The sequence below is a fragment of the Paraburkholderia caffeinitolerans genome (assembly GCF_902859945.1).
GTDB classification, from domain to species: Bacteria; Pseudomonadota; Gammaproteobacteria; order Burkholderiales; family Burkholderiaceae; genus Paraburkholderia; species Paraburkholderia caffeinitolerans.
The window spans coordinates 170383-222777 of the sequence record NZ_CADIKL010000003.1 but is presented as its reverse complement, the minus strand read 5'-3'; the positions used below and the strand labels follow the sequence as shown (position 1 = coordinate 222777).

79 protein-coding genes, 1 tRNA gene and 1 pseudogene (2 of these 81 cut by a window edge) are annotated in these 52395 nt (G+C 60.7%); 26 read left to right on the top strand and 55 right to left on the bottom strand.

Annotation, left to right across the window (positions count from 1 at the left end; translation table 11 throughout):
• Positions 1-126: the 5' end (the start) of a universal stress protein gene (locus HV773_RS04230; protein WP_129562167.1), read on the bottom strand. The gene continues 348 nt to the left of window position 1, outside the view; only the first 126 of its 474 coding nucleotides appear in the window; it begins with the start codon at positions 124-126; its stop codon lies off the left edge, out of view.
• Between the two features lie 183 nt (positions 127-309).
• Between HV773_RS04230 and nodI the strand changes: the two genes are divergently transcribed.
• On the top strand, positions 310-1218 hold the full coding sequence (nodI, locus tag HV773_RS04225) for a nodulation factor ABC transporter ATP-binding protein NodI (protein ID WP_129562168.1): 909 nt from the start codon (positions 310-312) through the stop codon (positions 1216-1218).
• A gap of 10 nt (positions 1219-1228) precedes the next feature.
• The gene (locus HV773_RS04220) at positions 1229-2065 is read left to right on the top strand and encodes an ABC transporter permease (RefSeq protein WP_377728876.1); all 837 of its coding nucleotides are present in this window, start codon (positions 1229-1231) and stop codon (positions 2063-2065) included.
• 27 nt (positions 2066-2092) lie between these two features.
• Here HV773_RS04220 and HV773_RS04215 read toward each other — a convergent pair whose 3' ends face one another.
• From HV773_RS04215 to HV773_RS04170, 10 genes are all read right to left on the bottom strand, one after another.
• A complete protein-coding gene (locus HV773_RS04215) occupies positions 2093-2515 on the bottom strand; it encodes a hypothetical protein (protein ID WP_129562169.1) in 423 nt (140 codons plus the stop codon).
• 163 nt (positions 2516-2678) lie between these two features.
• Positions 2679-3749 carry a permease gene (locus tag HV773_RS04210; protein ID WP_129562170.1) on the bottom strand — a complete coding sequence of 357 codons (1071 nt, stop codon included), beginning with the start codon at positions 3747-3749 and terminating at the stop codon, positions 2679-2681.
• A 155-nt stretch (positions 3750-3904) separates the two neighbouring features.
• The gene (locus HV773_RS04205; protein ID WP_129562171.1) at positions 3905-4957 is read right to left on the bottom strand and encodes an NADP(H)-dependent aldo-keto reductase; all 1053 of its coding nucleotides are present in this window, start codon (positions 4955-4957) and stop codon (positions 3905-3907) included.
• Positions 4958-5137: 180 nt separating this feature from the next.
• Positions 5138-5413, bottom strand: coding sequence for a hypothetical protein (locus HV773_RS04200; RefSeq protein WP_129562172.1), 276 nt, complete (start codon positions 5411-5413; stop codon positions 5138-5140).
• A gap of 1008 nt (positions 5414-6421) precedes the next feature.
• The gene (locus HV773_RS04195; protein ID WP_175194342.1) at positions 6422-6697 is read right to left on the bottom strand and encodes a hypothetical protein; all 276 of its coding nucleotides are present in this window, start codon (positions 6695-6697) and stop codon (positions 6422-6424) included.
• Positions 6694-7095 (bottom strand): hypothetical protein, encoded by a 402-nt coding sequence (locus tag HV773_RS04190; RefSeq protein WP_175194340.1) that lies wholly within the window; start codon positions 7093-7095, stop codon positions 6694-6696. The genes HV773_RS04195 and HV773_RS04190 overlap by 4 nt, the downstream gene beginning before the upstream one ends.
• 9 nt (positions 7096-7104) lie before the next feature.
• Positions 7105-7323, bottom strand: a complete 219-nt coding sequence (locus tag HV773_RS04185; protein ID WP_175194338.1) for a hypothetical protein — start codon at positions 7321-7323, stop codon at positions 7105-7107.
• A gap of 10 nt (positions 7324-7333) precedes the next feature.
• Complete coding sequence (locus HV773_RS04180; protein WP_175194336.1) at positions 7334-7768, bottom strand: hypothetical protein; 435 nt, start codon at positions 7766-7768, stop codon at positions 7334-7336.
• 31 nt (positions 7769-7799) lie between these two features.
• Positions 7800-8447, bottom strand: coding sequence for a glycoside hydrolase family 19 protein (locus HV773_RS04175; protein ID WP_246282206.1), 648 nt, complete (start codon positions 8445-8447; stop codon positions 7800-7802).
• Entirely contained in the window at positions 8444-8728 is a 285-nt protein-coding gene (locus HV773_RS04170) for a hypothetical protein (protein WP_175194334.1), read from the bottom strand. The genes HV773_RS04175 and HV773_RS04170 overlap by 4 nt, the downstream gene beginning before the upstream one ends.
• Positions 8729-8915: 187 nt before the next feature.
• On the opposite strand from HV773_RS04170, the gene HV773_RS04165 reads away from it, so the two are divergent.
• Together HV773_RS04165 and HV773_RS04160 are read left to right on the top strand one after the other, a co-directional pair.
• Positions 8916-9194: an XRE family transcriptional regulator gene (locus tag HV773_RS04165; RefSeq protein ID WP_175194332.1), complete on the top strand. Its 279-nt coding sequence runs from the start codon at positions 8916-8918 to the stop codon at positions 9192-9194.
• A gap of 47 nt (positions 9195-9241) precedes the next feature.
• Positions 9242-10012, top strand: coding sequence for an SGNH/GDSL hydrolase family protein (locus tag HV773_RS04160; RefSeq protein ID WP_175194330.1), 771 nt, complete (start codon positions 9242-9244; stop codon positions 10010-10012).
• Positions 10013-10025: 13 nt separating this feature from the next.
• Here HV773_RS04160 and HV773_RS04155 read toward each other — a convergent pair whose 3' ends face one another.
• The 41 genes and pseudogenes from HV773_RS04155 to HV773_RS37230 form a co-directional block, all read right to left on the bottom strand.
• The gene (locus tag HV773_RS04155) at positions 10026-10220 is read right to left on the bottom strand and encodes a hypothetical protein (protein ID WP_175194328.1); all 195 of its coding nucleotides are present in this window, start codon (positions 10218-10220) and stop codon (positions 10026-10028) included.
• Between the two features lie 9 nt (positions 10221-10229).
• Positions 10230-11573 (bottom strand): hypothetical protein, encoded by a 1344-nt coding sequence (locus tag HV773_RS04150; RefSeq protein WP_175194326.1) that lies wholly within the window; start codon positions 11571-11573, stop codon positions 10230-10232.
• Positions 11574-11582: 9 nt separating this feature from the next.
• Entirely contained in the window at positions 11583-12179 is a 597-nt protein-coding gene (locus HV773_RS04145; protein ID WP_175194324.1) for a YmfQ family protein, read from the bottom strand.
• Positions 12180-12188: 9 nt separating this feature from the next.
• Positions 12189-13205: a baseplate J/gp47 family protein gene (locus HV773_RS04140; protein ID WP_246282204.1), complete on the bottom strand. Its 1017-nt coding sequence runs from the start codon at positions 13203-13205 to the stop codon at positions 12189-12191.
• A gap of 142 nt (positions 13206-13347) precedes the next feature.
• The gene (locus tag HV773_RS04135; RefSeq protein WP_175194322.1) at positions 13348-13794 is read right to left on the bottom strand and encodes a phage GP46 family protein; all 447 of its coding nucleotides are present in this window, start codon (positions 13792-13794) and stop codon (positions 13348-13350) included.
• A 59-nt stretch (positions 13795-13853) separates the two neighbouring features.
• Positions 13854-14498, bottom strand: a complete 645-nt coding sequence (locus tag HV773_RS04130) for a phage baseplate assembly protein V (RefSeq protein ID WP_175194320.1) — start codon at positions 14496-14498, stop codon at positions 13854-13856.
• On the bottom strand, positions 14498-15562 hold the full coding sequence (locus HV773_RS04125; RefSeq protein ID WP_175194318.1) for a phage baseplate assembly protein: 1065 nt from the start codon (positions 15560-15562) through the stop codon (positions 14498-14500). Before HV773_RS04125 ends, HV773_RS04130 begins: the two co-directional genes overlap by 1 nt.
• A 14-nt stretch (positions 15563-15576) precedes the next feature.
• Positions 15577-16554, bottom strand: a complete 978-nt coding sequence (locus HV773_RS04120) for a hypothetical protein (protein ID WP_246282202.1) — start codon at positions 16552-16554, stop codon at positions 15577-15579.
• Positions 16555-16635: 81 nt separating this feature from the next.
• Positions 16636-16998, bottom strand: a pseudogene (locus HV773_RS37460) (DNA circularization N-terminal domain-containing protein); the annotation flags it as partial.
• Positions 16995-19058: a transglycosylase SLT domain-containing protein gene (locus tag HV773_RS04115; RefSeq protein ID WP_175194315.1), complete on the bottom strand. Its 2064-nt coding sequence runs from the start codon at positions 19056-19058 to the stop codon at positions 16995-16997. The pseudogene HV773_RS37460 and the gene HV773_RS04115, both read right to left, overlap by 4 nt.
• 115 nt (positions 19059-19173) lie before the next feature.
• Positions 19174-19467 (bottom strand): phage tail assembly protein, encoded by a 294-nt coding sequence (locus HV773_RS04110; protein ID WP_175194313.1) that lies wholly within the window; start codon positions 19465-19467, stop codon positions 19174-19176.
• A gap of 6 nt (positions 19468-19473) precedes the next feature.
• Positions 19474-19839, bottom strand: a complete 366-nt coding sequence (locus HV773_RS04105; RefSeq protein WP_246282200.1) for a phage tail tube protein — start codon at positions 19837-19839, stop codon at positions 19474-19476.
• 58 nt (positions 19840-19897) lie between these two features.
• Positions 19898-21391: a phage tail sheath subtilisin-like domain-containing protein gene (locus HV773_RS04100; protein WP_175194308.1), complete on the bottom strand. Its 1494-nt coding sequence runs from the start codon at positions 21389-21391 to the stop codon at positions 19898-19900.
• Entirely contained in the window at positions 21391-21570 is a 180-nt protein-coding gene (locus tag HV773_RS04095) for a DUF2635 domain-containing protein (protein WP_175194306.1), read from the bottom strand. The genes HV773_RS04100 and HV773_RS04095 overlap by 1 nt, the downstream gene beginning before the upstream one ends.
• A gap of 8 nt (positions 21571-21578) precedes the next feature.
• Entirely contained in the window at positions 21579-22133 is a 555-nt protein-coding gene (locus tag HV773_RS04090) for an ATP-binding protein (protein WP_175194305.1), read from the bottom strand.
• A complete protein-coding gene (locus tag HV773_RS04085) occupies positions 22130-22453 on the bottom strand; it encodes a head-tail joining protein (RefSeq protein WP_175194302.1) in 324 nt (107 codons plus the stop codon). The genes HV773_RS04090 and HV773_RS04085 overlap by 4 nt, the downstream gene beginning before the upstream one ends.
• Complete coding sequence (locus HV773_RS04080) at positions 22450-22683, bottom strand: hypothetical protein (RefSeq protein WP_175194300.1); 234 nt, start codon at positions 22681-22683, stop codon at positions 22450-22452. Before HV773_RS04080 ends, HV773_RS04085 begins: the two co-directional genes overlap by 4 nt.
• Positions 22683-23759: a major capsid protein gene (locus HV773_RS04075; protein WP_175194298.1), complete on the bottom strand. Its 1077-nt coding sequence runs from the start codon at positions 23757-23759 to the stop codon at positions 22683-22685. Before HV773_RS04075 ends, HV773_RS04080 begins: the two co-directional genes overlap by 1 nt.
• Positions 23760-23842: 83 nt before the next feature.
• Complete coding sequence (locus HV773_RS04070) at positions 23843-24523, bottom strand: head decoration protein (protein WP_175194296.1); 681 nt, start codon at positions 24521-24523, stop codon at positions 23843-23845.
• A gap of 27 nt (positions 24524-24550) precedes the next feature.
• The gene (locus HV773_RS04065) at positions 24551-25180 is read right to left on the bottom strand and encodes a hypothetical protein (protein WP_175194294.1); all 630 of its coding nucleotides are present in this window, start codon (positions 25178-25180) and stop codon (positions 24551-24553) included.
• Positions 25181-25200: 20 nt separating this feature from the next.
• A complete protein-coding gene (locus HV773_RS04060; protein ID WP_175194292.1) occupies positions 25201-26073 on the bottom strand; it encodes a S49 family peptidase in 873 nt (290 codons plus the stop codon).
• Complete coding sequence (locus HV773_RS04055; RefSeq protein ID WP_246282197.1) at positions 26073-27578, bottom strand: phage portal protein; 1506 nt, start codon at positions 27576-27578, stop codon at positions 26073-26075. Before HV773_RS04055 ends, HV773_RS04060 begins: the two co-directional genes overlap by 1 nt.
• Before the next feature lie 125 nt (positions 27579-27703).
• The gene (gene gpW, locus HV773_RS04050) at positions 27704-27949 is read right to left on the bottom strand and encodes a gpW family head-tail joining protein (protein ID WP_175194290.1); all 246 of its coding nucleotides are present in this window, start codon (positions 27947-27949) and stop codon (positions 27704-27706) included.
• A 17-nt stretch (positions 27950-27966) separates the two neighbouring features.
• Positions 27967-30102, bottom strand: coding sequence for a phage terminase large subunit family protein (locus HV773_RS04045; RefSeq protein WP_175194288.1), 2136 nt, complete (start codon positions 30100-30102; stop codon positions 27967-27969).
• Positions 30044-30820: a hypothetical protein gene (locus tag HV773_RS04040; protein WP_246282190.1), complete on the bottom strand. Its 777-nt coding sequence runs from the start codon at positions 30818-30820 to the stop codon at positions 30044-30046. Before HV773_RS04040 ends, HV773_RS04045 begins: the two co-directional genes overlap by 59 nt.
• A gap of 47 nt (positions 30821-30867) precedes the next feature.
• Positions 30868-31185: a hypothetical protein gene (locus HV773_RS04035; RefSeq protein WP_175194286.1), complete on the bottom strand. Its 318-nt coding sequence runs from the start codon at positions 31183-31185 to the stop codon at positions 30868-30870.
• Positions 31186-31438: 253 nt separating this feature from the next.
• Complete coding sequence (locus HV773_RS04030) at positions 31439-31702, bottom strand: Y16D family protein (protein WP_175194284.1); 264 nt, start codon at positions 31700-31702, stop codon at positions 31439-31441.
• Positions 31699-31887: a hypothetical protein gene (locus HV773_RS04025; RefSeq protein ID WP_175194282.1), complete on the bottom strand. Its 189-nt coding sequence runs from the start codon at positions 31885-31887 to the stop codon at positions 31699-31701. Before HV773_RS04025 ends, HV773_RS04030 begins: the two co-directional genes overlap by 4 nt.
• Complete coding sequence (locus tag HV773_RS04020; protein WP_175194280.1) at positions 31884-32150, bottom strand: hypothetical protein; 267 nt, start codon at positions 32148-32150, stop codon at positions 31884-31886. The genes HV773_RS04025 and HV773_RS04020 overlap by 4 nt, the downstream gene beginning before the upstream one ends.
• Entirely contained in the window at positions 32147-32638 is a 492-nt protein-coding gene (locus tag HV773_RS04015; RefSeq protein ID WP_175194278.1) for a hypothetical protein, read from the bottom strand. The genes HV773_RS04020 and HV773_RS04015 overlap by 4 nt, the downstream gene beginning before the upstream one ends.
• Positions 32639-33084: 446 nt before the next feature.
• Positions 33085-33597 carry an HD domain-containing protein gene (locus tag HV773_RS04010; RefSeq protein ID WP_175194276.1) on the bottom strand — a complete coding sequence of 171 codons (513 nt, stop codon included), beginning with the start codon at positions 33595-33597 and terminating at the stop codon, positions 33085-33087.
• Positions 33576-33971, bottom strand: coding sequence for a hypothetical protein (locus HV773_RS04005; protein ID WP_175194274.1), 396 nt, complete (start codon positions 33969-33971; stop codon positions 33576-33578). Before HV773_RS04005 ends, HV773_RS04010 begins: the two co-directional genes overlap by 22 nt.
• 55 nt (positions 33972-34026) lie before the next feature.
• On the bottom strand, positions 34027-34590 hold the full coding sequence (locus HV773_RS04000) for a hypothetical protein (protein ID WP_175194272.1): 564 nt from the start codon (positions 34588-34590) through the stop codon (positions 34027-34029).
• Between the two features lie 98 nt (positions 34591-34688).
• Entirely contained in the window at positions 34689-34952 is a 264-nt protein-coding gene (locus HV773_RS03995) for a hypothetical protein (protein WP_175194270.1), read from the bottom strand.
• Entirely contained in the window at positions 34949-35251 is a 303-nt protein-coding gene (locus HV773_RS03990) for a hypothetical protein (protein ID WP_175194268.1), read from the bottom strand. Before HV773_RS03990 ends, HV773_RS03995 begins: the two co-directional genes overlap by 4 nt.
• A 256-nt stretch (positions 35252-35507) precedes the next feature.
• A complete protein-coding gene (locus HV773_RS03985; protein WP_175194266.1) occupies positions 35508-35822 on the bottom strand; it encodes a hypothetical protein in 315 nt (104 codons plus the stop codon).
• A complete protein-coding gene (locus HV773_RS03980; RefSeq protein WP_175194264.1) occupies positions 35819-36181 on the bottom strand; it encodes a hypothetical protein in 363 nt (120 codons plus the stop codon). The genes HV773_RS03985 and HV773_RS03980 overlap by 4 nt, the downstream gene beginning before the upstream one ends.
• Positions 36168-36548: a hypothetical protein gene (locus HV773_RS03975; protein WP_175194262.1), complete on the bottom strand. Its 381-nt coding sequence runs from the start codon at positions 36546-36548 to the stop codon at positions 36168-36170. Before HV773_RS03975 ends, HV773_RS03980 begins: the two co-directional genes overlap by 14 nt.
• 118 nt (positions 36549-36666) lie before the next feature.
• Positions 36667-37260 (bottom strand): hypothetical protein, encoded by a 594-nt coding sequence (locus HV773_RS03970; RefSeq protein ID WP_246282188.1) that lies wholly within the window; start codon positions 37258-37260, stop codon positions 36667-36669.
• 83 nt (positions 37261-37343) lie between these two features.
• A tRNA-Gly gene (locus HV773_RS03965) sits at positions 37344-37418 on the bottom strand.
• A 310-nt stretch (positions 37419-37728) separates the two neighbouring features.
• Complete coding sequence (locus HV773_RS37230; RefSeq protein WP_281365245.1) at positions 37729-37860, bottom strand: hypothetical protein; 132 nt, start codon at positions 37858-37860, stop codon at positions 37729-37731.
• Between the two features lie 828 nt (positions 37861-38688).
• Here HV773_RS37230 and HV773_RS03960 point away from each other — a divergent pair.
• Positions 38689-38901 carry a hypothetical protein gene (locus tag HV773_RS03960; RefSeq protein ID WP_175194258.1) on the top strand — a complete coding sequence of 71 codons (213 nt, stop codon included), beginning with the start codon at positions 38689-38691 and terminating at the stop codon, positions 38899-38901.
• A gap of 14 nt (positions 38902-38915) precedes the next feature.
• Entirely contained in the window at positions 38916-39845 is a 930-nt protein-coding gene (locus HV773_RS03955) for a hypothetical protein (protein ID WP_175194255.1), read from the top strand.
• A gap of 368 nt (positions 39846-40213) precedes the next feature.
• Here the strand turns inward: HV773_RS03955 and HV773_RS03950 are convergent, their stop codons facing one another.
• Complete coding sequence (locus HV773_RS03950) at positions 40214-40591, bottom strand: RyR domain-containing protein (RefSeq protein WP_175194253.1); 378 nt, start codon at positions 40589-40591, stop codon at positions 40214-40216.
• Between the two features lie 618 nt (positions 40592-41209).
• A complete protein-coding gene (locus HV773_RS03945; protein ID WP_175194251.1) occupies positions 41210-41617 on the bottom strand; it encodes a hypothetical protein in 408 nt (135 codons plus the stop codon).
• A gap of 161 nt (positions 41618-41778) precedes the next feature.
• On the opposite strand from HV773_RS03945, the gene HV773_RS03940 reads away from it, so the two are divergent.
• From HV773_RS03940 to HV773_RS03890, 11 genes are all read left to right on the top strand, one after another.
• A complete protein-coding gene (locus HV773_RS03940) occupies positions 41779-42072 on the top strand; it encodes a hypothetical protein (protein ID WP_175194249.1) in 294 nt (97 codons plus the stop codon).
• Entirely contained in the window at positions 42069-43103 is a 1035-nt protein-coding gene (locus HV773_RS03935; RefSeq protein ID WP_175194247.1) for a helix-turn-helix domain-containing protein, read from the top strand. The genes HV773_RS03940 and HV773_RS03935 overlap by 4 nt, the downstream gene beginning before the upstream one ends.
• A 10-nt stretch (positions 43104-43113) precedes the next feature.
• Positions 43114-43404 carry a winged helix-turn-helix domain-containing protein gene (locus tag HV773_RS03930; RefSeq protein ID WP_175194245.1) on the top strand — a complete coding sequence of 97 codons (291 nt, stop codon included), beginning with the start codon at positions 43114-43116 and terminating at the stop codon, positions 43402-43404.
• Positions 43401-43640 carry a hypothetical protein gene (locus HV773_RS03925; protein ID WP_175194243.1) on the top strand — a complete coding sequence of 80 codons (240 nt, stop codon included), beginning with the start codon at positions 43401-43403 and terminating at the stop codon, positions 43638-43640. The genes HV773_RS03930 and HV773_RS03925 overlap by 4 nt, the downstream gene beginning before the upstream one ends.
• Positions 43621-44166 carry a hypothetical protein gene (locus HV773_RS03920; RefSeq protein WP_175194241.1) on the top strand — a complete coding sequence of 182 codons (546 nt, stop codon included), beginning with the start codon at positions 43621-43623 and terminating at the stop codon, positions 44164-44166. The genes HV773_RS03925 and HV773_RS03920 overlap by 20 nt, the downstream gene beginning before the upstream one ends.
• Before the next feature lie 98 nt (positions 44167-44264).
• A complete protein-coding gene (locus HV773_RS03915) occupies positions 44265-44708 on the top strand; it encodes a hypothetical protein (RefSeq protein WP_175194239.1) in 444 nt (147 codons plus the stop codon).
• Positions 44709-44861: 153 nt separating this feature from the next.
• Positions 44862-45530 (top strand): ERF family protein, encoded by a 669-nt coding sequence (locus HV773_RS03910; RefSeq protein ID WP_175194237.1) that lies wholly within the window; start codon positions 44862-44864, stop codon positions 45528-45530.
• A complete protein-coding gene (gene ssb / locus HV773_RS03905; RefSeq protein WP_175194350.1) occupies positions 45527-45967 on the top strand; it encodes a single-stranded DNA-binding protein in 441 nt (146 codons plus the stop codon). The genes HV773_RS03910 and ssb overlap by 4 nt, the downstream gene beginning before the upstream one ends.
• Positions 45968-46039: 72 nt before the next feature.
• Complete coding sequence (locus HV773_RS03900; protein WP_175194234.1) at positions 46040-46966, top strand: ParB/RepB/Spo0J family partition protein; 927 nt, start codon at positions 46040-46042, stop codon at positions 46964-46966.
• 3 nt (positions 46967-46969) lie between these two features.
• A complete protein-coding gene (locus tag HV773_RS03895) occupies positions 46970-47287 on the top strand; it encodes a hypothetical protein (RefSeq protein WP_175194232.1) in 318 nt (105 codons plus the stop codon).
• Between the two features lie 199 nt (positions 47288-47486).
• Positions 47487-47723 (top strand): hypothetical protein, encoded by a 237-nt coding sequence (locus HV773_RS03890; RefSeq protein ID WP_175194230.1) that lies wholly within the window; start codon positions 47487-47489, stop codon positions 47721-47723.
• Between the two features lie 30 nt (positions 47724-47753).
• Here the strand turns inward: HV773_RS03890 and HV773_RS03885 are convergent, their stop codons facing one another.
• Entirely contained in the window at positions 47754-47999 is a 246-nt protein-coding gene (locus tag HV773_RS03885) for a hypothetical protein (protein ID WP_175194228.1), read from the bottom strand.
• A 551-nt stretch (positions 48000-48550) separates the two neighbouring features.
• Here HV773_RS03885 and HV773_RS03880 point away from each other — a divergent pair.
• The 9 genes from HV773_RS03880 to HV773_RS03840 form a co-directional block, all read left to right on the top strand.
• Positions 48551-49051, top strand: a complete 501-nt coding sequence (locus tag HV773_RS03880; RefSeq protein WP_175194226.1) for a siphovirus Gp157 family protein — start codon at positions 48551-48553, stop codon at positions 49049-49051.
• A gap of 15 nt (positions 49052-49066) precedes the next feature.
• Complete coding sequence (locus tag HV773_RS03875; RefSeq protein ID WP_175194224.1) at positions 49067-49468, top strand: recombination protein NinB; 402 nt, start codon at positions 49067-49069, stop codon at positions 49466-49468.
• Between the two features lie 82 nt (positions 49469-49550).
• A complete protein-coding gene (locus HV773_RS03870; protein WP_281365244.1) occupies positions 49551-49871 on the top strand; it encodes a Ref family recombination enhancement nuclease in 321 nt (106 codons plus the stop codon).
• Positions 49872-49885: 14 nt separating this feature from the next.
• Positions 49886-50227, top strand: coding sequence for a hypothetical protein (locus HV773_RS03865; RefSeq protein WP_175194221.1), 342 nt, complete (start codon positions 49886-49888; stop codon positions 50225-50227).
• Positions 50228-50249: 22 nt separating this feature from the next.
• Positions 50250-50408: a hypothetical protein gene (locus tag HV773_RS03860; RefSeq protein WP_175194219.1), complete on the top strand. Its 159-nt coding sequence runs from the start codon at positions 50250-50252 to the stop codon at positions 50406-50408.
• Between the two features lie 31 nt (positions 50409-50439).
• Positions 50440-50793: an Lcl C-terminal domain-containing protein gene (locus HV773_RS03855; protein WP_175194217.1), complete on the top strand. Its 354-nt coding sequence runs from the start codon at positions 50440-50442 to the stop codon at positions 50791-50793.
• Positions 50794-50823: 30 nt separating this feature from the next.
• Positions 50824-51288: an Lcl C-terminal domain-containing protein gene (locus tag HV773_RS03850; RefSeq protein WP_175194215.1), complete on the top strand. Its 465-nt coding sequence runs from the start codon at positions 50824-50826 to the stop codon at positions 51286-51288.
• Positions 51289-51302: 14 nt separating this feature from the next.
• Positions 51303-51680: a four helix bundle protein gene (locus HV773_RS03845; protein WP_175194213.1), complete on the top strand. Its 378-nt coding sequence runs from the start codon at positions 51303-51305 to the stop codon at positions 51678-51680.
• Positions 51673-52395 carry the 5' portion of an RNA-directed DNA polymerase gene (locus HV773_RS03840; protein WP_465263015.1) on the top strand. Its footprint extends 612 nt past the window's final position, so only the first 723 of its 1335 coding nucleotides appear in the window; its start codon is at positions 51673-51675; its stop codon lies beyond the right edge, outside the window. The genes HV773_RS03845 and HV773_RS03840 overlap by 8 nt, the downstream gene beginning before the upstream one ends.

Below are 52395 nucleotides of genomic sequence, written 5' to 3'. Positions count from 1 at the left end.
GTCGACCACCGAAAGCAGATGAGTCTCCGCTTGCAGGTCCAACGCCAGATCCGCGCCGCAACGCAGCGCCTTGCGGCCTTCGCGCGAGCCGTCGTAACAAAGCAGAATTTTCTTGTAGCTCGCCATGATCGATTCTCCCCACCCGCGTGGAAACGCAGGTCACTCTCACATGATGGTGCGCCGCAATTCGACACGCAAGGGCTGGAAAACGCCAGGTTTGCGTGCACATGGATGGTGCAACGGCATGGGGAGGGAAACGCCCTACGCCCTATAATAGGCCGCCTTGCAACGTGCAACAGCCGCCTAACCATGCCCGCCATCGAATTCGAGCAGGTCATCAAGCACTACGGAGACAAGACAGTCGTGAACGGCCTGTCGTTCGATGTCGTCCCTGGCGAATGCTTTGGGCTCCTCGGCCCCAACGGCGCGGGCAAGACCACCACGCTGCGCATGCTGCTCGGCATCGTTTCGCCCGATGCCGGTCGCATCAGCCTGTGCGGCGAACCCGTGCCCGCACGGGCACGCCATGCGCGAGCGCGCGTGGGCGTCGTGCCGCAATTCGACAATCTCGATCCCGATTTCACGGTGCGAGAGAACCTGCTCGTGTTCGGCCGCTACTTCGGGCTCTCGGCTAGCGAAACGCGCGCGCTCGTAGCGCCGCTGCTCGAATTCGCGCGTCTGGAAAGCAAGGCCGATGCGCGCGTCGGCGAGCTTTCCGGCGGCATGCGCCGGCGTCTCACGCTTGCGCGCGCGCTCGTCAACGACCCCGACGTGCTGGTGATGGACGAACCCACTACCGGCCTCGACCCTCAGGCACGCCATTTGATCTGGGAGCGGCTGCGCTCGCTGCTCGCGCGCGGCAAGACGATTCTCCTCACGACGCATTTCATGGAGGAGGCCGAACGGCTTTGCAATCGCGTCTGCGTAATCGAGGAAGGCCGCAAGATCGCCGAGGGCGCACCGAAGGCGCTGATCGAATCGGAAATCGGCTGCGACGTGATCGAGGTCTACGGACCGGACCCGGTGGCGCTGCGCGACGAACTCGCGCCACTCGCCAAGCGCACGGAGATCAGTGGCGAAACGCTCTTCTGCTATGTCGACGAAGCCGCGCCCGTGCATGCGCTTCTGCGCCATCGCTCGGATTTGCGCTATCTGCATCGGCCTGCGAATCTTGAAGACGTGTTCCTGCGGCTCACGGGCCGCGAGATGCAGGATTAACATCGCCACTATGCAGACCCGCACGCAAACCCCGCCGCCCACGCGCCCTGCCCAGTCGCCCATGCGCGAGCCACGCGCGGCGCTGCCGTCGAACGCAACCCACTGGATCGCCGTGTGGCGGCGCAATTATCTCGTCTGGCGCAAGCTGGCGATCGCCTCGATGTTCGGCAATCTCGCCGATCCAATGATCTATCTGTTCGGTCTGGGTTTCGGACTCGGGCTGATGGTCGGCCACGTCGACGGCGTCTCGTACATTGCCTTTCTCGCGGCGGGTACGGTGTCGTCTTCGGTGATGATGTCGGCGAGCTTCGAGTCGATGTACTCGGGCTTCTCGCGCATGCACGTGCAGCGCACGTGGGAAGCGATCATGCACACGCCGCTCTCGCTCGGCGACGTGGTGCTCGGCGAGGTGGTCTGGGCCGCCAGCAAGTCGGTGCTCTCGGGCGCGGCCATCATGATCGTGGCGGGCCTGCTCGGCTACGCGAACTTTCCGTCGATGCTGCTCGCGCTGCCCGTGATCGCGCTCGCGGGCCTCGCGTTCGCGAGCTGCGCGATGATCGTCACCGCGCTCGCGCCGTCCTACGACTTCTTCATGTTCTATCAGACGCTCGTGCTCACGCCGATGCTGCTGCTTTCCGGCGTGTTCTTTCCGATCGCGCAATTGCCCGCCGCCGCACGGCACGTCACGCTGATGCTGCCGCTCGCGCACGCCGTCGAGCTGATCCGCCCTGCCATGCTCGGGCGCCCGATCGAGCACGCGGGATTGCATCTCGCCGTACTCATGTTCTACGTGGTGGTGCCCTTCGGCATCGCCTCGATCCTGTTCAGGCGGCGCATGATGCGCTAACGCGCAGGCAGTTCGTTCGAAGGAAGCTCAGTCTTCGTCGTCGCCCCAAGGGATGTCGACATCCGAAATGAACGCGACGGTCGCGAACGGGCCGCCCTCCTGGCGGCCGATCTTGCCGTCAGCGCGATGCCATTCGACGCGGAACTGCGTGGACTGCGACTGCGCAAGCAGGCGAATCGTGCGGATCTCTTCCGGGTCCGAGTCCTCGACCGGGCCATCGAGCGAAATCAGCAACTGCTGCGGCCAGAGGCCGTCGGCGGGATCGTAGATGCGATCGCCATCGGGAATCGACGTGTGCGCCTCGACACCGATGGTCGCCGACGCCTCGATGATCATCTTGCCGAGCGCGCGCAAAACCGCCGTTGCGCGAGCGGAATTAGCCTGCCGGATGGCGAGGTCGCCCCGCGTCAGGGCCTGTTCGAGTTTCGGATTCGTCTTTTGCTTTGCCATGGCGGTTCCTGGGCCGCAGCCCTGTTCTGTGCGGATTTTGCGCGGAATTGTGTGCGGATAGCCAGCCGGCTGGCCGGCCGGCCGGCAATCCACCGTTGATGCGTGTCTCTTATCTTAGGGCCTGTTCACGCCGATGCGCGCTAATAAGTGCTAACGGCAAACCCTAAAACCCCAGCGCGACTGTCGCCAGTCCCGCCACCACGCCGAACAGCACGACCACCGAGCCCACCAGCGCCAGCGTACGCACCCGGAACGAGCCGGCCAGCATCGCGAACGACGGCAGGCTCACGGGCGCCAGCGTCATCAGCAACGCGCCCGCCGGCCCCACGCCCATACCGAGCGCGAGCATCGCCTGAATGATAGGCACCTCGCCGGCGGTGGGGATCACGAACAGCATGCCGGCCGCCGCGAACACGACGATCCAGCCGAGGCTGCTCGCAACGTCCGGCCCGATATGCGGAAACAGCCAAGCACGCGCCGCGCCCAGCAACAGCACGAGCACGATGTATTCCGGCACGAGCCGCACCGCCATGCGCACGAAGAGGCGCAGCCAGCGCGCGAACACATTGCCGCTTTCGGCCTGCTCCTGCGCGAACATCGCGAGCCGAACATCGGCGGCAAGCGCCTCCTCGCGCGTCACCAGCCGATTCGCGAGCCAGCCGAGGCCGAACACCATCAGCACCCCCAGCACGAGGCGCAGCGCGCTCCACTGCCATCCCAGCACGAAGCCCATGAACACGAGCGTTGCAGGGTTGAGCACCGAATTGCCGAGCCAGAACGCGATCGCCCCGCCCGGCGACGCATTGCGCGCGCGCAACCCCGCCACGACAGGCGCCGCACAGCACGTGCACATCATGCCGGGCACCGCGAGCAAACCGCCCGCCGCGACGCTGCCGAACCCGTGGCGCCCCAGCGCTCGCGCAATCCACTGCGCCGGCAACAGCGCCTGCACGCCCGAGCCGAGCAGCAGGCCCAGCACCATCGCCTGCCAGATCGCCTTGCCGTAGGCCAGGGCATAGTCGAGCGCGGCCGTGAACGACGGCTCAGGCGCACTCGCCGCGCCGCCCATCAGGATGGACTTGCCGATCGAATGCGTGGCCTCGGCCGTGAATGCGCGGTGGTAATACGGGAACCACTTCACATAGAACAGGCCGGCAACAGCCAGCAGAATAAAAAGGGGCCAGCCCCACGAGGGCGGCGATTGGGGTGGTTGTGCGTCGCGTGCGCTGGTCATTGTAGTGATACTCCGCTAAGGGGCTCGGGGTCGGATGATCCGGGTCGAGCGGGTCAAGCAAGGCGCGCCCATCGGTAACATCGGACAAAACCCGATGGAACCGGGCAGCGCGCGCCGCATGATGCCAGCACACACAATGCTTGATCAAGCCAAATTCAAGGTGCGGGGTTGGGCTGCGCTTCGTGCAGCGCGTCGATCTGCGCGAGCGCCTCGGGCGAGAGTGTGACATCGACGCTGTCGATATTCTCCTTCAACTGCGCCATCGAAGTCGCGCCAATCAGGTTGCTCGTCACGAACGGCCGGCTGTTGACGAACGCGAGCGCGAGTTGCGCGGGCGACAGCCCAAGCTCTTTCGCGAGCGCCACATAGCGCGACGTCGCCGCCACCGCCTGCGGCTTGCTGTAGCGCTGGAAGCGTTCGAACAGCGTAATGCGCGCCCCCTCGGGCCGCGCGCCGCCCTCGTACTTGCCCGAGAGCCAGCCGAACGCGAGCGGCGAGTAAGCGAGCAGGCCGATGCCATCGTGATGCGAAAACTCGGACAGCCCGCTTTCGAACGTGCGATTGAGGAGGCTATACGGATTCTGGATGCTGACGATGCGTGGCAGCCCCAGCTTTTCGGCGGCGCGCAGGAATCGCGCGACGCCCCAGGGCGTTTCGTTCGACACGCCGATATGGCGCACCTTTCCCGCCTTCACGAAATCCGCGAGCACGGCGAGCGTCTCCTCGATCGGCACCGTGTAAGCATCGTCGACCCATGGATAGGCGTTGCGGCCGAACGTCATCGTGCTGCGGTCGGGCCAGTGCAATTGATAGAGATCGACGTAATCGGTCTGCAGGCGCGCGAGGCTGCCATCGAGCGCTTCGGTCAGGTTCTTGCGGTCGAACTGATTGCCCTCGCCACGGATATGGCGTGGATTGTGCGGCTGACGCGCCGGGCCCGTCATCTTGGTCGCGAGCACAATGCGATCGCGCGCCGCGCGATGACGGGCGAGCCACGTGCCGATGAAACGCTCGGTCTGTCCTTGCGTTTCGGGGCGCGGCGGCACCGGGTACATCTCCGCGGCATCGATGAGCGTGACGCCGCGATCGAGCGCGAAATCGATCTGTTCGTGCGCTTCGCGCTCGGTGTTCTGCTCGCCCCACGTCATCGTGCCGAGACCGATCAGGCTCACCTTGACGTCCGTGTCGCCGAGAGTGCGGTATTCCATCGAAGCGTTTTCCATCGTCTGATTGAGAAGAACCGCGAAACTATCACGCCGGCCGATTTTTTTCAGGCGCCGGGTAATCCGCGCGCAAAGCAAAGCGCCGGGGTCCTGAGGACACCCGGCGCCCAAGCCACCCAACTGGTGGGCGGCGCTTCGGACAGCGAGAAACTCGCTGGCCGAAAATTAGTGGCCGAAGAACACTTGCTGCGAACGCGGCGTTTGATCGTTGCGGCTGCCCGACTGCGTCGCCGCGCTCGCGACACCGCCGTACGACGAATCGACGCCTTGCTGCTGGGCACGCTCGACGGCTACCGTCTGGGCGCTCTGGCCACGTTGCGAAGCCGGCGCGCCGACGTCCGGACGATAGTACGGCGCCGGGCCATAACCGCTGGCGAAAGCCGGTGCGGCAATGGAAGCGGAAGCTGCGACCAGCAGCGCTGCGATCAGTTTGGTCTTCATGGTGGACTCCAGTATCAGGTTCGATTGCGGTTCGAGGATGGCGCCGCGCCCGGGAGGTCGATACCCATCAGCTGCGTCACTGAGTCTCAGTGTATCTACCTACTATCAAAAAATAATCACGATAAACCGAATTTACTATTCCAGCCCGGTAAACAATCGGCCCAGCCAGTCCTGGCGGGCCTGAGCGCCGAACAGACCCTAAAAGCGTCCCCGAAATTTTTGGCGCGACGCACAATTCAGACTGCGGATTACATAACGCTAAAAGGGTCTTTTGTTCAGCCGAGCTCGCCGGAAGCGAGCCTGCGAGCACTCGCGTAAATAATCCGCCGCACGCTGCCGCCTTGCCGCAGTGCGAAATCGCCGGGATCGCCCGAGAACTCGCTGGGCGGGTTGCGATAAAATAGAAGGTTGATCCACGCTTGCCGCGCTTCTCGCGCACCGATTCGCCATGTCCACCCACCGTATCGCCAGTCCCCGCCGCGTGTCCGTCGCACCGATGATGGATCGGACCAAAGTAAAAGAGAAATCCTTTTAATTTCAAAACCTTGGCGCGGAATTCTCTCATGAAATAACAGTAGAGAAACAGTGAGCACCGAACGTTACTCGGCACGCTCGCGACGGCGATTCACAACCCGGTCAATGAGGGCTTGCTGACGAGGAGTCGCCTTATCAGTCAAGCACGGTTCGGCGTCTAACTCGCGCTCGAAGCAACTCCAGACCGAAGACGGGACGACGCCGCTCCCACCCGGCCCGAGAAAGGCGCGAATCTGATTTGCGCGGGAGATAGTCGCGCGCAAGCGATGGATTTCCCAAAGCAACTCAAGGACGACAGGAGACGGAGTCTCGTCCCAAATTTGCGCGAGGCGATCGGCTGAGAGTGGAGGTCTATGCGGCATGGCCGGGATACGATACTGTATAAAAACACAGTATATATAGCCGCGACCTCAACACGACCGGACAAACGCAAAAAAGCGCCCGCCGATCCCGAAGGACCGAGCGGGCGCTTTGTTACTGGCACGACTTGACGGCGGCTTCGAGCTTTCCCTCGTAGCCTTTGCGCTCCTCGCGGTCAGCGAGCAGCGTCTTCGCTTGCGTGTAAATGTCGGCGCCGAGCGCGAGACTGTCGAAAGCGAAATCAGGTTTTTGCACTTCCCCGACCTTGCACGGCACCGGGACGGCTTTGTCGACCTGAGTCACAACCGGAGCGGGCGCGTAGGATTGGGGAGCCGTCTGACACGCCGACAGCATGATCGCGACGGCACATGCCGCGAGCATCATCTTCATTTCCGATCCTCCTTGATTTGCGCGTCGATGAGTGCCGACGCTGCGGCGCACACGTCCGAGGCTGCGTCGGGCTTGCTGGCGAGTAGCACCGCGGCGCGACTCTGATGTGACACGTTCTGTGCGTCCGCCGCTGCGACGGCTGACGCGGCTTGCGCGGCCCGCGTGTCTGCCTCCTTCTGGAGGGCGAGGATCGACGTGTTCTGAAGCTCAGCAGCACTCTTCAGCGTGCCGAACGCGGCCTGATCGTCGGCGATCGCCTGACTAGCCTTGCCAAGCTGCTGATTGAGCCCCGCGACGATCGGCGCATAGTGCCTCGACGCGCCATATGCGCCGAGCCCAAGCAACGCGAGAGCGAGCGCACCGATCGCGGCGAGCTTCGCTATAAGCGTGAATTGCATACTCCTCCCTTACTTCCCGATTTTCGCCGACAGGCCGAGCCCGCCGAGCAATCCCACGGCGCCGATACCGTAAGCCTGAAAGTCGAACGGCTTTCCGGTTACGACGCTGAACACTTCGAGCCCAAGACCGACGACGATCACGACAGCCGACCACGTATACGCGGGCTCGATTGTCTTGTTATCGTCGCCCGTCACTAGCTCCCCGAGCTTCCTCAGTTTTTCGAGCATGTCAGCTCCTTTAGTGAATGGTCGGCGCTTCGTCGGGCGAGAAAACGAAGTCCGCGCGTTTGTTGACCTGCATTTGCCACAGGGGGAACGGAAGCATATGGATGCCGTGATCCTTGCCGCGATGGTGTTTCGCGCAGAGGACCATCATGTTGTATTCGCTGTCGATGAAGTCCGTCGGCTCCCGGTAGTTCGCCCAGTCGAAGGCCGGATGTAGACGGCGCATCTTGTCCCAGTCGATTCCGTTCGCATCAGCCCATTCGGCATGGAAGTGATGGACCTCGCGGCCCTCCTTCGTCCCGCACGCGAAACACGGCGTATCGAGGTCATGGATCAGGTGATGTTTCGTGCACCGGAAGAGCGACGACTCGGTCCGCGGCGGATGGTCCGGGTAAAACCGATCAATGACGATCGTTTCCCGCTGTTCGTGTTCGTGTGCGATCTGCATGGGGAGAAGCCGCAGCGCGGCGAAATAGAGGTTACGAGAGCCCGAGCGCCTTTCGAGCGACCGCATAACGCGCGTCGCGATCCGGCTTGCCCGCCATTGCGGGATTGATGCGGCGGGTCACGGCGTCAAAGTTGCCGCTGTCTGCGAGCGCGTTGAGTCCGTGATTGATCCAGTAGAAGCCCGCGGCGAGCGCCGCCGTCTGCGGATCGCTCCGGAGGAGGTCGGGATTGGCGACGAGGTCGACGCCGATGTCGTGCCCCGCCTCCTCGAAATTCGCTTTGAAAGTCGTCTGGATCAGCCCCGACCCGCGAAACGACCACCCGTCTCCGCTTTCCGTCGGCCCGTTGCCGTACTTGTTCGCGTAGACAATCGAGGCGATCTGCTTTTGCCGATCGAGCGGGACCACCTTTTCACCTGGCTGACGCCCGTACTTGCTCGCGAGAGCAAACGGCATCGCGCGAGGAAAGGTCGCCATCAGGGCGGGAATCGCATAGTTGAACGACTCCGACGTCGACGAGAGAGACGCCGACTCATGCCCGATCTGAGCAAGGAAGGCCGCTAGCCGCTGTGGCGTATTGATGCTGTAGCGGTCACACGCTGCACGCAGCGGAACAGCATAGTTCGCGGCGTCGGCCTTGCTCGCACCGCATGCGACTAGCAAAGAGGCACTTACGATCACGGCTTGTCCGCCTTTTTGTCGAGCTTGTCGTCGATCTTGTCGAGCTTCTGGAAAATCGCTTCGACCGCACGATTGAAGTTGCCGATTGCCGTTTCGAGCGTGTGACTCGTCACGTATGTACGCGCCGCGAAGAGTTCGAAGGCGCTTTGCGACTCCTTCAGATTTGAAATCGCGTCCCCGTGCAACTGAATCGCCTTGTCTCGCTGCCCCTCGGAGCGACGCCACAGGTACGCGAATACACCGCCGAGCGCGCTGAAAAGCGCGCATCCGACTTCGGCCATTGCCGTTGTATCCATCCGGAATCCCATAAAAAAGCCGCCAAGTGGGCGGCGATTGATTACTCTTGACACTTAGGCCGATTAGGCCTAGCTTTATGGATAGCGGCTGCGCGTATGCGCGGCCCTCCATCCGATGAGGACACAATGAAAAAATTTTTCCGTGCCTTTCTTGGCACTTGGCAACCACGACATGCTCTATCAACCACCCACCGCAGACGAGCTAGCGCGCCTCAAGGAAGAACTTGGTCTATCCAGCGCCCAGATGGCAAAACTCTTCGGCTTATCGGGCGGCAGACACTGGCGCAAGTACACAGGCGGTCCCGATCCACAGGGAATCAGCCCGCATGTCCTGTTCTTTGCGATGGCGCAATTGGAATTGGAACCCTCAACGATCGAGCGCGTACTTCAGCGCATGCGGAAGCTTGGGGCGGTCATCGACCTTTCAGCGGATACCGACGAACGAGAGTAATCCCCTCGCCTAGCGACGTGTACAATCGCGCCACGTTATACAAAAGAATGGGAAAACAAATGGCGCGCGGGGCGATCGCATCCTTCTTGGGAATGCTCGTATTGGCATGCAGCGGATGTGGCGGCGGCGGCGGAAGCCCGACCCAATCCGCATTAACAACGGCGGCGACGCAACCTGACAAGGCGCCAAAGACTCTTATCATCATGCTGGATGGAGACAGCACGAATCTTGGCTTCAATCCCACTGAAGTCCCACAGATTCCCAACCAAATCCCCAACAATCCTGCTGTACTCATGCAACGCGATATGGACGCAGCCTTCGGCGCTGGCCGGGTGACGATCGTAGACAAGACCGCTTCGGGATCAACGCTGGCAAACGACATTTCCGGTCAGAACTATGCAGGCAAGGGCACGCTCGCTGAGCGCCTTGCCACAGTCAAACCGGATATTGTGTTGACCAACAGCGAGATAAACGACTACAACAATTACGACCTAGCTACTTACAAGACGAACCTTATTCAGTGGATTCAGTTTGTACAGGCGGCGGGCGCGCGCCCAATCTTGCAGGAGCCAAATCCGCTTTGTCCGAACAACATTGCCAAGCGTGATGATATGAGCTTCGTGCTGGCGATGGATCAGACCGGAAACCAGATGGGTGTTTCAGTGCTTCCGAATTACGAGGCATGGTTTCCGATTCAAAATTGGTGGGAAACCTACCTTCAGCCTGATTGCATCCATCCGTCTGATGCTGGCTACGCGTCCAAGGAGCAGCAATACTTCAAAACGCTTCAGCCAATCGTTGCGGCAATGCTGCAATAGGCGCGCGCCGCGGTCATGATCCAGAAGGTGCTGGCATCGCGGCTTGCATGGCTGGGAAGCTATCATAGAACGACTTATATCGCGCGTCGTCCGTCAGCACGGTGCCGATGTTCGGATAGGTCGTTTTATCCACAATAGGGGCGAGACTCCACGCAACGATAACCGTTTCCGTAGAGTCTAAGAAAGCGACATTTTCTGCACTTGCCATCTGAATTCCTTAGAACGTGTACGCGCTCGCGAAGAACGAAAAATTCACCGCAGTTGGAGAGCCAGTAACGTTGTAATAGAGATACAGGTTTCGGCTCGTATCGCACGCAATGTCAATGAACGGCGCTGAGGGGCCACACCCGGAAGGGAACGTCGAATTCGTCGTTTGATTGCCGATGCCGTTAGTGTCCGAACCCACTCCCATATTAAAGACAGGATTGCTCGACGAGGTTGCGGTTGCATTGTAGTCGCCCGTAATGGTCAAAGCTCCAGGCGGGGCGAAGCCGCCGAAGCTTTGCTGATGCCACGTAGTTCCGCCGTTCGTCGTGGTGCCAAATACACCTGCGCGGGCCGTGAAAATCTTTCGATTCTTTTGTTCGAACGGCGTGATTTGGCCGCTAGCGTTCGTACTCAGAATCGAAATAAGCGCCGAATCGACGTAGCCTGCGGGCATATTTGCACCGCTATATACAGGCGATGGCGCGCTTCCAACCGATTGCGCAAGAGTTGCGGTTGTTTGCGTCGCTGGATTATAAATCGCATAAACAGCGAGCGCTCCACTCACAGGCGCCGACCCCGTGTCCATCCCATTCGCCCCGACCGTCGCAATATTGAGCGTAGGCGAAACACCCCCAATGATCTGACGCGCGCCACCAATACTCGAAGCCATCAAAACTTGCTGGATCGCGAACTGAACGCTTGTGCCAGCCGTTGAGAGATACGCAGTGATGCCTTGCCCGCCTACCAGCGCCCCCATCGACTGTGCTTGGGCGAGTTGGACTGCATGCTGACTCTGCGTCGCGGGCGCGACCTGCATCGGAGACGCGCCGCAGTGATACAGGACCCAAGCTCCCGAAGACGATAGCGACGAATTAAATCGAATGACGGCGATCCCGTTTGCCGTCAATTCGCCCCCCTGCAACGCGGCGCCATTGAGCCCATAGATCGGGTAAGACGTACCCGAGCCGTCAAGGATGAACGTCGACGCTCCCGTATTCGTCGTCTTGACTTTGAACGTGCGGGCCATACCGTCTGACGGCGAAGACACCGTCGGACTGTAGGTCGCTGCATAAGCATTCGCGACACCGAAGTCTGCGGCATAATTCGACGACCCGGATTGACCGATCGTCTTAATCGCTGTGTATAGCTGATTGAACGACGACTTCGAGAGCGCGAGACCCGCCCCCGTAATGGCATTCATGATTTCCAGCATGAGTGCGTTCAAGAACTCAGCCGGGACTACCGTCGCAGCAACACCGGTTGCCGCATTGCCGTCAGTGAAATAGCCGGTCGTCCCGAGCGCGGTCGAAGCAGGCTGCGTGCTTGCCGCGGTCGAAACATCAATCTGATACATTCGATGTCCTTACGAGTATTGGAACAATAGGTAGGTATGCGCGGGCGAAACTGAAGAAAGCTCACATTCGAGGACTTTGTTATTCCAAGTAGCGAGCGCCTCGCCCGCTGTGGAACTCCCAGCCCTGAATCGCGTAACCGTGTTGAGCGGAGCGTGTATCGCCCAGGTGTAAAACCAATCGACGCCGCCGAGCGAGTCGCCGCATCGGCTTTGCCCACAGCGAAACGGCGCGTATTGACGGACCGTGACCGTGTAGCCGAGATTCAGCGAAAAGTTGATGTAGTACGCTGCGGACTGTCCGCCGCTGTTCGCGAACCGTGCGACAACCTGATTCCGTCGCTGCTGAATCGTCGGCGAAGTCCCGGCGCACGGGTCGGGAAGCCCGAGCGTGCTTTCCCATTCCGGCAGAAGTTCCACTGTACTTGCCGGGAAAGCATCAGAAATCAGGTTTTGCGCTCGCTCAGAACTGCGCTCATATACCGCCGCAAGTCCGTTAAAAACCTGCGATTGAAGTGCGTCCGCGTCGCGAGGCCAGACCTTCCCGATCGGCATCAACGCCTGTAGCGCGAGGGCGAAATCATTCGCAGAATAGACGGGAGCCGTCATGATGCCTCCTTACGGGAACGTCACGCCGCCGAGCACGGGGAGATACCCGGTCAGAGACGTGATGTTCCCCGTATAGGGCGTCGTCGTGCCGCCCTGCGTTCCGGTAATCGATGTGATGACGAAACCCGCTGTACCCGATACCGCGGCAATCGCCGCCTCGATATGGGAGAGGTCAATCGTTCCGGCGCGGGGATCGCCGTAGGAGACGAGCACCTCCGTGATTGCCGCCTGAACCGCGGCGCGCGTCGCCGTGCTCGCGCTCGTGAGTCCGCTGATCGTGAAATTCAGCGTATTTGGCAACGGCGCGCAGACATAGACGAGCGGCGTGACCGGCTGCTCGGGATAGATCGCATTGGCGATCGTCAACTGATCGCCGGTCGCGACCGTCCCGCGCGGATTGCCATTCGGCAATACGTCGCTCGATGAAATTCCGTTTGTGCCTTGCGGGAACCCGTTGTGAGCCGCGTTCGCATTGTCGAGCATCACATAGACGACAACTGTCCCGGCGCCGAATCCGCTCGGCGCGCACCATGCGCGCGTCACGCCTGCGACGTCCGTTGCCCAGGTGACGTAGTCTCCTTTGGCGCCGCCCTGCGGCGAGGTCTGATAGGCTGCAATGACGCGCTCACTGAACGCCTCGTCGGTCTCCTGATCGGCACCGCCCGTGAATGCCGTCGCCGCAACGCCGTTTGACTGGATACCGGGAATGGCTGTCGCGAGCGTCATGACAACACCCGCCGCGCAGTTCCCGGCAGCGCCCGCGACCGCCGCCTGAGCCGTCACGGTCACACTCCCCGCCGCCATCGTCCCAGACGAGGTCGCCGTGTACGTCGTGCCATCGCCTAGGACAAACGACTCCCCCGCGCTGATCGTGCCCGACGACCCCGCAAAGGTCACCGAGCCTGTCGCCGCCGTAGCATCCTTTTTCGTGATGTTCTTCAGCGCGCCCCATGCGGCGAGATATTCATCTGTCGCCGTCCACGGAACCGCCTGTTTTGCGATCCAATCGATGTAGCCGAAGTGCAAATAGGCGAGCGCCGCCTGAGCGTCACCCGTAATCTTGAGATTCGAATATCGGAGAAGTGGGTCCGATCCCTGTACGCTCGAAGCGATGTCGGACGCCACTTGCGACCGTAAATCGGTCAATGTTGGTCGTGCATATGGCATGTCAGGTGATCGCACTCCATAGCGATTGATAGGCAACCGAAGTTGTCGTCCCGCTCGTCTTGTGGGCGACGATCAGCGCGCCAAGCCGCGACGTCTGAGTCCATTCGACTGAGATGTCAAAGGACGCGACGGCGCCGTCGTCGATGAGCCACTGAAGTGCCTCGGCGATGTAGTCATTCGCGCGCTGAAGGGTTTCGGTTGTTTGCTTGGCGCGGCTCAGCAACCAAAGGCGCGAGCCGATTTGCGTGTCGGAGTCGAGGTCGCCCCACCATCCGCGAGGGTTTGTCGTTCCGTCTGGAATCTCGTCATCCGTTGCGGCCTGACGGTCAGTAAAGAGACTGATGAGGATTGCCGTTTCGAGGTCGTCGCCCGTTTGAAGCAACGCCCCGGATAAAACCCAATCGCCACGGCCTAGCGTTGGATTCCATGCCGTTTTTGTGTCTGCCATTTCGTGAGGACGAAAAAGAGCCCGCACTCAGCGGGCTTGTGTGTTGACTGACTCGGCGCTTACTCCGTCTGCGTCGGCGTATTCGACGTAACCTGACTTGATCCGGCCTGTACGCCAGTCACGATGTGATTGTGTCCGTCGTAGATCGTGCGCATTTGCGCCATCGTGTGTGAATTGGTCCCGACGTTGTCTTGCATGTCGCCGCTCGATTGAACGGTCGGCGTCGTGAAGTTCGTCCCACCGGGCGCAACGACATTGAACTTCCCGCCGAGCTTCAGCGTGAAGTCACCTGAGCAATTCCACGTCACGTTTCGCGCGTCATTGACGACGACATCCTGACCTTTCGCCTCGACGATGATTCCTCCGCCCGAAGTCAAATAGACCGACTTACCGTCCTGACTGAATATCATCGTCTCGCCGACGGCGAGGCCAGTCGGTCGACTCCCCTGATGGTTCGTGCCAACGATGACCCCATTCGATCGGTCTCCGCCAATGAAGACGGCGAGGACATCGGACCCGTCAGGCGGGCGTGAGGTAAAGCCAAATTCGGCGACGCGAGGCATGTCGTCAATCGTTTCGAGGTCGTTAAACTTCGTTTGAACAAGCTGGACGACACCCGAGTCATTTGAGGTCGAAACGCGACCGCGCCCGATCGCGAGCAGTACGCGCCGCGCCAATCGAGAAGCAATATTTCCGTTTTCCATTACTGAGCCGAAAGAGTCGCTCCGTCGACGAAGCCGTATTGCAAAGCGGTAGGCTCGACCGCGAAGGCATCCGGACTCATGATGACAAGCTCAGCGTGAGTGCCGTTCTCATCCATGCGGAAAGTGACCTCACTAATCAGCCACGTTTTGCGGCCGAGCTTCAACGACGGCAGATAGACCGATACAAGCATGTTCGGCGCCCATAGCATTCCGTCCCCATCACGCCAGCTATCGACAACGACACGCACGACTACGGAACGACCATTGCGCCGGTTCATTTCCCACGCAGCGCGCTGCGCAGCAACGTCCATGTAACCGGCGACAGCTTCTGCGATGATGAACTTCTGACGATTGCGCAAAACTCCGCTATCGGTCGTCGTCGCAATCAGATTTCCGCCGTCGCCGCCTTCCTTGAAAGTGTTGATGGCCTGTAGAAAAGCCTTGTAGGTCTGGAATCGCTGATCGGCGGAATACTCGACGCTCGCCCCTTCTACGTTTTGCCCCTCTTCGAGGTTTGTCGCGTGTTGCAACGAGCTAGCGCGGGCGAGGATAAGACTACCGTCCGTCTCCTCGTAGGCAAGCAGAGAGCTGTATTTCGAGACGCGATCGATGATTTCAAAAGGCGTTTCACCGAGCATCAGGTTAAATTGCGGAATGACGCGCAACCCGCTTTCGTTGCATGTCGCCGTGATTCCGTATGGAGCCGCAAGCTTCGAAGCGACGGCGAGCGCCGAGGCCCCGCTTATTTGGCCGTTCACCCACTCCGCCGAACAGTCGACGAGGTCCTGACACTTCCCGCGGCCCGCGATGCGGATTCGATGATCGTATGTGTCGAAGCTCGGAATGTATCGATCGACATATCCCGTTACGACCGTGTCGCCACCAATCTGCACGACACACGCATCGCCAGGCGTAACGACGACCTGATCGAGTTCGCCGGGAAAGAGTTCTGTCAACCCAATGTCAAAGTCGCTCGGAATGCGCTCAATGCCGCGCGTGACGCGAACATCAGTCCACCCCGAAATGACCTTTCCGCCTACGGTTAAGGTAAGTTCATCAGACATTGCGCTCCATCAGGTTACGTCGCCAGGGCGGCGAACGATGTCGGCATGAAGGCCGGATGAATAGGATTGGCCTCCGCGACAATTTCGTCGGCCCGGCTCGCGTCGCGATACATCCGGGAGGCGAGAGAAAGCGCGGGGAGCGACGAAGCGAAGGAGAACGTCGTCATAGCGGGAAGACTTGCGCCTCGGCTGTTGAGGTCTGCGATAACGGCTGTGCGAAGCGCTCGCAGCGCAGCGTAAGTCTCGTCGTCACCCGCGTCGCCCGCAGTCGTAACCTCGTCGTCGATGAGAGAGACGATAGAGTCACGGACCGACGCGGCGTCGTCCGCCGACGACGGCTGATATGACGTCGAAGCGATTGCCATTTGAGCGACGACTGTAGTCCGCACTAGCCCACCGATTGCGGTTTGCATACCGGCCATTCCATCGCCAATGACCGAAGACGTTGTCGGGTCATCCGGATAGAAATCAGCGAGCGTCGAGAGCATGCGAACCGCGTCTGCCGGGTCGGTCGCCGTTGCGGCGACAGCTTCAACGACGGCAGTTATCGCGCTTGAAAACGCATCCGTATCGCTAACCGACGAGGCTGCGCTCACCATGCTCGCGCCCGCAGTCTCGACCGCCGTGCGCTGCGTGACCGCCGCGGACAGTAGGCTCGCTACCGTCGCGCTCGAAGCTGCTTTCGCGTTCGATTTCGCGTATCCCGAATTCGCTCCCGATGAGTAACGTCCGTAATTGCCGCTTAGCGAGGAAACCACGCCAATGACCGCCTTCACGTCTGCGATAACCGATTTCACAATCGAATACCACTTCGTTACCGTCGAAATCGCTTGATTCACGATCGACACGCCCAATGTGACATAGCTCGCGACTTTGGATGCGAAGTTGAGCAGAGCTGCGGCCACCGCCGCGAGCCCCGACAACTGGACCTGATCGCCGGTCGAATTGGACGCCTTCGGATAGACGCGCGCGCCGCCCTGCATGAGCGTCAAGCCGATTTCGAAGACTCGCCCGAGGTCCTTCCGCTCGTTCATCTGGAGCGGCTCGATACAGGTCACGTTTTGGACCGTGCCGAGCGTCGGATGGACGAACGTTTTCCCGCCAGGCGAGTTGCACACCGCGAGGAGCGCGTTTGCCTGAGAGACAACGCCTCCGCCACCATAGATCGCGCTGTTCTCGATCAGGAAGCCATTGATGCGGAAGACCTTCGGCAGAAGCCCCAAGTCCTCGATCCAGACCGTATCCCGGAACGGATAACTATGGATGCTCACACGTCGCCCGCCCGAGGTCGTAACGCCCTCGATCCCGAACGGCACTCCGCCAAAGCTCGCCGTGCGAAGATTGCTTGCGAACGATCCGCCCGACAGCGTCGAGGCGAGGGACCCGACCGCGCGCGAGGCGGCGGACAAGTTCCCGAGAGTCGAGGTCAGGCTCATACTTGCTCACCCCCGACAGACGATTGCCCGATCTTGACGGACGCCGTTACGTTTGCCGACGGCCGCACGCGCGCCGTCGTCCCCGGAGGCGCGTTCTTCAAATCAACCTCCACGTAGATATGCTGAATTGCCGACATCGGATCAGACGCCGTAGATTGATCCGGCGCATCCTGCGCTGCGCTTTGTTGCGGAGGCGCGTAAATCGGCGTCGACATTGCGAGGCTCGAAGCCCCTCCCGACATGCCCGCCATAACCTTCCGGACGTAGTCGCGCGTCTCCGCGGGCGCATTGCTCATACCCTTGCGCGAAAGGTTTCCTTGCCCCCAGTTGTACGCAGCGATCGCGAGTGGAAGGCTCCCGCCGTTCTGACGCAACAGGTCCGAGTACATCTTCGCGGCGCCCGTCGCGGACTCGCGCAGATTGAACGGGTCATGAACTCCATACGCGCGAGCCGTGTCGGGCATGAACTGAAAATGCCCTTGCGCGCCCTTCGGCGAGACCATCGAGCCTTTACCGCGGCTCGATTCCGTATTCCAGACGCTGTCGAGAAGCCCCTTCGGAAGCGAATACTTCGATTCGAGGTCCGCGAAGAGCGCCGAGGGGCCTTCCTTCTGCGCGTCGGTGTTTTGCGTTTGAACCGAGTCACCAGGCCAAGTCGCACCCGGCGCCGCCTGATGCTTCGCGAGGTAAGCATCCTCGCCCGTATTCAGCCCTTCCGAGTGCGTCATCAGCCACAATGGCAAGCCGAGACGGACAGCCCACGGGGCGACACGCCCAAGAAGGCCCTTTCCGGCTGTTTTGGCGGCTTCGCCCGCTCCGGCTGACCCCGCTGCACCAGCAGCGGCGCCCGCGGCGTCTGCCGCGCCTTCTGCGGCGGATGCCGCTTCCGCAACCTTGCCCGCCGCATCCGCCGCGACCTTCGCCTTCCCGAGGCGCCCGAAGCCAGCGATCGCGAGCGGAATCGCGAACGTCGCGAGTCGAACAAGGCCGGTCACCATCGAGAGGATTCCAGCGATCGGCGTCGCGAATGTGATCGCCGCGATTGCGATCGCAACGGTCTTGACACCGCCGATCTTGTCCAGGAACGAACCGACGTCGTTCGCAACCTTCGCCCAGTCCGTCCTGTCGATCCAGTTCGCGAGCCGCTCGGCGTATTCGGCGATCTTTGTCCCGACGACCGCGCCGTATTTGTCGACGAGGCGCCCGACCACGCCGACGACTCTCTCGACAGCGGGCGCGAGCGCATTCCCGAAAGTGACCTTCAGCTTGTCGGCCTGAAGATCGAGCGCGACCATCTGCTCGTTGTATCGCTCGCCCGCTGCGATCTGCTCGGGCGTCATGACGGCCCCGAGCGATTTCGCCTTGTCGACGAGCTTGTCGATCCCTTCGCCGCCCTTCTGGAGCATCGGAAGAAGCTGCTCGACGCCGAAGATGCTCGCGAACTTCTGTTGCGCCTGCGCGTTCGGCATCTTTTGAATCACGCTTGCGATGTCCTTCAGCGCACGAGTGGTGTCGATTGATCCATTCTTTAGGCGATGGACCTCGATGCCGAACTGATTCATCGCGCCCGCTGCCTCTAGGTTCCGGCCCGTGACCGAGTCCTCGAAGACGTTTCCGAGCGATTTAAGGCCAGCGCTCATGTCGTCGGACGATAGCCCGACGAGGCGAGCCGCGCCCGTATATGCCTGTAACTGCTGCGTTGGCATGCCTAGCACGCCTGCCGTATTCTTGACGGACGTTGCCGTCCTTCCGAACGCCGTCGCGAGCGCAACGATCCCGGCAATTGTTCCCGCGCCCGTAAGCGCAGCGATCGGCGTCACCACACTCGCCACGCTACGCGCGGCATTGACCGCCGAACCGCTCAGTTTTGTGAAGCCCTTGCCGATCTGCGTGATCCCCGTCATCTTTCCGATGACGCTGAAGTGATCTCCGAGGGCCTTCGTTTCCTTACCGAGTTTGTTGATCGGATCAGTAATCCGCGCGAGCGATTTATTGACCTTGCGCGCGACATCAGTTGCCTTGTCGACGGCGCTGATCGTGATCGTAAAATTGTTCGCCACTACATAGCCCCCGAAGCACGCAACCTAAGCGCCTGTTCGTGCCACCAAGTCAGGCGGCTTAGCGGGAGGCCCCACGCATCGTTAGGACCCCATCCGTAATACTTCGTGACCTCGGCTACGCGGTCTCGCCAGACTCCGGAGTCGAGGTCGCCTCCGAGCCATCGTCGGTAAAACCCTCGATGAACTTGTTCGCCTCCGTAAGTTGGCGGCTCGGGAGCTTTTCGATAACTACGCGCGGAACGCCCGCGATCATGGCGATCAGGTCGATCATCATCGTCAGGCCGGTTTTCCCGCCCTTGGTCGCCCGCTCCAGTTCACCCGCCGTCGGCTCGCGCAAGGTGAGCGTGGGATATTCGAGGTCGCCGATCGTGATCGGTTTCTTCAGTACGATGATCTTTTCGTCTTCCATGTTTCTTTAGCTCGATGGGGCTTCCGTCACGCTCGGGCCTTCGAAACGAACGTCGAAGGTTGCTTCCATTGCGTCGACTTCCTGATCGTCGACGGACCACATACCTTTTCCAGTGACGACCTTCTGATTGGCGAGAGTCAGCACGACCGTAACGTCGGTCATGTTGTTGAAATTGGCGACCACAAGTCCACCCGAATCGCGGAACCGAAGTGCGATCGAGCCGGTAATGTAGGATTCCTTGTAGCCGTGGACGCCGTCATACCCGGTCAACGACTCGCGCTTCTTAGTCGAGACCTTGTATTTGACGTCGCCCTCGACCATGTACGTCGTACCGTCGACCGTGACCGATCCAGTACCAGCAAGCAGGCTCAAAGCTGCCTCCACAAATGAAAAAAGCCGCGCTAGGCGGCTTTGCGTCGGTTAGACGGCGTTATTGAAGGGTGAATTGCATCAACAGGGCGAAGATGCGAAGCTGATCGATCAGGACCGCCGGATAGACGACGTCGACGCGATTCGGGTTCGTCGTGTTCTTCTGGACGATGAGGTTTGCGGCAAACGTCGCGCTGTCCTGCACGAAGCCGTCATCCTCCATTTCCTTGTATTGCGCGACGAGTGCACCCTTGATGATCGAGGGAGTCACGACGTTCGTCCCCGGCGAGACGCGCGTCCCGTCGTCCGCGAGCTTCATGCGCGGGAACTGACTCGTGATCGCGAGCTTGAGCTGTCGAAGCACATACGTCAGCGTCGTCATCGTCTCGACTTCGAGATAGCTGTTGTCCGCCTGACCGTAGCTGTTCGTCTGATAGGTCGTGATGACGTTTTCGAGCGCGACAGTGCCGTCCTGGGCGACCGTGAAGGTCGAGATACCGTCCCAAAGCAGCGTATTGCGGTCGGTCAGCGCGAAGCGCGATGCGAGCGGAGGCGCGAGAGCCGTCGACAGCGCGAGCGTCTGAAGCGGACGGGCCGGATCGGCACGAATCGCAACGGCGGCAGTCGCACAGATGTCAGCCGCCCATACATACGACGGCGACGGCGAGTCGTAGAAGCCCATCACGGAGTAATGCTCGCAGTTCTGCGTCGCCCCGAAGGTCGTGCAGGAAGCCAGCGTCCCGCGATAGGCCGCGAATGCATGCCCGAAAATCTGTTTCGACCACGACCAACGGCCCGTTTTCGAACTCAGGAACGACGCGATCGCTGCGAGCGACGTCGCATCCGTGTATGGAAGCGCGATGAAGTCGAATTCCTGATCGAGCAGGTTCGCGAGGCCCGCGGTAAGCGACGGATTGACCGCTCCACCGCTCATAGGCGTGATCGTCAACGCGAGGCCCGTCGGCGTCGATTCGCCGCTGAGCGCCCCGCGGTAATTCAGACGGATGTCGATGTCACCCGCGGCGAGGCCCTTGTTCTTCGCGGTCAAGTCGACCTTGCTCGTCGTCGTTGCATCGACGACTGCGGTGACCGGAAGATCGCTCGCCGCGTTGATCGCCGCCGCGAGAGCCGTCGCAAGCTGAGAGATTGACTGCGAAGCCGTCACCGTCATCGTCACGAGTTGGCCCGCGATATACGTGTACAGCACGCCCGTCGCAGTCGCCGGAGCCGTGAAAGCGATCGCGCCTGTCGCGGCGACTGCTGTCGGATCATCAGCGAGCGGCAGATACCAGACCTCGCCGAAGTTGTCTGCCGCACGATATGCCGACGTCATCAGCGCGAGCATCGAGCCGACTCCACCGACGGACTTCGCGTCGCCAATGCCCTGCGAAATGACGGGCGTATTGGCGACACCCGTTCCGCCCGATGCGATCTGCCCGATGATGAGTGCGCGCTGAGTCGTCGCGCCCGTGTTCGCCTTGCTGTTATCGAGGTCCGCGTAAAAGAGCGGAACACGGATGTTTTGCGGAATATTCGGGAACGAGATATTTCCCATTAGTCAGCGTCCTTCGTTTCGGTTGCGGACGCTGCGTCGTCGACGAGAATGACGTCTCCGTCGCGAAGGCGTCGCGTGTAATAGAAGTCGATGTCCTCCACTTCCCGACCTTCAATCGGTAAGTAGTCCTTTAGAACCGGGTCACGGACCTTGAGCCCCGGAGCAGGCTTAACTTTCATGGTTTGTCCTATTGCGGGAGCGTGATAACCGCGCCTTGCTGCGGCGTACCGTCCGCGACTGGGACTGAGACGTCCGTCTCCTCGAAGGCGGCTGTCGGCGGCTGATAGAAGTCGTCGGGGCCTTGGAAGAACTCCATGCCGATCTCAATGACGACTTGGCCCTGATGGAAAGCGCTGTCCTCCTTGCCTCCGACCTCCATACGAGAGCGGAAGAACGAGAACTGCTGAAGCTGCGACATCAGCGCCGGATAGTTGATGACGGCGACCTTGACCTGATCGCGGATCGTTTCGAGCGCTGCGTAACAGAGGGCGGCGCCGACGTCGTCGTTTTGCGCCTCCTGCTCGACACGCCCGACGACCTTCAGCGTCGAGGTCACATTGAACTGAGGCGGACCATTCCGCCCGAGGCCGTCGCCGTCTTCATCGCCAGCCGTGACGATGAGCATCGGATACGTCTGATCCCAGGACGGAATGTCGCGAGGCGAAAACACGTTTGCGCCCGCGACCGTCGTCCCGGTCAATGCCTGAACGGCAATCGCGCGCAGTTGAGCAGAGGTCGTCATGCGGCCTCCTTCAGCTTGAGATTGAGCCACCCGATACCGTTCGGTTGCGGCTCGATGACGAGATAGGTCTCGCCCGTCTTCGTCCGCGTGATGCGATCGTTTTTCGCGACGGGCGCCTTCAGTTGCGATTGCTGGAGACCGACGGACGGAGCGACCGTGACCCAATGAGCGGCGCCGTCGCCGTCGAATTCCTGTCGACGGTACGGCTCAGCGAAAACGCCGGTGATCGGGTACGCTGAGCCCGAGGCGGGCTGATAGGTCAACGGCTCGCCGAACGCCGTAGCGGCGGGGCCATTGACGAGCGCGTCGAAATCAATCATCCGCCGACGCGCCGAATGACCGGACGGCGCGACGCGCCGAATTCCGGTCCGTTTCCACGTTTGACCGCCGCCGCCTTCGGGTCGACAAGGAAGCCGCTCGCGCGGAGCGCTTTTACGTCTGAGGCGGACAGTTCGATTTCATCGCCCGGAAGATAGAGCTTCCGGCCCGGTCCCTCGATCGATCGCCCCGGCGCGACCGTCGCCTTTTCAGTTTTGACGGTCACTGTCATTACGCGCCCGCCACGCCAGGCACGACCTGAGCAAAGAGGCACGCATTTACGCGGCTCGGAATGACAAGCGGCGCCGATTGCATGAGGATCAGGCGCTGTGCCGGGTCTTCCTCGACCCACGTCTTCGGCGCATACGGCATCGCTTCATAGGAGAAGCGCGGGTCCATGATCTGGCCGAAGGCACGCGTCCCCATCATGTCGGGGCCGCACATGACGAGCGCGCCGTCGGGAATCATCGGCTTTTCGACGTCGTCTTCGTCGACAAACCAGTCGCTGTAGACCCACAGGTCCCACTGCGCCCACCGGCCCATGTAGATAGCGCCCTTGACCGGAGCAACAGCCGGATTCACCGCGTTACCGAAAGGCGACAGCGTCGGGAAAGTGATGCCAACGCGACGGACTTCCGGGTCGAGCTTGAACGCCTCGAACGCGCTGAGCGTGAAGACGATGTCCGTCACCTGAGCGCCTGACTTCCTCAGGATGCGCTGCGCCCAGGTCGTCAGGTTGCCCGACGGCGACACAGAGCCGGGCGCCTGATCGGTCCCGACGTTCGCGATCGTCCATTGTTGACCGCCAGTCAGCGAGACCGTCAGTGACGGATCGCGCCCGAAGTCGACGACGACCGTTTCGAAGCCTTCGCCCGAGACCGTCACGGTCCCGGTCTGAAGCACTTGCGCGGCCATCCATTCGAGGCGACGGTTGAGAATGTCGATCTGATCGGTCAGCTCGGCTTCAAGGTTCGCGGCCTCGCGCTCCTCACCGGTCATTTCGCCGCCGATGCGCTCGCCGATCATGCGGCGGACGGGCTTGCGGAGGTCCGGCGCCCGCTTATCCTTGATATAGGCAGGCTTGAAAGTGTTCGTCTGGTAGCGACGCTGCTCGACGAGCTTCCCCTCATGCAGCGGCGAGACGAACGGCGCCATACGGCGCTTACCGACGTCGACGTCGATCGAGATTTCCTCGGAATCCGCCATCACGACATTCGGGAAGAAGCGGTCCAACAGGAAGTTTTGCGACGTCTTCAGGTTCGGGACGACCTGAATCAGCGTATTGGTATCGTAAACAAGCGAGGACATTACCTCGAACTCCTAATGAGATTGTGTTTTTCCGGACGAAAAAAAACCTGCCGAGGCGGGTTCTTCCGGAGTGGCGAGCCGCGTTAGCTCGGGTCAGCAGCCGAGACCGACGACTTCACGAAAATTCCGTAGGGACGGAGCGCGGTCACCAAAGTGGAAATCGTCCACGACGGGTCATAGATCAGCGCACGCGCGTTGAATTCGCCCATCACATACGCGGCGCTCGTTACCGGACCCGCCGAGGCGTCGGCGTAGTCGACGAGCACGCCGACCGGCGTCTGACTGCCGTCCGACGCCGTCTTCACGCACTCGACGAAGGTCCCGATCGCGTCGACGACAGCCAGGGTAAAGGCGTCGCCAGCGGAGAATGCGGTCCCGCCCGCGGTCAGCGTGAAATTGATCGCCGAGCCCGTATAGGGCGTGCCGACCGTTGCGTCAGGGAGGACATTCCCCTCGGGATCGACGACGCCGAAGTCGGTTGCGGTCTTCGCGGTCAGCGTGTAATTCCCGATCAGAGGCGTTGCGCCGAGACTGATCGCGCCGAGCGTGCCGTTACCGACGTTCGCCGCGCCCTTCGTCGCGATGGTTCCATACGACGTCACCTGACCGAGGACGGTCCCGCGCGCGAGCGTTCCTGCGGAAATCACGACTGGCTGCGTTACGAGCTTGAGATTGCCCGCGATGAGTTGATCCGGGACATACGTTTCGGCACGCACAAACGGCTGAGCCGAGTTGTCGCCCGTGCTGATAATGCTCAGAGACATTTACTCTCCAGAATGGATGCTGTGTTTTTACTGCTCGCCGCGGCGCTTCTTGCCCGCCGCGAGGATGCGCTCGGCCGCCGAGCTTGCGCCCGAACTTTGCTTGCCCTCGACGCGCTTCGGCGCGGGCTCACTGTTCATGCGGTCGCGGAGGCTCGATCCTTGCGGCTTGCGAGGCGCCGCCGAGCCCGCGGCGTTGAGCGCGGCGATCGCCGCAGCGGACGACATGCCGGTATCGAATGCAAAGACCGCGGCCTGTTCCGCGCGACCGCATTTGAAGCCGTGCGACATGATGCGAGCACATCGATCGCGCTCCGCCTTCGCGGCCTTCTTCGCCTTCGAGTCCTTCTTGTCGTCGCCGTCGTCATCCTCGGCGGCGTCGTCGCTCGCGGCGTCGTCGTCCTCCTCGTCGTCGGCCTTGGCGCCCTTGGCGTCAGTCGCGCCGTCGTCTTCGTCTTCCGACTTGGCGTCGGCGTCGTCGCCGTCGTCGTCGTTCGCCTTCGAGCCCTTGGCGTTCTTGTCGTCCTTTTCGTCGTCGTCTTCGGCCTTGGCGCCCTTGGCGTTCTTGTCCTTCTCGTTCTCGTCATCCTCGGCGCGCGCGCCCTTCGGTTTGACATAGCCCATCAGCGACGCGAACGGCGCCGCAAGAAACTTGCTCATCTTTTGTCCTGAGATTGTGGTTACTTCAGCTTTGAATACAGCGCTGCGAACGCCGCATCGGGAGACATGACCGCGTCGGCGAGTTTGAGCGCGACGCCGCGCTCGCCGAGATAGGTCGCTGCTTGTGTTGCGCGCACTTTCGACGCCGCGAGACCGCGATTGCGCGCGACGGTCTCGACAAAGAGTTCGCCCATCGTGTCGATGTCGGTCTGAAAGCTCGCGCGCGCCTCGTCGGAGAGCGGAATTTCGGGATGCCCGTCGGCCTTTCGCTCGCCGTATGTGATGAAAGTCACCTTGACGCCTGATTGCGTCAGCGCTTTCGACCAGTCGACGTGCATCGAGATAACGCCGATCGAGCCGACGCCGCCCGTGCGCGGAACATAGATTTCATCCGCCGCGCTTGCGATCGCATACGCAGCGGAATACGCCCCTTCGTCGAGGATTGCGGCGATCGGCTTCTCGCCGCGCGCCTCATAGATCATGTCGACGAGGTCGAAACACCCCGCGACCTCGCCTCCCGGCGAGTCGATACTGAAGGCGATCGCCCTGACGTCAGGATCGCCGAGCGCCGTGAGGAAGTTCTGACGGATACCGTCATAGCCCGTCATGCCGGAATAGGGCTCCAGCGTGCCGAGCTTCTGAACGAGCGTCCCCTCGACCTGAATGACCGCGACGCCGCCGACGTTAAAGTACCCTTCGACAGAGTCCCGGCCTTTCTGCGAGAACTCCCCGCCGAACGCATGGGGCGTCAGCGCGAGTTCGGCGCCGTCGAGCCGGATCATCTTCGAGATACCGAGGCGCTCCGCAAGGGACGCCATGATGACCTCTGCCTTTTCCGGACGGATCGCAATCGGCGTATTGAATAGCCGTTGCGCCAAATGTCCAAACCGCATCAATGAACCTCCTCGGGCTGATCGGCCTTGTTCGCCGGATTGTTGTTCCAGTTGGGAAGCTGGAGACCGCGCTCGCGGTAGTACTCCTGCTCGATTGCGCGACGGTCAGCGACCTCGCGCCAGTCGACACCCTGTTCCGCGCATTCGTCTTCGAGCGAAGACATCCCGGCATCAAGCCCGAGAATCGCGCCTTGCTTTTCCTTCACAGGATCGACGTATCCCTTACCCGGACCCATCCAGCGCGCGCGCGAGTAGGCGCCCCGCGCCTCCATGAAGGCCGGGATTTCGCCGCTCGACGGCATCGGATAGTCGTCGACCTCGACCGATTCTTCGAGGAAGTTCGCGTAGATCGGCTGAGCGAAGCCGACGACAAAGTCGAACCGGCGACGATGGAAGGTTTTCCACGCTTCGAGCATCGCGGCGCGGAACGACGAGTAATTGATTTCCGCCCAGTTTTGGCTAATCTGCTGAGCGGCGAGACCGGTCGCGGCGGCGACGTTGCGGAGCATTGCGCTCTGGAACCCGTCGTAATTGCCGCTCGGACGGTTTGCGGAAACCGATCCGATCTTCTCGCCGGGATAGAGCATCGTCATCCCGACGTCGCCCAACGAGGTTTTCCGATGCTTGTGATACTCCGCGCGTTCCGTCTGATAGGCGTTGATCTTCGTCGACTGCCCGAGCGCACCCTCGACGAGTTCCTGATCGAATGGGCTCTCGATGTAAGCCGCGAAAAACGCATTGATGATCGCCGCATCAAGTTCGGTCGAATCGTACTTGATGAGCATCTTCAGGCGATTGACGATCGGCGTCAGGAAGCCGACGCCGCGATGCTGATTCGCGCGCTCGCGGTCGAAATAGTGGATCAGCAGCGGTCGACCAAACCTAGTTTCGCGCGGGACGCGCTCCCATGTGACGCTCTTCGCCGCGCTGAAGTAGTCGCCCTGATGCGCCTCGCGGAGCCAGTATGCGACCGCCGTCCATCGCGCATCGACCTCGACGCCGCCGCGCATGTTTTGCTGATCGAACTTCAGTTGAGGATTCGACAGGCGGTCGGGATCAACAATCTCGACCGCCGTCGCATACCGCGCCCCGCCGCGGCGGACGCGCTCCTCAATCCAGTGATCCCGCGCAATCGCCTCGCCGTCCGCCAGATAGTGACGAAAGCCCAGGCGGAGCATTTGCGGGACCGTCTGAAACCGCGTCGAATCACAGTACTTGCCGGGATCATTCGCCCACGCGCGATAGTTCGCCGACGCGGCCTGCCCCCATTCCTCCGCCCACTTGTGATCGAACTTCTTGTTTCCGCTCATCGCCTGAAGGACCGCATAGTCAGGCTGAGACGTCGGGCTGAAGTTCGGCCCGATGACGTTGTCGAGCGTTCGCGTTACCGCCGCGGACGCCCACCCGTCATTACGCACGAGGTCCCGCACCCGCGATACCATGCGGTCGCGGAACATGTTGATTTCGCCGTCGGGCGACCACACGTAGGGATTCCAGTCCTGCATGTGACCGCCGGAAATGTCGGCGGCATCGTATGGCGTGTTTTGCCTACCGGCGAGCATCGAGGCGCGCGACGGTCGGCTCGGAGGCAACGGAGAGCCATTCGCCCCGAGAATTCGAACCTGATCTGTCATCGCATCGCAAACCGGATTTGTCGACGACCATGCGAGAGACCGAGCTTCTTCTGAATGAGCGCGATGTCTGCCTGAAGCCGTAGGATGTCGGCGGGCCGGTACGTAACGGACTTCGATCCGTCACCTTGCGCATAGCTCACGCTCGCGACCTGCTGACCCGTTGAGAGGGCGAAATAGGCGTTTTGAAGCGCCTGTAACTGGGTTTGAAGTTGTGCGGTAGTTAATCCATCGTAGACACCCATTCGGTTTTTCCTTGTGGTTACGCGAGCATGCTGACGCGCGACTTCGCGGGCGCGCTGTCCCCGACGACTGTCACGGACGGCCCGCGCTGCGTCAGCTTGAATTCGGGCTTGTCGTCCTCGACAGGCGCGCTACCCTTCAGGACCTCGGAGAGGTCGTCGACCAGCCGGTTAAGGCGCAATCCAAAATGAAGAAGGCTCGATAGCGCGGCGTAGGCGTAGACGCGACAGTCGAGCGCCTCGTTACGCTTGCCGGGAGGCAAGTCCCACACGCGATACCGCACGCCCGCCGTCTCCTTGATGAGGATTCGCTCGGACGTCAGTTGCGCGTAATAGTTGATGTCCCGGTCGTGCGGGAAGTGCATGTAGCCGGGACCGGGCGTCTCTTTCTGGAGGCGATTGCGGATAGAATCCTTCGCCGAGTTGACGCCGATGATGAACGGCTGATAGGTCTTCGCCGTCCGTTGCGTCGGCCTCTTCGTCGGCCAAACCGGACTACGCTTCCCGTTTTTGGCGGACTCTCCCTTGATGCCGTAGACGCGTCGCCCGAGTCGGGCCTTTGCAAACTGATAGGCGGCTTCCGTATGGTGACCGCCCGTATCGAGACAGACAGCTTCGATGTGATACTCGCGACCGTCGTAGCGATACCAGTTTTTCAGGAGGTAGGCGTCGAGACGATTCCACACTTCAGGCGAACCCGGATCGCCGACAAACGTCTCGTAGTCGATCGACCAGCTCTCCTCATCGCGGCCCCATCCGACGACCTCGACTTCGAGGCGATCGTCCTGCACGTCGACGCCCGCCGTCAGCACACCAACGCCAAACGGCACGCGCGAAGGCCAACGCTCACCGCGAGCCGCGAGCGCTTCGAGATCAATCTCCTTCCCGGCATGAGGCCGGTACGGCATGCCCATTTGCGTATTGAACCAAGCCTGTTTTTTGTCCTCGTCGTCTGCGGCCTTGAGCCACTTGTCGGCGATGTCGGACGGCTTGTCCTTCTGCCACGGGCTGAAAAGTTTCGACGCCTGGAATCCGGCGTGAGAGTTGTCGACGCCCCATGCACCGCAAACGCGGCATTTTGCGCGATAGACCGCATGACGCGGCCCCTCCCACCAATCCCATACTTGCTGAAGCGCGGCGCCGCTGTCGCCGTTCTGCGCGCCTTCGGGTGCCCGCCATCCGCGCTCATAGTCCTCTAGCGGGACATGCCGCTGCCCGCAACACTCGAAGACGCGCGACTGATGCCATCGGACCGTCGAGAGCGAGCGAAGGCGATCGCCTTCCGACCACTCGCACCCGCAATGCTCGCAATAGATGCGAGCCGTCTTCGGATGGTGGACGCCGCGCTCGTCCTTCTTCCAGTCGACATGCTTGAAGAAGTCCGGGAACATCCGATGTCCGCAATGCGGACACGCGACGGACGCGCGACGCTGATCCGAATCCTTGTAGCTTGCCTCGATGCGCGACTCGTTCTCGACTGTCGGCGAGCAAGCGCGCACCGAAAGCCAATTGACGCCAAAGGTAGCCGTCCGCTCTTCCGCGAGGATGATCGGATCGCCTTCACGCGTAATCGGGTATTTGTCGATTTCGTCGGCGAGGATGACCCGCACGGGGCGCCGCGCTAGGTTGTCGGGGCTACCCGCGCCCGCGAGCGCGAGAAAGCCACCGGGGAAGGATTTATAGAGGAGCGTCTCGTCGGCGTTGCGACTTTTGCTCGTTCCGATGAGGTCACGCAAGACGGGCGTGACCCGGATCATCGGCGTAATGCGCTCCTTGCTGAACTGCTCCGCCGCCGCCTCCTTCGGCTGAAGGAGGAGCATCGGGCACGGGTCAAGGTGCGCGAAGTACCCAAATACGTTTTCGAGGAGGGCCGTCTTAAGAAGCTGCGTGCTGACCATCGCCGTTACAACGTGGACACCCGGCTCGGTCACTGCGAGCATGACCCCGCGGGCGACCTCCACGGTCGACGTCTGCCAGTTCCCCGACGTACTCCCGGCCTCCTTGGCGAGCTTGCGGTATCGATCCGCCCACTCGGGGACGCTGATACGCGGCGGAGGCGTCCAACCGGCTAGGAAGTCCCGTCGAATCTTTTCGGCTCTAGGATGCCGTGAAATCCCCCTCTGGCTCGCCGAGCGATGCGATTTGCTTGTGTACATGCTCAGTCAGAATCTCGGTCATTTTGTCCGCCTCGACGCCGAGGTCCGCAGCGATGAGCGGCGCGACGCGAGCGGGCCAGTTGAGCCATGAATCGCGCGACGCTCGCGAGCATTCGAAAAGCACGGTCCGCGCAAGATCAAGACTGATGAGCGCGCCTGACTTCTCCTCATAGGTGAGGCGATTCAGGAGCGCGAGATAGACCTCTTTGACCCGACGGGCTTCTTCGATGGTTGTTGTCGCGACATCGAAATCGAGATTCGAGGTCAGCCGATCGGCGGCGTCTTCAGCCGATTCACCAGGCAAAAGGAGCGGCTCATCGTCAAACGAACCGGGCGCCGGTTCGGCGCTTTTGGCGGGCGTTGCACCCGCCGACTTTGAAACCTTGGCTGAAACCTTTTTTGAAACCTTGCTTGAAACTTTGGTTTCAGATTTGGTTTCAATTTTCTCCGAGGTTGAAACCTGCTCGCGGCCCCGCGTCGCTCGCGCGTCGCCGGAATCCCGATACTTCGCGAGCTTCGCATTCGAACCCTCGACATCCACCTTCGAGCCTTGCAGCACAAGCCATCCGGACTTTTGCCACTTGCTGACCGCCGTATGCGAAACGTCATGCATGCGTGCGAATTCTGACTTGGAGACGAGCGTCAAAATTGAAACCTCAGATTGAAACTTGAAACCAAATTTGGAAGTTTGTAGCTGGAGGAAGTACGCGGTGCGCAATTGCCCTCGATGCCCCCTCCCCCTAGGGAGGACCCAAGACACCCCCCCTATGCGGGGAGGGCAGGCACTCCGTTCTCGCTCGGGCTCTCCCTGTACGGCAATGCGGGCGGATGCCGGTAGTCGCGGAGAGGATCGCGCACGAATCGACCACCCTCTACCAGATTCACCCGGTAGTTATCCGCAATCTGACTGGAGTCATACGTTTCGCGACACTCATCAAGCAACGCAGCGAACTTCGCTTGCCACTCTTCAGGCATTCCCTGTAGCAACGTGCGTGGAATGACGAGATACGCCGCATACGTCAGCCCGAACCATTCATGCATCGAACCGTGCCAGTACGATTCGCGCTGCTTTGCTTGCGTCATAGCCGTCCCTTAGTTGTTCGTGGCTCGATTCAACGCGGCATGCGCCAATCCCCACACCCACCCGCCTATGAACGTCGCCACATACAGCGCCCACTTGGGAATATGGATAGTCATTTGCGCTTCCTCCACACCGATACGCGCCCATACAGCCATCCACCGGATAACCACCCCGCACGCAGCGCACTCCCTGTTAGCCAATACCACCCGAGAAGCACAAGCCAGTGCGGGACAGTGATCGTCATTGGATCGCCCATCAGTAAAGGTTCTCGGAGTAAAGCGTCCCGCCGTCTACGTGGTCACCACCAACGCGGCGAACGATCTGCCCCGCAGCTTCTGCAACCTTCCACGCCTCGACGCGCCCCAAGAAACGCCCCTCATTGTCAATGAAGCCCTGATCGACCGGATCGCCTTCCGTATCCATCCGATGCATGAAGGCGTCCCAATGGCGCAGGCCGAGCACGACCTCTCCAGTGAATCGCTTCCGGTTCGCGGCGCATACGATGCGATGGCCCGTCATTGCGTCGCTACCTTGTCGAGATACGAGCCGATGCACACCATGTAGGCGTCGGCGCATTGCTCGATCGGCTCGGCCCGCGTGTCTTCCGCGCTCTGGAAGGCGTCCGGATTCGCTCGCACGTCGCTTTCCCACAGGATGACCGCCTCACGAAGCTGCGCGATCGTGAATGTCTTCTCTTCCGTCATACGTTACCTTCCCTCAGTGAGCGCAGGTAATCGCCGAATGTCGGCATATCCCCGGCATTTACCCATTTGATCGTCGAGCGCATCACCTCACCGCACTTGACATCGATCGGCGATTGGTCGTGCGCACGGGCAGCGTACATACTCGGGCGAAACCGCGGCGATACGACCACGGTTCGCACATACTCGCCGCGATCGTCACCAGCCTCATGCATCAAACGGCGAAACGCTCGCGCGTCCTTCTGCGTCTCTTCGAGTTCGCTCATGCGCGCGTTTCCGCTTCCGCATAGAGGGCGTCGTAAGCCGCACCCGCCAAGGCCCACGGCTCGACAATCGCTTCGCCGACGGCGGCACCGAATATCGCCTTCGCCATCACACCGACATCGCGCGTACGATCCCGCTTGCCCATGACTTGCCTCATGAAGAAATCGACGAGAATCACATTCTTATCGTCACCGGGCCGAGCGCTGAACTGATCCGGATGATCCTGAATGTAGTCCCATGCCGGTTGAAGCGCTTTCACCATCCGATCGAAGATCCACGTCGGCATCATGCCGTCGCGCCTCTCCCCAGATGCGTCCACACTTCCGAGCGGCGGCTCGACGCACTCCGACGTCGAGACGACCATCCGAAGCCCCGCATCGTGCGCGCCGTTCCAGTCGACGGCCTGCGCCCACTTCTTCAGCGCAAACGCTTCGAGCGATGAGCCGGGAACGATCGTCAGCGTCCCGTTTTCCGTGATGTCGACCTTCATAGCAACGCCTCCCGGAGCGCCTGGCAGATTGCAACCTTCACTTGCTCGAAGGTTTCAGGTTTCAGTTTCATCCCCGTGAACCGCTTCAGGGCTCGGCGGATGAGCGTGTCATGCCGACGAATCTCCCGACGGAGCTTGCGTCGACCGTGCGACGTCAGCCCGAACGAGCGGGCGTAGCGCTCGTATGTGCGCCTGTAGACTGGCTTCAATCGTTCTTCCCGTTCTGGATTTTTCGAAGGCGCCGTCTATCCTTCATTGCATTAACGAAGGAGGCGCTATGAACTGGCTTTGCATCCGATGCCGACACGAATTCCCGTTCTACCCGGAGAAGATCGGTATCGACGACTTCGGCATCTATGTTTTCTGCCCGCATTGCGGACGACGCAACCAGCTAATCAACGTTGGCAAGCGAGGCCGCATCGCACTACAGCAAACCGGGAAATAACCTACGCCTCGGCTTGTTCGCGCGCGATCCGGCGAAGGCGCGGATCGGCCATCGTGAGAACGTCGAGCAACAGCCGCTTCTCTTCGAGATAGGTGACCGCGAACTTCGGATCGTGCTGGACGATGCTCCCCGTATTGCTGATGAGGTCGGCGCACTTGATGGTCTGCACCCAGTCAGGCGCCCGAGCCAATCGCTCGCGAGACGCCGCTTTGCGCTCCGCGCGATTCCCGCTCTCCATGTCGGAGAGCCACCGGACGCCCTCCGCCACCGGCCAACCGAATTGACCAATCAGCGCGGCCTCTGTAACGCCCTGATCCTCCATGACGTCATGCAGCCATGCGACCACCATCGTCAGAGGCGAGCTATCCACCGTTGCCACGATGCCCGCGACTTCCGCCAGGTGATCGAAGTACGGAGCGCCCGTGTATTTGCGCTTCTGCTCCCGATGCCGGAAGCGAGCGAAGCTCATCGCCTCGAAGACGAGAAAGCCGCTCACGGCTTGACCTTGACGCATTGCATCTGCATTGCGTGGCTGTCGTTCTGACGCGCCACGTAGCACACGACGCCGTGCGAAGGGTCTTCGATGACGTCGAGCGTGTCGTGCCACTGGCCCCACGACTTATGCGTCGGCAGTTCATGTTGATCGGAATCGCGCAAACCGTCGGCGTGCGCCGGAAGCGCGATCGCACAACACATGAGCAAAGCGGCAAGCTTGAACATCAGGCGCTCTCCGTAGATATGTGCGCGGTCGCGCGGATTTAACTCTCTCGACTGGCGACTCCTGTCGACCAACTCATTTACCTCCGACGTCGCGAGGGTGTTCGCCGTGCGTCGGAATCGCCATGCGAGAGAGGGGAAGCAACGCATCAGCGCAAAGCCGAAGCTCACGCATAGTTCTGCATGCTTCCCGAGTGACCGTAGAAGCCGCCCGACGGCGGCGAGGTCATGAGGTGATACGAGGGAACGGCGAAATAGCCGAATGCCAACGGTCGAGCGTGTCGGCGTCGAGGAGGTCGAAGAACGAATAGTCGCGGAGCTTGAAATAGCCCACACAAGCGGCGATCTTCTTCTCACGCTCGCGCTGCACGTTCTCGACGATCGCCTCGGCCCACGCCAGTTCAATCGCGCGCTCAGCCCATGCGCGGATGATCTCGTCCGGATAGCGCACCCACGACGCGAAGACACCGGTCACCCGACGGAAAATCTCGACGTCCAGCGCTCGGCGCTCCGCGTCCCGGCCTGCGTTTTCGGCTCGCGCCTCCTTCTCGGCGTCTTCGAGCGCGGCGCTCGCGATCCATGCGAGGTCAGCGTCAGAAAGGCGATCCGGCTGTCCCCGCCCCCACTGGCGCGTACAGATTTCGATGTTGCGCTCGCGCTCGAAGCCGGTCCCGAAGACCGCAGACACAGAATAGACATACGCGTCGAGCATCGACGAATCGAGAACCTTCGGCGGACTCAACAGCGGCATCAACGACGCGATGATCGACTGATTGACGAGATCCATCATTGCCGCAAACGAGGGCGATGCGTCCATCAACTCGCCAAACGTCGGCTCTTCACCCTCGCAAGCGTTACAAGCGCCGCACACGCTTCCTTGTGTGTTGGTCATACTCGCTTCCCCCGTATGAAATCGACTTTGATGACGTTGCTCGGAGGCGGGATCGTCCCGTCCTCGCGAAGTGCGTTGATGATCTTTTCCTGAAGCTCGATGGCCTTCTTCGCGACGGCGCTTTCGGCGTTTTGGAGCGAGAGAAACTGATCCGCTCCGTACACATGCTCAGTCCGGACGATTTCCTCATTCGGACCGAGATACTCGAAGCGCAGCCGGAATCGCGCCGCGATCGGCTCGGACCCTGGCGCCGCGCTCATTCTTCGTCCGACTCGTCTTCCGAGTCTTCGTCTTCCTGCATATAGTCGAACGGGTCGTAACCGCTCAAATGCGAGCCGAGCAACTCCTCGACCTTCGCAATAAAGTCCTGATCTTCCGACTTGACCGTAATGTCGCCACGGTCGAGCGTCCCGGAGACCTCGGAATGCTTGCCGAGGATTTCGCCGAAGTAGACTTCCTTCCCGTATGCCTTTTCGAGAACGTCCTTCTCGACGACGAAAAGGCCGTCGACCTCACCCTGACGACCGCAATCCCAATGAAACTTAACGAGCAACTTCATTTGACGATCCCCTATCGTTTGCGCCCGTAGCGCGACTGTTCATCCTTCCATTGAGCCCGACGGCGCTCGCGCTTCTCAGCGGCGCCCGAATAGACTGCCCATCGACCATCGCGACAACTGAGCGTCACCGCTCCACCAGGCTCGACCATTTGGACGCCATCGCCATACATCAGCAAAACACCTTTCTGCGTTGTTACTGAAAACGACTGCAAGCGCCCGACGACCGCGCCGCTGACGGTCAACGTCGCGACGCCGGTCACACCAGCACCGCCGCAACCTCGACGATCGCCTTGCGCGTCGCCGCCGCACGGTCGCCCGTGTAGTGGTAGTTGAAAAGGATCGCTCCCGCGTCCGCGACGACCGTATGGTCATTGACCAGCACGCGGACGCCCGAGCCGATCAGCACCTGAAAGGCGTCAGCATCGGACGCTAGCGGATCGAACGCGGCATGTGGCGCCCCGGCGAAACGGAGCTTGATGTCTTTCGTACCGTCGCCGCGATGGTCCTCCCATACGTCCAGCTTGATGCCCGCGGCCTTCGCGGCGCGCTGCATCAGTTCGATGTCTGTCATGTGTCGACCTCGTCGAAAACGAATGCACCATAGCGGAGGGCCACCAGCGCACGAAGCGCGGCGACCCTCCAGCTAACCGAAATGAACCGGAACCCCGTCGGCGTGAGCGCGGCCCATGCGGGACCGATCGGCGTTCCGATCCGCATCAGGCGAACCGGCGAAGCGCCGACGATCTTGTCGCAAAGGTCCTCGTCAGCCGACGGCGCGAAGGTCTCGAATACCGTCCCGTCGACCTCGACGAGACACTCGCTCGCGCCGTTGCTCTCGACCACGATTACGGGCTTGCGCATCTCGATCGAGCGCGCGACCCAGTAGTCGAGAGCCGAGCCGATGAGACCGGCGACTTCAATTCGTTGCATTGCCGCGGCCTCCCTCGTCAGGCGGCTCGCCGCAATAGAAGCCGATGATCGTCGGCGACGGCGCCTCACGCGACCGATAGCGCTGCGCGAGAAGGTCGAGCGCGTCGCCCTCGATCGAGCGCAGCCGTTCCGCGTTGTCGAGGACGATCGCCTGATATTTGTCGAGAACCCCTGAACTCAGAAGCTCCAGCGACCATCCGAACGCGGATGCCCTCGGCATCCCGTGGCGCATTGCGGCGCCAATCGCGCAAACTTCCTTTTCTGCGATGTAGGCCGCTTGGATTCCGATCTCGCGGTAGCCGATGACTAGCGCCGCGGCGGCTGTCGTTTTGCCCGACTGGCGAGGCGCAAAAACGCGTTGAATCAACTTAGGCATTCGACGCGACTCCCGCCCACGGCTTAAAACACGTTGCAACCTGACGCCCCAACCACTGAAGGAAGGGGTCAAACTTCGCTCGCATTCGATTCATATCTCTCCCGGTCTCTCAACGCGCCGACTGGAGCGCCGCGTCCATTGCCTTCAGAAACTCCCGTTTGAACCCCGCATCGACCGATCGCTTGGCGACCGCCCGATAGTTGAGGCGTTGCTTTGCTTCGTGCGCGTCCTCGAATTTGACGAGGAGCTTCAATCCGCCCGGTTTGCCGCGCTTCACCTTCGTGCGCTGCCAGAAACCATTTACGACGCCGTTCTTCGTCTTGACCTTGCCGACGAAGACATCCTTTCGCGCGTTCAAGCGCTGAAGCGCTCGCGCCGGGAGGTTCCCGTATTGGTTGACTTTCTGCTTGACCGGCTTCAGCAGCGCTCGACTGTTGAGCTTGTTCAAGCCGCCGTTTTCATACGGCTCCAGGTATTCAGCCGTCTTGTCCATCACGAAGACGGTCGCCTCGGGCTTCGCCTTGGTTGCCTTCTTGATTCGGACGGCGTTGATCGTGAAGGGCGTAGGCCCATCAAAGACCTTGAGCATGTTTGCGCGTTCTTCGTCGCGAACGCGCTCGGCGACGGCGTTCAATGCCTTCGCCGTCGCAAACGGGATTTGCCCTTGCGCGAAGAAGCTGAAATCCTTCGCTAGCTTCTTCACGTCTGCCGTGACTCGAATGTCGAACATGACCGAGGAAACAAAAGCGCCCGCCCCGATGAACGGGAGCGGGCGCGGCTTAAATATGGAGCGGGCTATCGGGATCGAACCGATGACATACAGCTTGGAAGGCTGTCGTTCTTCCACTGAACTAAGCCCGCGTTGATCCTCACGACTGGCGACTGACCGTTGCGCCGACCAAAGCGCGGCTAGTATTCCCGTCAGCTAGGCGCCATCGACTCGCGGCATTTAGTCCGGAGTTGGTCTCGACAGCCTTTTAGCACCGCCATGCGTGAGAAGCCCGCCGAAACGGGCGACTTGCTCTCACGATTGGCGACTGATGGAGGAGTAGCGATCAGCCGTTTCCGCGCCGAATCAGTCGCCATGCGTGAAAGCAAACAAGCCCGCGCGATTTCGCAACGGGCTTTTTCATCTTTACTGGACTCTCATAATCTAAAGGCTACTGCGTACCTAGCCGTACTCCGTTTGGGTCGGCTTATTGGTCCGGTAGAAACGGCGAATCGGCGCCTCGCGCTCGTATTCGCCGGGAGCCGCGAGCGCTGGAGTCCACAGCGCGCACAGCAAAAACAGAAGAAGCGGCATCGGTTCCGCTCCTCGCGGTTGAATTCTGTTTAAAGACTTGCGGGGGCGACGGGCTCAGCGCCGCTCGCGGGCTTGCAGGAAGCCCCCGCTATCTCACTTACCTCTACGTCCCGCATCCCGCAAACATCGATTGCGAACCCTTTTCCCGAGAACGCCTACGCGTAGCGTCGTCGCCTACTTGATTCACTAGAGCGCGCTCTGTTGGGACCGGATAGCCCGACACACAGACGGGCCAACTTGATTTTTCACATCAAGCGCGATCGCGCATGTAATGCGCCGCGTTAGCGGCTTCCTATCTCTTCATCGACGCCCCTCCATAGAAGCGCACGCATTTACTAATCGCCCGTGCTGGCGTCGCTCAATAGTTCGCGGCGTAGCTCTCACGCCGCTTTACTGCCGGAAACCCTCGGGGATGGTTGCCGCATTGCTCGCGTCAGCAGAGCGCCGACCGGACGCAATGACGGGGCCGACAACCATTCCCGAAGGGGCGTTTCTACGTTTCGCCAAACGATGCGGCTTTCAGACGCGGCATTCCTTGCGTAACTGCCTACCTCGCTGCACGATCCCCCATTCTCAAGTAAAAGGGGCCGCTCCCCACAACAGGAAGCGGCCCCGGAGCCCTGCACCGAGAGAGAAGAACCGTTCAGATAGACTATCGTTACGGTAGCTGAATGGTATTGGAACCCCGTAAAAGCGTCAAGCGCTTTTCTAAAATTCCCTCCTATTCGGTAGCGCAAGTCACGGAAACACCGCATTTCGGCTTGCATGACGACTACCAAATTGGTATCTTTGCCTCGCAGACGTAAAACTACCATTATGGGAGCTTTTATGCGTGATGCGAAGACCGTGCTTTTGAACACACTGACCGAGGTCGCCGGAAGCGCACCGACGTTTGTAGAGATTCGGGCCGACGGCTTCGTCGCGCTCTTCAGCGATGAGCTGAACGCGCTTCGAGTCGCCTACCACTACCGGAAGAAGAAGGTCACTTGCAGTCACCGCCGAGCGCTTCGCGTTTGGTCTGTCACCGTCCGCAACCAATAACCGAGAGAAGCAACATGAACCAGACGCACATTGGCGAGCACGACCTGAAAACTAGCGATGGTGGACGCGGCTACATCGCTGAGTTTTTCGCGAAGCGCCTTCGCCGTCACGACTTCCAACGCTATATCAAGCAACGGCTCGCGGCAGATTTCGCGTGCGTGCTGGCAAAGCATCTGAGCGAGCGCGACACCGCGGCGCCCACTTTCCCTTCCGATGCAGCGCAAGCGCCGATGCGGCACTTCGTCTACGACAACGACTGCGGGTACGAGGAATTCGACACCGACGAGGCGCGCGACAAGGCGCACCAAGCGGCAATCGACGGGTATCTGGACGACGGCTGGAGCGAAGAAGTCACGAGCGTCGTCTCTGGAATCGTCACGCACCGAACCGTACAGACGAACGTCGAGCACCGACCGCCGCGTTGCACAGAACACCCGGAGCAGGACAACGACGACTGTGACGTCTGCCTGGCATGGGGCGAATTCCCGAATCACGATTTCGATATATGCTGCCGCTACGAGCCCGAGCAGATCGCCGCCGCTCCCGCCGTTCCTGCTGCGGCAGCGCCGCGAAACGAGACACTCCCGTTCGAAAGTGCGCTGTTTGAGTTGATCAACAAGATCGACAGCAACCTGGACACCGGCGACATGCTGGAGGATGCGAAGCGCGCATCGGCCGCGCTCGACGCGATCCTTTCGAAGGGGGATCTGGTCGCGAACGCGCATGACTACTTCCGCGACTCGCAGGACCGCTACGAGAAGTCGATCGAGTTTCGCATTGGCTGGAACGCTTGCCTCGACGCGCTCGTAAATGCGCGCGCCGTCGCCCCTACGCCTACCGTCGCCGCAGATGCGGCAGCGCTGGCCAAATGCGCGTACAACGACAAGGCATGCGAACTCCGCTGTATGGGCCAGGCAGGCGGCGAATGCAAGGCCGCGCCGTAAAGATCCCACAAACCACGCAATACCCTGAGAGCCCGACGGCGGACCGACATTGTCGGCAATCGCCCGAGGGCTCTTCCGATTCTGAGGCATGCGTCGACGGCGGCTTCGTCGGTGGGACGATCTCCTCAACCTCTACGACGACGCTCACAGCTTGAATGCTTCACTGAGCGGCCCCGGAAGCTCGCGAACGTATTGGACGACGCGCCAACACTCGACGGCCTGTTTTACGCTGACCTCTACGCCGTCGGGCCATGCATCAGCCCGATTCAGCGTAGCAAGCGCGTCACCAAGGTCAGGCGCGTGGACGTGGAGCTTCGGGACATGCCGATCGATGTCCGCCTTCAGCCCCGAAACTATCTGCCGAACCGTCACGCGGCCTCCGCCTCTTCGTCGTTCTCAGGCTCACGAATTCCGAGCGCGCCACGCACGACGGCGACCATCAGCGCGTCTCGCGTCTGGACCTCACGCGGGAGCGCAGCGTACTCGATCAGGTGCGGATGCGTCTTCGCATTCTTGTCGAGCACATCGCCTCGCGTCCATCCGAGACGCGTCATTTCCTTGACCCATTGTTCGTGCGTCGACTCGGGCGTCATGAAGCCCCCAGCGACAGCGCGAACCGAGAAGATCGCGCCCTCGCGCGCTTGCGCCGACGCCCTTTCCCACGACGGAACGTCGACCTCGCCGACCGACGTCCGATATGCGCGTTCGACCTCATGAACCACTCGCGCGACCTGCGTTACATTCATTCTCAACCCCTTTCCCAAAGATGTACGGCTACCGAATATTTAACAAATTCAACTATCGTTTCGGTAGCCATTACGGCTACTTTAGGTGAAAACCCCTAAATCTGGATTTTCTTCATACGATTGGATAAATGTTGCTGAGGCGCAACAAGCAAAAAGGGCCGCGACGGTTTTACCGTAGCGGCCCTTTCAGAAGATGGAAACGCGCGTCTTCCGCTACCGAAACGATAGCGGAATCGTATTGGAGTGAATCGGAGACGTCAAGCAAGCCCGGAGGAACCTCCTCGACTTCGCTCGCGCGTCAGAGTTGCAGCCAAATTGTGAATTTCAGGGACGTCGCTCTCGTCGATCGCACTGAGCATGCGAACCAAATCCCCTACAGTTTCTTGCCCCACCTTGGAAAGACCCGGCCCGTCCACCGCGCACCCCAGGATGGGGTATGCGCTCCCTACATTTTGGATGGATGCCCCCAAGCTTACTGCTTTTTCTATCACGTTCACGGCTCCATATCGAACATTGCTTGTGACCTACTCACAAAACAACTACCGACATGGTAGCACTACGCAGAAACATTTTGTTACCTAACCAACACCTCAAAATAAAATTTGCATGCAAAGCGCATTAACTCTTTTTCGCGCCAGTCATTTTCTCCCGGACGAGCTTCATAACCTCGGCGGCGCCCTCTTCGCTACCGCTCTTCAGCAGTTCGACTACCATCGCGACGACCTCTTGCTTCATCGGCGACAGGGTCTCAGCCGACTCCTCGGAATGGGTTTCGTCCATCCAACCACGCGGAAGCCCCATTGCGGCCTCGATCTTTAGCGCGGACTTGTCGCCGATAGGCTTGCGACCGGTGTTGATGTGTGAAACGAACTTATCAGAGATACCAAGCTGCTCAGCAAAGCGCTTCAGCATGCCGCGATCCGGCTCAGAAGGAAGCGTCTGGCGAACACGCTCCTTGAACTGATCGAATAGGAAAAGAAAGTTCTCTCGACGAATCTGTTTGATTCGAGCTTCTTGGTTTTCCACTTTGCTACTCCCCGGTTTGATTGCGTTGTTACATCCGACAAGCGCCAGATTACCATATCGGTAGGGCTTGAAACTACCTATGGGGTAGCATCATTTGCTCGCCACCGCACGCCTATCCTGATAAGCTACCGTTTCGGTAGCTGAACAAGGAGGCTAATTTGATGCTCACCGCGATCGAGTTTTGGAGAAAGGTCGGCACCCCAAAGGCGCGCGAAGTGTGCGGGCTCGCCGGGACCACCTTCGAATATTTTGAACACATTGCGCACGGGCGCAAGCGCCCAAGCGAAGCACTCGCGGGCGCGATCGCCGAGGCGGCGAAAAGACTAACGGGCCTTCATGTCGACGCCGCGTCGATGCGCAAGCCGATCGGCGAGACTGCCGAGAGCAAGCGCGAAGCTCGCCGAAAAGAGCGCGCCGCAGCCTTTGCTGCATCACTTGCGGAGGCTAGCGCATGAGCTTTGACGCACTCGCCTGGGCATGGAATCAGAAGACCGGGAGCGCGGGGCGTAAGGCTACGCTGATGGGCGTCGCCCAGTTCGCAGACGAGGACGGCTATTGCTGGCCGGGACAACGCATGCTCGCGGAGTACACCGAGCAAGGCGAGCGGACCGTCCGCGATCACCTCGTATGGCTCGAAGCAAACGGCTACCTGACGCGCTGCGCTCGCAAGCGTCCGGACGGCACGAACGCGAGCGACGCGTATTACCTCAACCTCCAAAAACCGGCCGCAGAATTCAAAACGAAGAGAAAGAAGCAACCGGCAGATTTCGCCGCAAGCGAAAAGCCGAAGAACAACCGGCAGAATTCGCCGACGGCAGATTTCGCCGACGGCGAAAAACTGCAAAACCAACCGGCGAAATCTGCCGGACATGAACCAGTCATAGTTAAACCTAAAGGTTTAACTGAACCAGTCAGTACGGCGCGAGGCTCGCGCCTGCCCTCGGACTGGGAATTGAAGACGGAATGGCTCGACTGGACGACGACGTCGACCGCCCGCTTCGCTGAAGAACTCGACGAATGGAAAGACGGCGCATGGTCCGTGCAACACACGCTTTTCGAGGCCGAGAAGTTCCGCGACTACTGGACCGCCAAATCCGGCAAGGATGCGTCGCGCACCGACTGGCCCGCGACGTGGCGCAACTGGGTTCGCAAGGCAGGGCCGATGCGTGGCACGAAGAAGAGCGGCGGCGCATGGTGGCTCGCGCCTGAGAGCGCTCTCGCGAAGGCGAATGAGGTCGGCGTCGGCCCCGCACTCCGCGGCGAATCTGACGCGCAATGGCATGCACGCATCCGCGCAGCGATCGACAACGGAGGCAAGCCGCCCGCACCGCGAGCGATCCAATCCGCGGCACCGCAAATGACCTTGCCGAATGAGGACGAGAAGCGCGGGCCGTCGCCAGCCTCTCGCGCGTCGCTCTCCGAATCGCTCGCGCTTCTCCGCGCCCGCAATGCCGGAGCGCTGAGCCAACCCTCGCAGCAACCCTGAAGGAGCCGCAATGATTGCCTCGACTAGCGTCGACTCGCTGATCGCGCACAAGGAATCCGGGAAGGCCGCGGGACAGCGCCTCGCAATCCTGAACCACCTTCGCGCCGACCCCTCGCGAGCGATGAGCCGAAACGAAATCGCGCGTCACTTCGACATGCCGATCCAGTCGGTATGCGGTCGCGTCGGAGAGCTCAAAGACGACGGCCTCGTCGTCGAAGACCTCCCGAAGCTCGACGCCGGGACTGATCGCATGGTGAAGCCCGTTCGCGCGGCCCCGGACCTCTTCGCGGGGCAACGATGAGCCAGTTTCAAAGCGCTGAAGCGACGCGCGCCGACTACGGGAACCCACTTATCGCCCTGATCCGCGCCGAGGCGCGAACCTGCAAAGGGTGCGTTTGGGCGATCGGACAAACGGAGTTTTTCGACGAATCGGTATGCGCGAAAGACCGCCTGATGCGCAAGCGATGCAAGCAATACGTGAATTCTGATTCGTACCGCCAACACTGGAGAAGCCGCAATGCAGAGCAAGCCTCTTAAGCAATTCCCGCTGTTCAAAAGCGTCGATCAGGCGCTCGCAAAGGTCTACGAGGTCCGCGCCGCGTCGGGCGTGAAGGTCGCGTCCTACGGCATTCAGACCGCCGCGAGTAGCTCGACCGATCGCCTGAGCGCGACGGATCGGCTCACAGAGGCGACATGGGTGATTCAGGTCGTCGAAGCGACCCTCAACGAAGCACAGCGCGCATACGTCACCGGGACCTATGACGGGCTCGGCGTCGAGCGAGAGGACGCGCTCGATCTGCTGACGCGGACGTATCCGGGCATCGCGCGCCGCGACGCTCTCGTTCGCGAGCTTCTCCTCCGTGAATTTGATTTCGGCGAGACCTATTCGAAGTCGCTCCCGCAAATCGCGCTTGAATGCCAGGTATCGCTAAGCACCACCGAGAAGTCGGCGCGCAAGGCGCGATCCGTCATCAAGTCACTGGAGACCGAAGTCGAGGCCGCGCTTCGCGCAGTATTCGAGCCCCGCGGATGGCTCCGTGCGCGCGAATTGAAAGCAGCCTGAGAAACGCGCGCAAGAAAGTAAGTTTTCGCTTGCGCTACAGCTACCGTTTCGGTAGCATTAAAGACACTTCAAAACGACCCACATCGGGAGAAACGAAGATGGAACATCTGTCCTGCACGACGGCGCTCAACAATGAAGCGGCTCGCATCGCGATCCGCGAGTCGGCCGCACGCGCCCAAGCTGGCGTTTTTGCGCCCGTATTGGCTACCGAAACGGTACTGGCGCCGCGAATCGGAGGTTTTACGGAACTCATCGCGAACGCCCGCGCCTCGGCGGCGCACGGCGTCGCAATCGCGAAGTCGTGCCGCTATTTCAACGACACGCACGCAAGCCATGCCGTCGCAGACGCGGAGCGCATCGCGACGCTCGTCGAGCATCAGATTTCCGCGATCGAGTCTCTCCCGGAAATCATCGCGCTTCTCGCCGACCTCGCCACCGAGCCGGAACGCCGTCGCGCCAACTTCCCGCACGAAGTTCGCCCCGAGTGGATCGCGCTGCTCTCGGGCCGCGCCGCAACGATTCTCCGCCGAATCCAGCGATGAGAGCCCGGTCGGCGGTTTTCGCCGACTGGATCGCCGCCGCGCTGATTGCGCTCGCAGTCGGCGCGATCGCGGGACACGAATCCTATCCGGCCCACAACGAAAACGCCCCGCACGCAGCACGCGGAATTCAACCCAAATGGAACGCCTGACCACATGAAGCACGTTCATCAAGCGATCAAGCAAGTCTCGAAGGCGATTTCCGTCGACGGCATTGCGAAGACGGGACAAAACGCCGAAGACGGCTATTCGTTCCGCACGATCGACGACCTCCTCGAAAAGCTGTCGACGCTCCTCGCGGATCACGACCTCCTCATCCTGCCGACCGTCATCGAGCGCGAATCGGTCGAGCGCCGCACGGCTACAGGCATGGCGCTTTTCTTCGCGACCGTGCGCGTTCGATACGACTTTACGTCGGCGATTGACGAAAGCGTCGCATCGGTCGAGGTCTACGGCGAAGCGATGGACACTGCCGACAAGGCGACCAACAAGGCGATGACAGCCGCTTACAAGGTCGCCGTGACGCAAACCTTCTGCATTGCGACGAAGAACAACGCAGACGCCGACGCGACCAGCCACAACGCCGCGGCGCGCCTGACGGAATCCGAGCGCACGAAGCATGAGCGCGCGATCCTCGCCGCGCCCGACACGAAGTTGCTGACGAGCGCTCACAAGCTCGCTACCGCCGCAGCCGTGCGCGTCGCTGACGAAGAGTCCCGCAAGACGTTCAATGAGGCGAAGAAGAAGCGCGCCGAAGAACTCGCCGAGGCGAAGAAGAAGCCCGCTCAGACGACCGAGCAGAAGCCCGCGGAGGCGACCGCCTGATGAGCGTCAACAAAGCAATTTTGATCGGCAATCTTGGCGCCGATCCGGAAGTCCGCTACCTGCCGAGCGGCGACGCCGTCGCCTCGATCCGCCTCGCGACGACCGACCGCTATCGCGAGAAGTCGAGCGGCGAAATGAAAGAGGTCACCGAGTGGCATCGGGTGAGCTTTTTCGGGAGGCTCGCCGAAATCGTCAAGGAGTACGCACGCAAGGGTGCTCAGGTCTACGTCGAAGGGAAGATCAGGACGCGCAAATGGCAAGCGCAGGACGGGACCGATCGCTATTCGACGGAGATTGCAGCGCTGACGTTTCAACTCCTCGGCGGCCCGCGTTCGAGCGAGCGCGGAGACCCCCGCAATCAGAGCAGCGCGCAACCGAACGGGACGCGTCACTCGATGAGCGCCGACGACATTCCTGACGACGACATCCCCTTCTAGGAGGAGTAACCCGCGGGCGCTTCGGCGCCCCTCACGAAGTGCAATCAGTAGTCCGAACCGAAGAGAGAGAAAATGGAACAACTTCAAGAGATTGTCCCCGGCAACGTCAAGGAAGTCATGCGCGCGCACAAGACGGGCGTAGCGGACGTCTACATGGTGAAGCTCGAAGCGCTCAGAAAGCGTCCGGGCTTCAACGCAGCGCGCGAAGTAGATCCGGACTATCCGCTCGCCGTCCGCGAACTCGCAGACTCGATGAAGGCTAACGGCTTCTTTCGCCATAAGCCGATCAAGGTCGCCGCAGCGTCTGACGGCCTTCTCTACATCGACGACGGTCATACGCGCTTCGACGCCGCCAATCTCGCGAACAGCGAGGGCGCAGGCATCGAATCAGTTCCCGTCATCAACGAAATGCGCGGCACGACGGAAGAGGACCGAATCTTCGGCCTGATCCTCGACAACAACGGTCGCAAGCTGACTCCGCTCGGCGAGGCGATGGTTATCAAGCAACTTCTCGGACGCGGCATCGGAGAGAAGGAAATCGCGCGACGTCTCGGCTACTCGATCACGAAGATCATGAACGCGCTGACGCTCGTCGCCGCGCCTGCCGCTATCCGCGATATGGTCGCCGCGGGCGAGGTTTCGGCGACGACCGCGGTCAAGACGATCAAGGCAGAAGGCGCGAACGCCACGGGCGCCCTCGAAGCCGCGAAGACCGCAGCGAAAGCCGCGGGCAAAGAGAAGGTGACAAGCAAGCACCTGAAGCCGTCGACGGCGCCCGCGAAGACGCTCACGGCGTCCAGCGGGACCGGAGAAGGCATCGACGCCCGCCACCCCGACACGATCCGCCTTGAAGCCTTTACCGCGAATTCTTGGTATGTCGGCGAATACGGCGGAACGTTCATCGTAGCGAACAACGCAGGCGATGACGTCGCGAAGGGCTCGACCATGCGCGAGGCGATCGACAACGCAATCGCAGCCCACCAGGCATCGGGAGGCTAAACGATGGCGCGCTTCCACGTTCGTTGCCGGAAGTGCGAGACGCGCCGCGTCTTGCCCTTCCATCCCGACCAATACAACTCGCACGACAAGGCGCCGAAGTGCCGTTGCTGCGGCGAGCGCGACTATCGCCTCGACGCATATATGATGAATCGCAATGTCCGAGCGATGACGTGCACTTGCGCCGGTTATTGGTTTTGGCATCGACGCGGAAGCCTCTATTGCTGGCATCGAGCAGACGGCTCGACCCGCACTCCCGGAGACCCTGACTTCGCCGATCGCAACCTGACGGACGACGAAGTCGCAGCACTGATCGCCGCATGAGTACGACCCCGACAGAGCGTCGCAACTATCGCGACGTGCCGTCCTACGCATGCGGGACGTGCGGCAAGCCTCACGTACTGCCACCCTACGTCATATCGCACTGGTTCAAGACGGTTTTACATCACTGCGACGCCTGTTTCGCGATTCACGAAGTCACCCAGGGCGTCGCGATACTCAAGATGAAAGGAGCGACCAACCGATGAGCACCACCAACAGCGCCGAGCTTCACCTCATCAACCGAAAGACGCTCACAGAATTCGGCGAGTCAATCGCAAACGGCCCGACCGCCGAATCGGTCCAGCTTGCGCGCGACAACATCCGCCACGCGAAGCGCCTCCTCGCGCAAACCGAAATCGAGTACGCGGAGCGCCGCAAGGCCGAAAAGCGCCGCGAGCGCGCCCGCAACGCCGCATTGACGCCCGAACTCATCGACTGAAGCAACTACGGCCCGATACTTCGGGCCGCGTCATTCCCGGTTGATGGTCTTGCTGTCGATGATGCTCTCGTCGGCGATCATGCTCAGAAGGTTTTTGAACAGACCTCCCGCGACGACGGCGCCGACGGCCCAATAGACCCACGCACTGAAGGCGTCGTCCGTGAAGTACCAAAGCGCGGCTCCTGCGGCGACGCCGCTCGCAATGCTCCCCAGCGCGATCTTCTCGCTTCTCTTCATTGGTTTCCCTTTATGGAAATTGGCCGAAATTTTTCGCATACGCCTTCAACATACCCTGACGCAAAATAGAGCGGGTACTTCCCATTATCTACATCTAGAAATAGAACATCGACCCATCCATCCGCCATAGGAACGCGACCGCTTCCGTTCTCAAAAGCCAACAACTTGACAGACTTGTACCCTTCACCCGCCCTCAGACATTGAGCCTGATGGAGAAGTGACTGGATGCTCGATTTCTCAGACGCCGCCGCATTGAAGCCAAATCGCTCAAATACGAGCGCCGCCACATCAGGAGACGCGCATCCGATTGCAGCACGAGTCTTCAAGTGACACCCTGCATTACCGTCCGCACGGGCGTTAATCGCAACAATCACCGCAGCCAACGCCACCACGGGAAGCCTCAAAAGTCTCATAGTGGTATTGCTCGATAAATTAGGGATGGAAAGTCTACCTCATACGCCTAGGGCTTCAGCTAAGCGCATCGCACGCCCCTGTCGCTGCCGCCCGAAGGACACCACTCCAAATGGCTACCAAATCGAGCGCCACTCCACTAGCATAGCGCTCGCATCAACTACCTTTTCTGGAGATATATGTCCCTCTCGCTTTACAACCTGACCGGCCAATGGCTCGAAATGCGAAACCAACTCGCCGACGCCGGTTTCGATGAAACGACGATCGCAGACACGCTCGATGCGGAGTCTGGAGAATACGACGAGAAGGTCTCGCGCGTCGCGATGGTTATCGAGGAATTCGACGCGATGGCCGACGCGAAGAAGGCGCTCGCAAAGAAGTTCACCGAAGAGGCGACGCTCCTCGAAAACCGCTCGAAGTCGCTGCGCTCGTATCTGTCGAACTCGCTCGCGACGACGGGCCGCACAAGCGTCGATCACCCGCTCATCCGCGTGAAGCTCTACATCGGGCGAGACGATCAAATCATCATCAGCAATCCGGATGACGTGCCGATCAACTTCCTCCGCACGAAGAGCGAAACCTTCCCCGACAAGACGGCGATCAAAGCGGCCCTGAAGAGCGGCGGCAAGGTCCCCGGCGCGGAGCTTGTGAAGAAAGACCGCCTGACGTTCCTCCACTGATCGGGAGCGGCGACGATGGACAAACAGATTTTCACGCTCACGCGCACAAATCGACGATTCGTCGCCGAGACGATCCGCGACTCGCCTGACGGTCACATGGTCATCGTCAGCGAGCCGACGCGCACGCTCGATCAAAACGCGCTCCTTTGGCCCCTACTTACCGAGGTCTCACGTCAGGTCGTTTGGTACGGGCGAAAGCTCTCGCAGAATCAATGGAAGTCGTTCTTCACTGCGGCCCTGTTCGGAATGGATGTCGTCCCGAACATGGACGGAACCGGCTTCGTTGCGCTCGGCGAGCGGACGTCGACCATGTCGAAAAAGAAGTTTTCGGAACTGATCGAACTGATTTTCGCCTTCGGCGCCGAGCGAAACGTCCGCTTTGCCGCGCCCAAGGATCAGTATCTCGCCCGCGTCTGAGCGGCCGATTTTTTTCGACCGTAACAGCTACCGTTTCGGTAGTTCTATGGTAGTATCACTACCAAGTTGGGAGGTTTAGTAGTTGCCTGCAACGACAGCAGCCGAAAGGCGCTACATGGGCAAAGTCGCCGAACTCGGCTGCATTGTCTGTCAGCGCCTCGGATACGAAGGAACGCCCGCGATCGTGCATCACCAGATTCGCGGGCGCGGAGGATGGGGAAGGTCGAGTCACTTCCGCACCATTCCTGTATGCCCGACGCACCATCAGCATAGCGGCGTCGGGATACATGACATGGGCGCTGACCAATATCTCGAAATGTTTGGCTTCACCGAGGCGGAACTCGTAGACGAGGCCCGAGAAAGGCTGAAGAAGCACCTACCCCTGTCCGAGACCATTCACTGAACGGGGCGTCTCGAATGCCGATTTTGGTTACAGAAAGCGAATTGCTCGCCGCAATGGTCCAGGGCCACAGCTACCGCTTCGACGCGGTAGCTCGACTGATACCGGAAGCGCCGAAGGCCGCAGTAAAGGATGCGCTGAGCGGCCTGGTCGATAAGGGCGACGTCTGGAAAACCTATGTCGGCGGTCGATGGGAATACATCCGGCTTTCCGAACAAGATTTCGACGACATGCGCAAGCGCAGCGCGGACCGAGTCGACATCCCCGATTGGATGCGCGGGCAGCTCACCGGATACGAGGCGACTCTCGCCCGACACCGCGCAGTCTGCGAAGCCTCCCGACGCCTCTTTCGATCATAGCCATACGCCCGGAGAACCCTGAATGTACCCCCGCTCGCAACTCAAAAAATTCTATGTGTACGCCGCCGACAAGCTCGTCGCAGTCGTAAGCGCACTCACGGACCGCGGCGCGATCGCGCAAGCATCTGAACTGACCGGATACGGCGTCGCGAGCCTCTCCGCCCAAACGGCCATTCGCTAACCAAATCAATACCAATTCACAAGGAGAAACCATGCAACGAGTTCAAATACCGGCACTTGCCGAAGGCGAGGTCTATGTCGGCGTGATCGGCGACAAGAACGGCGACCTCCATCACGTCATCCTGCTTCCGGGTGACAACGACGACGCTAGCTGGCAATCGCAGATGGACTGGGCCAAAAGCATCGGCGGCGACCTCCCGACACGTGTCGAGCAGGCCATGCTGTGGGCGAATCACCGCGACCAGTTCAAGATGGATTGGTATTGGAGTAACCAGAACGACGAAGACGGCTGGGCTTGGTGTCAGCACTTCACCAGTGGCGGCCAGGACTACATCGACCACGGCATTGAGTTGCGCGCCCGCGCCGTCCGCAGGTTGTCGATTTAACTCTTTGTCCATTTTCAACGGAGAATCGCAATGACGATCACGCTCGAACAGATCGAAGCCGATCACGCGCGCATCAGCGCACTGATCGAGGAGTTCAAAAAGCAGCCGAAGGCGACGGAATACATCGTCGCTGGCGTGAAAATCCCGCTCGCGCCGGGCGAGCGCTACGCAGGTCTGGTACTCGGCCAGAACGGCGAGCCGGACTATCACTTGATCCTGATCTCGGGCGAGATCGAGGATGCACAGTGGGGGCGCGCTTGCGAATGGGCCATTGAGCAAGGTGGCGAACTGCCGACACGCAGCGAGCAATCACTGTTATTCGCCAACCTGAAGGGCGAGTTCGAGGCCGCTTATTACTGGTCTGGAGAGCGTCACGAGACCAACTCCGGCTGGGCTTGGTATCAGTACTTCGGCAATGGCTACCAGTACTACAGCAACCACCGCAATGAGTTGCGCGCCCGCGCCGTCCGCAGGTTTATCCCTTCAGTAATTTGATTATTTAGACCCCCGTGGCACTGCATACCCAATTGCCAATTTATCGAGCGGCATACAGCCTGCTCGACGTCGTAACCGACTTGGTCAAAAACATGCCTCGCGACTTCAAGCGCAGCATTGGCGAAAAGATCAGCGCAGAATGCATCGAGATTATGGTCCTCGTGTTTCGCGCGAACGTCGCATCCGAAAAGTCGGCGCACCTTTCCGAGTTGCTCGAACGCCTTCAGGTGATTGAGCTTCTGCTTAGGCTCGGCATGGACAAGCGCTTGATCGCGCGACAGGCATACGCTGGCGCGATCGAGCAGACGACGAGCATTGGGAAGCAGGCCAACGGGTGGAAGCGTTCCGCAGACAATCGCCCGCTCCGTGGAGGTCAAGGCTTTCATGGCTGAGCGATCTTTCAATCTGGTCGTGCCGCTGGCTCACAAGGCCACCGCCATGCGCATCGAGGAAACCGACTGCCAGCGTGCAGATAGGTCCAGCGCAGTTTCCCGCTTGAGAAATCGACCGGGCGACGTAGATAGCACGATATTTCCGGCTGGGCTTGGTATCAGAACTTCAACAATGGCAACCAGAACTACAACAACCACAACAATGAGTTGCGCGCCCGCGCCGTCCGCAGATCGAAACGAGTTTTCGTTCGTCGAGCTTGTCGAGGCGTATCTCGACTGCCGTCGCACGAAGCGCAACACCGGCGCCGCGATTGCGTTCGAATTGAATCTCGAACGCAATCTGCGCCGTCTTTACGACGAGTTAGCCTCTGGCGCTTACGCGCCAGGACGATCGAAGTGTTTCGTCATCACGAGACCGAAGCCACGCGAGGTATGGGCGGCAGAATTTCGCGATCGCATTGTGCACCATCTTCTTTACAACCACATCGGACCGCGTTTCGAGCGCTCATTCATCGCCGACTCATGCGCGTGCATTGAGGGCCGCGGCACGCTATATGCCGCACGCCGCCTAGAAGCAAAGGTTCGCTCGATCACGCAGAACTGGTCGCGTCCCGCGCACTACCTAAAGTGCGATCTTGCGAACTTCTTCGTAAGCATCGATAAGCGCATTCTTCTCGATCTGCTGCTTGCGGAGGTCACCGAGCCATTCTGGCGC

Bases quoted from the DNA above. Each gene is read 5' to 3' on its own strand.
- nodI (WP_129562168.1), top strand. From the start codon at position 310: ATGCCCGCCATCGAATTCGAGCAGGTCATCAAGCACTACGGAGACAAG.
- HV773_RS04220 (WP_377728876.1), top strand. From the start codon at position 1,229: ATGCAGACCCGCACGCAAACCCCGCCGCCCACGCGCCCTGCCCAGTCG.
- HV773_RS04215 (WP_129562169.1), bottom strand. From the start codon at position 2,515: ATGGCAAAGCAAAAGACGAATCCGAAACTCGAACAGGCCCTGACGCGG.
- HV773_RS04210 (WP_129562170.1), bottom strand. From the start codon at position 3,749: ATGACCAGCGCACGCGACGCACAACCACCCCAATCGCCGCCCTCGTGG.
- HV773_RS04205 (WP_129562171.1), bottom strand. From the start codon at position 4,957: ATGGAATACCGCACTCTCGGCGACACGGACGTCAAGGTGAGCCTGATC.
- HV773_RS04200 (WP_129562172.1), bottom strand. From the start codon at position 5,413: ATGAAGACCAAACTGATCGCAGCGCTGCTGGTCGCAGCTTCCGCTTCC.
- HV773_RS04195 (WP_175194342.1), bottom strand. From the start codon at position 6,697: ATGAAGATGATGCTCGCGGCATGTGCCGTCGCGATCATGCTGTCGGCG.
- HV773_RS04190 (WP_175194340.1), bottom strand. From the start codon at position 7,095: ATGCAATTCACGCTTATAGCGAAGCTCGCCGCGATCGGTGCGCTCGCT.
- HV773_RS04185 (WP_175194338.1), bottom strand. From the start codon at position 7,323: ATGCTCGAAAAACTGAGGAAGCTCGGGGAGCTAGTGACGGGCGACGAT.
- HV773_RS04180 (WP_175194336.1), bottom strand. From the start codon at position 7,768: ATGCAGATCGCACACGAACACGAACAGCGGGAAACGATCGTCATTGAT.
- HV773_RS04170 (WP_175194334.1), bottom strand. From the start codon at position 8,728: ATGGCCGAAGTCGGATGCGCGCTTTTCAGCGCGCTCGGCGGTGTATTC.
- HV773_RS04165 (WP_175194332.1), top strand. From the start codon at position 8,916: ATGCTCTATCAACCACCCACCGCAGACGAGCTAGCGCGCCTCAAGGAA.
- HV773_RS04160 (WP_175194330.1), top strand. From the start codon at position 9,242: ATGGGAAAACAAATGGCGCGCGGGGCGATCGCATCCTTCTTGGGAATG.
- HV773_RS04155 (WP_175194328.1), bottom strand. From the start codon at position 10,220: ATGGCAAGTGCAGAAAATGTCGCTTTCTTAGACTCTACGGAAACGGTT.
- HV773_RS04150 (WP_175194326.1), bottom strand. From the start codon at position 11,573: ATGTATCAGATTGATGTTTCGACCGCGGCAAGCACGCAGCCTGCTTCG.
- HV773_RS04145 (WP_175194324.1), bottom strand. From the start codon at position 12,179: ATGACGGCTCCCGTCTATTCTGCGAATGATTTCGCCCTCGCGCTACAG.
- HV773_RS04135 (WP_175194322.1), bottom strand. From the start codon at position 13,794: ATGGCAGACACAAAAACGGCATGGAATCCAACGCTAGGCCGTGGCGAT.
- HV773_RS04130 (WP_175194320.1), bottom strand. From the start codon at position 14,498: ATGGAAAACGGAAATATTGCTTCTCGATTGGCGCGGCGCGTACTGCTC.
- HV773_RS04125 (WP_175194318.1), bottom strand. From the start codon at position 15,562: ATGTCTGATGAACTTACCTTAACCGTAGGCGGAAAGGTCATTTCGGGG.
- HV773_RS04110 (WP_175194313.1), bottom strand. From the start codon at position 19,467: ATGGAAGACGAAAAGATCATCGTACTGAAGAAACCGATCACGATCGGC.
- HV773_RS04100 (WP_175194308.1), bottom strand. From the start codon at position 21,391: ATGGGAAATATCTCGTTCCCGAATATTCCGCAAAACATCCGTGTTCCG.
- HV773_RS04095 (WP_175194306.1), bottom strand. From the start codon at position 21,570: ATGAAAGTTAAGCCTGCTCCGGGGCTCAAGGTCCGTGACCCGGTTCTA.
- HV773_RS04090 (WP_175194305.1), bottom strand. From the start codon at position 22,133: ATGACGACCTCTGCTCAACTGCGCGCGATTGCCGTTCAGGCATTGACC.
- HV773_RS04085 (WP_175194302.1), bottom strand. From the start codon at position 22,453: ATGATTGATTTCGACGCGCTCGTCAATGGCCCCGCCGCTACGGCGTTC.
- HV773_RS04080 (WP_175194300.1), bottom strand. From the start codon at position 22,683: ATGACAGTGACCGTCAAAACTGAAAAGGCGACGGTCGCGCCGGGGCGA.
- HV773_RS04075 (WP_175194298.1), bottom strand. From the start codon at position 23,759: ATGTCCTCGCTTGTTTACGATACCAATACGCTGATTCAGGTCGTCCCG.
- HV773_RS04070 (WP_175194296.1), bottom strand. From the start codon at position 24,523: ATGTCTCTGAGCATTATCAGCACGGGCGACAACTCGGCTCAGCCGTTT.
- HV773_RS04065 (WP_175194294.1), bottom strand. From the start codon at position 25,180: ATGAGCAAGTTTCTTGCGGCGCCGTTCGCGTCGCTGATGGGCTATGTC.
- HV773_RS04060 (WP_175194292.1), bottom strand. From the start codon at position 26,073: ATGCGGTTTGGACATTTGGCGCAACGGCTATTCAATACGCCGATTGCG.
- HV773_RS04055 (WP_246282197.1), bottom strand. From the start codon at position 27,578: ATGCAGGACTGGAATCCCTACGTGTGGTCGCCCGACGGCGAAATCAAC.
- gpW (WP_175194290.1), bottom strand. From the start codon at position 27,949: ATGGGTGTCTACGATGGATTAACTACCGCACAACTTCAAACCCAGTTA.
- HV773_RS04045 (WP_175194288.1), bottom strand. From the start codon at position 30,102: ATGTACACAAGCAAATCGCATCGCTCGGCGAGCCAGAGGGGGATTTCA.
- HV773_RS04035 (WP_175194286.1), bottom strand. From the start codon at position 31,185: ATGACGCAAGCAAAGCAGCGCGAATCGTACTGGCACGGTTCGATGCAT.
- HV773_RS04030 (WP_175194284.1), bottom strand. From the start codon at position 31,702: ATGACGGGCCATCGCATCGTATGCGCCGCGAACCGGAAGCGATTCACT.
- HV773_RS04025 (WP_175194282.1), bottom strand. From the start codon at position 31,887: ATGACGGAAGAGAAGACATTCACGATCGCGCAGCTTCGTGAGGCGGTC.
- HV773_RS04020 (WP_175194280.1), bottom strand. From the start codon at position 32,150: ATGAGCGAACTCGAAGAGACGCAGAAGGACGCGCGAGCGTTTCGCCGT.
- HV773_RS04015 (WP_175194278.1), bottom strand. From the start codon at position 32,638: ATGAAGGTCGACATCACGGAAAACGGGACGCTGACGATCGTTCCCGGC.
- HV773_RS04010 (WP_175194276.1), bottom strand. From the start codon at position 33,597: ATGCGTCAAGGTCAAGCCGTGAGCGGCTTTCTCGTCTTCGAGGCGATG.
- HV773_RS04000 (WP_175194272.1), bottom strand. From the start codon at position 34,590: ATGATGGATCTCGTCAATCAGTCGATCATCGCGTCGTTGATGCCGCTG.
- HV773_RS03995 (WP_175194270.1), bottom strand. From the start codon at position 34,952: ATGAGCGCGGCGCCAGGGTCCGAGCCGATCGCGGCGCGATTCCGGCTG.
- HV773_RS03990 (WP_175194268.1), bottom strand. From the start codon at position 35,251: ATGAAGTTGCTCGTTAAGTTTCATTGGGATTGCGGTCGTCAGGGTGAG.
- HV773_RS03985 (WP_175194266.1), bottom strand. From the start codon at position 35,822: ATGACAGACATCGAACTGATGCAGCGCGCCGCGAAGGCCGCGGGCATC.
- HV773_RS03980 (WP_175194264.1), bottom strand. From the start codon at position 36,181: ATGCAACGAATTGAAGTCGCCGGTCTCATCGGCTCGGCTCTCGACTAC.
- HV773_RS37230 (WP_281365245.1), bottom strand. From the start codon at position 37,860: ATGCCGCTTCTTCTGTTTTTGCTGTGCGCGCTGTGGACTCCAGCGCTC.
- HV773_RS03960 (WP_175194258.1), top strand. From the start codon at position 38,689: ATGCGTGATGCGAAGACCGTGCTTTTGAACACACTGACCGAGGTCGCC.
- HV773_RS03955 (WP_175194255.1), top strand. From the start codon at position 38,916: ATGAACCAGACGCACATTGGCGAGCACGACCTGAAAACTAGCGATGGT.
- HV773_RS03950 (WP_175194253.1), bottom strand. From the start codon at position 40,591: ATGAATGTAACGCAGGTCGCGCGAGTGGTTCATGAGGTCGAACGCGCA.
- HV773_RS03940 (WP_175194249.1), top strand. From the start codon at position 41,779: ATGCTCACCGCGATCGAGTTTTGGAGAAAGGTCGGCACCCCAAAGGCG.
- HV773_RS03935 (WP_175194247.1), top strand. From the start codon at position 42,069: ATGAGCTTTGACGCACTCGCCTGGGCATGGAATCAGAAGACCGGGAGC.
- HV773_RS03930 (WP_175194245.1), top strand. From the start codon at position 43,114: ATGATTGCCTCGACTAGCGTCGACTCGCTGATCGCGCACAAGGAATCC.
- HV773_RS03925 (WP_175194243.1), top strand. From the start codon at position 43,401: ATGAGCCAGTTTCAAAGCGCTGAAGCGACGCGCGCCGACTACGGGAAC.
- HV773_RS03920 (WP_175194241.1), top strand. From the start codon at position 43,621: ATGCAGAGCAAGCCTCTTAAGCAATTCCCGCTGTTCAAAAGCGTCGAT.
- HV773_RS03915 (WP_175194239.1), top strand. From the start codon at position 44,265: ATGGAACATCTGTCCTGCACGACGGCGCTCAACAATGAAGCGGCTCGC.
- HV773_RS03910 (WP_175194237.1), top strand. From the start codon at position 44,862: ATGAAGCACGTTCATCAAGCGATCAAGCAAGTCTCGAAGGCGATTTCC.
- HV773_RS03900 (WP_175194234.1), top strand. From the start codon at position 46,040: ATGGAACAACTTCAAGAGATTGTCCCCGGCAACGTCAAGGAAGTCATG.
- HV773_RS03895 (WP_175194232.1), top strand. From the start codon at position 46,970: ATGGCGCGCTTCCACGTTCGTTGCCGGAAGTGCGAGACGCGCCGCGTC.
- HV773_RS03890 (WP_175194230.1), top strand. From the start codon at position 47,487: ATGAGCACCACCAACAGCGCCGAGCTTCACCTCATCAACCGAAAGACG.
- HV773_RS03885 (WP_175194228.1), bottom strand. From the start codon at position 47,999: ATGCGAAAAATTTCGGCCAATTTCCATAAAGGGAAACCAATGAAGAGA.
- HV773_RS03880 (WP_175194226.1), top strand. From the start codon at position 48,551: ATGTCCCTCTCGCTTTACAACCTGACCGGCCAATGGCTCGAAATGCGA.
- HV773_RS03875 (WP_175194224.1), top strand. From the start codon at position 49,067: ATGGACAAACAGATTTTCACGCTCACGCGCACAAATCGACGATTCGTC.
- HV773_RS03865 (WP_175194221.1), top strand. From the start codon at position 49,886: ATGCCGATTTTGGTTACAGAAAGCGAATTGCTCGCCGCAATGGTCCAG.
- HV773_RS03860 (WP_175194219.1), top strand. From the start codon at position 50,250: ATGTACCCCCGCTCGCAACTCAAAAAATTCTATGTGTACGCCGCCGAC.
- HV773_RS03855 (WP_175194217.1), top strand. From the start codon at position 50,440: ATGCAACGAGTTCAAATACCGGCACTTGCCGAAGGCGAGGTCTATGTC.
- HV773_RS03850 (WP_175194215.1), top strand. From the start codon at position 50,824: ATGACGATCACGCTCGAACAGATCGAAGCCGATCACGCGCGCATCAGC.